This is a genomic window from Streptomyces sp. NPDC049597, from assembly GCF_040675505.1.
Classification (GTDB): domain Bacteria; phylum Actinomycetota; class Actinomycetes; order Streptomycetales; family Streptomycetaceae; genus Streptomyces.
In genome coordinates, this window is record NZ_JBFAOY010000001.1 from 57,290 (window position 1) to 113,685 (window position 56,396).

General features: G+C 72.3%; 50 protein-coding genes, 2 pseudogenes and 1 riboswitch (2 of these 53 running past the window's edge). Of the genes and pseudogenes, 18 read left to right on the top strand and 34 right to left on the bottom strand.

Annotation, left to right across the window (positions count from 1 at the left end):
• Positions 1–133: the 3' end of a hypothetical protein gene (locus AB0K02_RS00260; RefSeq protein ID WP_365990077.1), read on the top strand. 431 nt of this gene lie to the left of the window's left edge; the window shows 133 of its 564 coding nt (coding positions 432–564); the start codon falls outside the window, past its left edge; its stop codon occupies positions 131–133.
• 296 nt (positions 134–429) lie between these two features.
• Here AB0K02_RS00260 and AB0K02_RS00265 read toward each other — a convergent pair whose 3' ends face one another.
• The 6 genes from AB0K02_RS00265 to AB0K02_RS00290 form a co-directional block, all read right to left on the bottom strand.
• Complete coding sequence (locus AB0K02_RS00265) at positions 430–1,191, bottom strand: endonuclease/exonuclease/phosphatase family protein (RefSeq protein WP_365990078.1); 762 nt, start codon at positions 1,189–1,191, stop codon at positions 430–432.
• A 67-nt stretch (positions 1,192–1,258) separates the two neighbouring features.
• Positions 1,259–2,200, bottom strand: coding sequence for an ROK family glucokinase (locus tag AB0K02_RS00270; RefSeq protein ID WP_365990079.1), 942 nt, complete (start codon positions 2,198–2,200; stop codon positions 1,259–1,261).
• Between the two features lie 65 nt (positions 2,201–2,265).
• Complete coding sequence (locus AB0K02_RS00275; protein WP_365990080.1) at positions 2,266–2,706, bottom strand: DUF5304 domain-containing protein; 441 nt, start codon at positions 2,704–2,706, stop codon at positions 2,266–2,268.
• A 66-nt stretch (positions 2,707–2,772) separates the two neighbouring features.
• Positions 2,773–4,137, bottom strand: coding sequence for an ArsA-related P-loop ATPase (locus tag AB0K02_RS00280; protein ID WP_365990081.1), 1,365 nt, complete (start codon positions 4,135–4,137; stop codon positions 2,773–2,775).
• Positions 4,137–4,586 (bottom strand): SRPBCC family protein, encoded by a 450-nt coding sequence (locus AB0K02_RS00285; RefSeq protein WP_365990082.1) that lies wholly within the window; start codon positions 4,584–4,586, stop codon positions 4,137–4,139. The genes AB0K02_RS00280 and AB0K02_RS00285 overlap by 1 nt, the downstream gene beginning before the upstream one ends.
• Before the next feature lie 142 nt (positions 4,587–4,728).
• Entirely contained in the window at positions 4,729–5,484 is a 756-nt protein-coding gene (locus AB0K02_RS00290; RefSeq protein ID WP_365990708.1) for a metallophosphoesterase, read from the bottom strand.
• A gap of 302 nt (positions 5,485–5,786) precedes the next feature.
• Here AB0K02_RS00290 and AB0K02_RS00295 point away from each other — a divergent pair, with 302 nt between their 5' ends.
• Entirely contained in the window at positions 5,787–7,583 is a 1,797-nt protein-coding gene (locus tag AB0K02_RS00295) for an AMP-dependent synthetase/ligase (protein WP_365990083.1), read from the top strand.
• Positions 7,584–7,923: 340 nt separating this feature from the next.
• Here AB0K02_RS00295 and AB0K02_RS00300 read toward each other — a convergent pair whose 3' ends face one another.
• Positions 7,924–9,066, bottom strand: a complete 1,143-nt coding sequence (locus AB0K02_RS00300; protein ID WP_365990084.1) for a glycosyltransferase family 4 protein — start codon at positions 9,064–9,066, stop codon at positions 7,924–7,926.
• Positions 9,067–9,154: 88 nt separating this feature from the next.
• On the opposite strand from AB0K02_RS00300, the gene AB0K02_RS00305 reads away from it, so the two are divergent.
• Entirely contained in the window at positions 9,155–10,399 is a 1,245-nt protein-coding gene (locus AB0K02_RS00305; RefSeq protein ID WP_365990085.1) for a glycosyltransferase family 87 protein, read from the top strand.
• Here AB0K02_RS00305 and AB0K02_RS00310 read toward each other — a convergent pair.
• The 5 genes from AB0K02_RS00310 to AB0K02_RS00330 form a co-directional block, all read right to left on the bottom strand.
• Positions 10,356–11,585: a hypothetical protein gene (locus tag AB0K02_RS00310; RefSeq protein WP_365990086.1), complete on the bottom strand. Its 1,230-nt coding sequence runs from the start codon at positions 11,583–11,585 to the stop codon at positions 10,356–10,358. The genes AB0K02_RS00305 and AB0K02_RS00310 overlap by 44 nt on opposite strands.
• 49 nt (positions 11,586–11,634) lie before the next feature.
• Positions 11,635–12,666 carry an NlpC/P60 family protein gene (locus tag AB0K02_RS00315; RefSeq protein ID WP_365990087.1) on the bottom strand — a complete coding sequence of 344 codons (1,032 nt, stop codon included), beginning with the start codon at positions 12,664–12,666 and terminating at the stop codon, positions 11,635–11,637.
• Positions 12,667–12,901: 235 nt separating this feature from the next.
• Complete coding sequence (locus AB0K02_RS00320) at positions 12,902–13,927, bottom strand: NlpC/P60 family protein (protein WP_365990088.1); 1,026 nt, start codon at positions 13,925–13,927, stop codon at positions 12,902–12,904.
• Between the two features lie 318 nt (positions 13,928–14,245).
• Positions 14,246–15,610: an NYN domain-containing protein gene (locus tag AB0K02_RS00325; protein WP_365990089.1), complete on the bottom strand. Its 1,365-nt coding sequence runs from the start codon at positions 15,608–15,610 to the stop codon at positions 14,246–14,248.
• A gap of 38 nt (positions 15,611–15,648) precedes the next feature.
• Entirely contained in the window at positions 15,649–15,891 is a 243-nt protein-coding gene (locus AB0K02_RS00330) for a hypothetical protein (protein WP_365990090.1), read from the bottom strand.
• A gap of 185 nt (positions 15,892–16,076) precedes the next feature.
• Between AB0K02_RS00330 and AB0K02_RS00335 the strand changes: the two genes are divergently transcribed.
• Positions 16,077–16,811, top strand: coding sequence for a rhomboid family intramembrane serine protease (locus AB0K02_RS00335; protein ID WP_365990092.1), 735 nt, complete (start codon positions 16,077–16,079; stop codon positions 16,809–16,811).
• Positions 16,808–17,089 carry an Lrp/AsnC ligand binding domain-containing protein gene (locus AB0K02_RS00340; RefSeq protein ID WP_031069742.1) on the top strand — a complete coding sequence of 94 codons (282 nt, stop codon included), beginning with the start codon at positions 16,808–16,810 and terminating at the stop codon, positions 17,087–17,089. Before AB0K02_RS00335 ends, AB0K02_RS00340 begins: the two co-directional genes overlap by 4 nt.
• A gap of 255 nt (positions 17,090–17,344) precedes the next feature.
• On the opposite strand, the gene AB0K02_RS00345 is transcribed toward AB0K02_RS00340, so the two are convergent.
• From AB0K02_RS00345 to AB0K02_RS00370, 6 genes are all read right to left on the bottom strand, one after another.
• Entirely contained in the window at positions 17,345–18,781 is a 1,437-nt protein-coding gene (locus AB0K02_RS00345; RefSeq protein ID WP_365990093.1) for an aminotransferase class V-fold PLP-dependent enzyme, read from the bottom strand.
• 208 nt (positions 18,782–18,989) lie between these two features.
• Positions 18,990–19,107: riboswitch (SAM riboswitch) on the bottom strand.
• A 104-nt stretch (positions 19,108–19,211) separates the two neighbouring features.
• The gene (gene trpD, locus AB0K02_RS00350) at positions 19,212–20,276 is read right to left on the bottom strand and encodes an anthranilate phosphoribosyltransferase (protein WP_365990094.1); all 1,065 of its coding nucleotides are present in this window, start codon (positions 20,274–20,276) and stop codon (positions 19,212–19,214) included.
• A 150-nt stretch (positions 20,277–20,426) separates the two neighbouring features.
• Entirely contained in the window at positions 20,427–22,052 is a 1,626-nt protein-coding gene (locus AB0K02_RS00355; RefSeq protein ID WP_365990095.1) for a cytochrome bc complex cytochrome b subunit, read from the bottom strand.
• Positions 22,049–23,125 carry a Rieske 2Fe-2S domain-containing protein gene (locus tag AB0K02_RS00360; RefSeq protein ID WP_365990096.1) on the bottom strand — a complete coding sequence of 359 codons (1,077 nt, stop codon included), beginning with the start codon at positions 23,123–23,125 and terminating at the stop codon, positions 22,049–22,051. The genes AB0K02_RS00355 and AB0K02_RS00360 overlap by 4 nt, the downstream gene beginning before the upstream one ends.
• Positions 23,122–23,931 (bottom strand): c-type cytochrome, encoded by an 810-nt coding sequence (locus AB0K02_RS00365; protein ID WP_365990097.1) that lies wholly within the window; start codon positions 23,929–23,931, stop codon positions 23,122–23,124. Before AB0K02_RS00365 ends, AB0K02_RS00360 begins: the two co-directional genes overlap by 4 nt.
• Positions 23,932–24,023: 92 nt before the next feature.
• Positions 24,024–24,635, bottom strand: a complete 612-nt coding sequence (locus AB0K02_RS00370) for a heme-copper oxidase subunit III (RefSeq protein ID WP_177152828.1) — start codon at positions 24,633–24,635, stop codon at positions 24,024–24,026.
• A 177-nt stretch (positions 24,636–24,812) separates the two neighbouring features.
• On the opposite strand from AB0K02_RS00370, the gene AB0K02_RS00375 reads away from it, so the two are divergent.
• Complete coding sequence (locus AB0K02_RS00375) at positions 24,813–25,217, top strand: hypothetical protein (protein WP_365990098.1); 405 nt, start codon at positions 24,813–24,815, stop codon at positions 25,215–25,217.
• Positions 25,218–25,288: 71 nt separating this feature from the next.
• On the opposite strand, the gene AB0K02_RS00380 is transcribed toward AB0K02_RS00375, so the two are convergent.
• The 4 genes from AB0K02_RS00380 to coxB all read right to left on the bottom strand — a co-directional run bounded on the left by AB0K02_RS00380 (position 25,289) and on the right by coxB (position 29,718).
• Positions 25,289–26,545, bottom strand: a complete 1,257-nt coding sequence (locus AB0K02_RS00380; RefSeq protein WP_365990099.1) for an Ig-like domain-containing protein — start codon at positions 26,543–26,545, stop codon at positions 25,289–25,291.
• A gap of 121 nt (positions 26,546–26,666) precedes the next feature.
• Positions 26,667–27,065 carry a cytochrome c oxidase subunit 4 gene (locus tag AB0K02_RS00385; protein WP_365990100.1) on the bottom strand — a complete coding sequence of 133 codons (399 nt, stop codon included), beginning with the start codon at positions 27,063–27,065 and terminating at the stop codon, positions 26,667–26,669.
• Complete coding sequence (ctaD, locus tag AB0K02_RS00390) at positions 27,062–28,792, bottom strand: cytochrome c oxidase subunit I (RefSeq protein ID WP_365990101.1); 1,731 nt, start codon at positions 28,790–28,792, stop codon at positions 27,062–27,064. Before ctaD ends, AB0K02_RS00385 begins: the two co-directional genes overlap by 4 nt.
• Positions 28,789–29,718, bottom strand: a complete 930-nt coding sequence (gene coxB / locus AB0K02_RS00395; RefSeq protein ID WP_365990102.1) for a cytochrome c oxidase subunit II — start codon at positions 29,716–29,718, stop codon at positions 28,789–28,791. The genes ctaD and coxB overlap by 4 nt, the downstream gene beginning before the upstream one ends.
• Before the next feature lie 329 nt (positions 29,719–30,047).
• On the opposite strand from coxB, the gene AB0K02_RS00400 reads away from it, so the two are divergent.
• Positions 30,048–31,430 carry an aminotransferase class V-fold PLP-dependent enzyme gene (locus AB0K02_RS00400; protein ID WP_365990103.1) on the top strand — a complete coding sequence of 461 codons (1,383 nt, stop codon included), beginning with the start codon at positions 30,048–30,050 and terminating at the stop codon, positions 31,428–31,430.
• 73 nt (positions 31,431–31,503) lie between these two features.
• Here the strand turns inward: AB0K02_RS00400 and AB0K02_RS00405 are convergent, their stop codons facing one another.
• Positions 31,504–32,478 (bottom strand): carbohydrate kinase family protein, encoded by a 975-nt coding sequence (locus tag AB0K02_RS00405; RefSeq protein ID WP_365990104.1) that lies wholly within the window; start codon positions 32,476–32,478, stop codon positions 31,504–31,506.
• 128 nt (positions 32,479–32,606) lie between these two features.
• Here AB0K02_RS00405 and AB0K02_RS00410 point away from each other — a divergent pair, with 128 nt between their 5' ends.
• On the top strand, positions 32,607–32,813 hold the full coding sequence (locus AB0K02_RS00410; RefSeq protein WP_365990105.1) for a hypothetical protein: 207 nt from the start codon (positions 32,607–32,609) through the stop codon (positions 32,811–32,813).
• 100 nt (positions 32,814–32,913) lie between these two features.
• Positions 32,914–34,389, top strand: a complete 1,476-nt coding sequence (locus tag AB0K02_RS00415) for a hypothetical protein (RefSeq protein WP_365990106.1) — start codon at positions 32,914–32,916, stop codon at positions 34,387–34,389.
• An 88-nt stretch (positions 34,390–34,477) separates the two neighbouring features.
• Here AB0K02_RS00415 and AB0K02_RS00420 read toward each other — a convergent pair whose 3' ends face one another.
• Positions 34,478–34,834, bottom strand: coding sequence for an iron-sulfur cluster assembly accessory protein (locus tag AB0K02_RS00420; RefSeq protein WP_365990108.1), 357 nt, complete (start codon positions 34,832–34,834; stop codon positions 34,478–34,480).
• 244 nt (positions 34,835–35,078) lie between these two features.
• Here AB0K02_RS00420 and nadA point away from each other — a divergent pair, with 244 nt between their 5' ends.
• Positions 35,079–36,275 carry a quinolinate synthase NadA gene (gene nadA, locus AB0K02_RS00425; protein WP_177153578.1) on the top strand — a complete coding sequence of 399 codons (1,197 nt, stop codon included), beginning with the start codon at positions 35,079–35,081 and terminating at the stop codon, positions 36,273–36,275.
• 114 nt (positions 36,276–36,389) lie between these two features.
• On the opposite strand, the gene AB0K02_RS00430 is transcribed toward nadA, so the two are convergent.
• The 4 genes and pseudogenes from AB0K02_RS00430 to AB0K02_RS00445 all read right to left on the bottom strand — a co-directional run bounded on the left by AB0K02_RS00430 (position 36,390) and on the right by AB0K02_RS00445 (position 39,558).
• Positions 36,390–37,076 carry a response regulator transcription factor gene (locus AB0K02_RS00430; RefSeq protein WP_365990109.1) on the bottom strand — a complete coding sequence of 229 codons (687 nt, stop codon included), beginning with the start codon at positions 37,074–37,076 and terminating at the stop codon, positions 36,390–36,392.
• A complete protein-coding gene (locus tag AB0K02_RS00435; protein WP_365990110.1) occupies positions 37,073–38,302 on the bottom strand; it encodes a sensor histidine kinase in 1,230 nt (409 codons plus the stop codon). Before AB0K02_RS00435 ends, AB0K02_RS00430 begins: the two co-directional genes overlap by 4 nt.
• A gap of 167 nt (positions 38,303–38,469) precedes the next feature.
• Positions 38,470–38,742: pseudogene (locus AB0K02_RS00440) on the bottom strand (hypothetical protein); the annotation flags it as partial.
• A 24-nt stretch (positions 38,743–38,766) separates the two neighbouring features.
• On the bottom strand, positions 38,767–39,558 hold the full coding sequence (locus tag AB0K02_RS00445; protein WP_365990111.1) for a PspA/IM30 family protein: 792 nt from the start codon (positions 39,556–39,558) through the stop codon (positions 38,767–38,769).
• A 281-nt stretch (positions 39,559–39,839) separates the two neighbouring features.
• On the opposite strand from AB0K02_RS00445, the gene AB0K02_RS00450 reads away from it, so the two are divergent.
• The 3 genes from AB0K02_RS00450 to AB0K02_RS00460 all read left to right on the top strand — a co-directional run bounded on the left by AB0K02_RS00450 (position 39,840) and on the right by AB0K02_RS00460 (position 42,504).
• Positions 39,840–40,436, top strand: a complete 597-nt coding sequence (locus AB0K02_RS00450; protein ID WP_365990112.1) for a DUF3043 domain-containing protein — start codon at positions 39,840–39,842, stop codon at positions 40,434–40,436.
• A gap of 80 nt (positions 40,437–40,516) precedes the next feature.
• Positions 40,517–41,242: a methyltransferase domain-containing protein gene (locus AB0K02_RS00455; RefSeq protein ID WP_365990113.1), complete on the top strand. Its 726-nt coding sequence runs from the start codon at positions 40,517–40,519 to the stop codon at positions 41,240–41,242.
• Positions 41,243–41,418: 176 nt separating this feature from the next.
• Positions 41,419–42,504: a trypsin-like peptidase domain-containing protein gene (locus AB0K02_RS00460; RefSeq protein ID WP_365990114.1), complete on the top strand. Its 1,086-nt coding sequence runs from the start codon at positions 41,419–41,421 to the stop codon at positions 42,502–42,504.
• 114 nt (positions 42,505–42,618) lie between these two features.
• On the opposite strand, the gene AB0K02_RS00465 is transcribed toward AB0K02_RS00460, so the two are convergent.
• Positions 42,619–42,822, bottom strand: coding sequence for a hypothetical protein (locus AB0K02_RS00465; RefSeq protein ID WP_177153585.1), 204 nt, complete (start codon positions 42,820–42,822; stop codon positions 42,619–42,621).
• A gap of 91 nt (positions 42,823–42,913) precedes the next feature.
• Here AB0K02_RS00465 and AB0K02_RS00470 point away from each other — a divergent pair, with 91 nt between their 5' ends.
• From AB0K02_RS00470 to AB0K02_RS00485, 4 genes and pseudogenes are all read left to right on the top strand, one after another.
• Positions 42,914–44,113 (top strand): bifunctional adenosylcobinamide kinase/adenosylcobinamide-phosphate guanylyltransferase, encoded by a 1,200-nt coding sequence (locus AB0K02_RS00470; RefSeq protein WP_365990115.1) that lies wholly within the window; start codon positions 42,914–42,916, stop codon positions 44,111–44,113.
• A gap of 846 nt (positions 44,114–44,959) precedes the next feature.
• A complete protein-coding gene (cobT, locus tag AB0K02_RS00475) occupies positions 44,960–46,057 on the top strand; it encodes a nicotinate-nucleotide--dimethylbenzimidazole phosphoribosyltransferase (protein WP_365990116.1) in 1,098 nt (365 codons plus the stop codon).
• An 84-nt stretch (positions 46,058–46,141) separates the two neighbouring features.
• A complete protein-coding gene (locus AB0K02_RS00480) occupies positions 46,142–47,935 on the top strand; it encodes a phosphatidylglycerol lysyltransferase domain-containing protein (RefSeq protein WP_365990117.1) in 1,794 nt (597 codons plus the stop codon).
• Positions 47,932–48,558 (top strand): annotated as a pseudogene (locus AB0K02_RS00485) (hypothetical protein); the annotation flags it as partial. The gene AB0K02_RS00480 and the pseudogene AB0K02_RS00485, both read left to right, overlap by 4 nt.
• A gap of 29 nt (positions 48,559–48,587) precedes the next feature.
• Here AB0K02_RS00485 and AB0K02_RS00490 read toward each other — a convergent pair.
• Positions 48,588–49,343, bottom strand: coding sequence for a hypothetical protein (locus AB0K02_RS00490; protein WP_365990118.1), 756 nt, complete (start codon positions 49,341–49,343; stop codon positions 48,588–48,590).
• Positions 49,344–49,410: 67 nt separating this feature from the next.
• On the opposite strand from AB0K02_RS00490, the gene AB0K02_RS00495 reads away from it, so the two are divergent.
• Positions 49,411–50,199: an adenosylcobinamide-GDP ribazoletransferase gene (locus AB0K02_RS00495; protein WP_365990119.1), complete on the top strand. Its 789-nt coding sequence runs from the start codon at positions 49,411–49,413 to the stop codon at positions 50,197–50,199.
• Here AB0K02_RS00495 and AB0K02_RS00500 read toward each other — a convergent pair.
• The 4 genes in view from AB0K02_RS00500 to AB0K02_RS00515 are tightly spaced (at most 58 nt apart) and all read right to left on the bottom strand, a layout consistent with a single transcriptional unit that may run on beyond the window.
• Positions 50,196–50,828 (bottom strand): spherulation-specific family 4 protein, encoded by a 633-nt coding sequence (locus AB0K02_RS00500; RefSeq protein ID WP_365990120.1) that lies wholly within the window; start codon positions 50,826–50,828, stop codon positions 50,196–50,198. The genes AB0K02_RS00495 and AB0K02_RS00500 overlap by 4 nt on opposite strands.
• On the bottom strand, positions 50,825–52,918 hold the full coding sequence (locus AB0K02_RS00505; RefSeq protein WP_365990121.1) for a hypothetical protein: 2,094 nt from the start codon (positions 52,916–52,918) through the stop codon (positions 50,825–50,827). The genes AB0K02_RS00500 and AB0K02_RS00505 overlap by 4 nt, the downstream gene beginning before the upstream one ends.
• Positions 52,915–54,381 carry a GT4 family glycosyltransferase PelF gene (gene pelF / locus AB0K02_RS00510; protein ID WP_365990122.1) on the bottom strand — a complete coding sequence of 489 codons (1,467 nt, stop codon included), beginning with the start codon at positions 54,379–54,381 and terminating at the stop codon, positions 52,915–52,917. The genes AB0K02_RS00505 and pelF overlap by 4 nt, the downstream gene beginning before the upstream one ends.
• Before the next feature lie 58 nt (positions 54,382–54,439).
• A protein-coding gene (locus AB0K02_RS00515) for a hypothetical protein (protein WP_365990123.1) crosses the window boundary here: on the bottom strand, positions 54,440–56,396 show its 3' portion. It continues 65 nt past the right edge of the window; the window shows 1,957 of its 2,022 coding nt (coding positions 66–2,022); its start codon lies off the right edge, out of view — the gene reads right to left on this strand; its stop codon occupies positions 54,440–54,442.

Sequence of the window (56,396 nt, forward strand, 5' to 3'; positions counted from 1 at the left end):
GTGGGACATGACGTGGTGGCTGACGACGCTGTGCGTCGGAGGCTTTCTGGGCGGGTTCGTGACGCTGGTGGCGCGGATGTCGTCGGGCGACGACGACGATGACGAGGATCCGGGGCGGGGCGCGGTGGTGTGACGCGTCGCCGTCGGCACGTCCGGTGACGCTGCGCGCGGCGGCGGGGCGTGGGGCGGTGGCGCCTGCGGCGGATGTTTCCCCACCCCGCCCTTCCCCGTAACCGGGCTCCGCCCGGACCCGGTACCGCACTTCGCGCGGTGTCCTCAAGCGCCGGAGGGCTGATTTCGCGCAGCGAAATCAGCCCCGTCGGCGCTTGAGCCGCCGGGGCCGGGGGCGGCGCCCCCGGTTACGGGATGGGGCGGGGTGGGGAAACGGCTCCGCGCAGCGGCCGGCCCACCCGCAGCGCTCCTCCGGACCTACGACGCCGGCACCCGCAGCGCCGCCAGGACCGGGAGGTGGTCCGAGGCCGCCCGGAGGTCCGCGTCCGTCACGCCCGGCAGGCCCCGCGGGACACCGCAGCCCAGCACCTCCACCCCCCGCGTCGCGAAGATCGCGTCGATCCGCTGGTGCGGATCCGCCGGCGTCGACGTGTGTTCGTCGCCCCAGGGGTGCACCGCCCAGCAGTCCTGCAGCGAGCCGGCGAGGCGGCCGAAGCTCCGGCCGCCGGGGCGTTCGTTGATGTCGCCCGCGGCGACCGCGTGCGGCGTTCCCATCGCGGCCAGCCGGTCCAGCAGCATCCCCGCCTGGGCGTAGCGCTCGTCCGTCTGCAGGCTCAGGTGGCAGCTGACCACCCCCAGCCGGGCCCCCGCGAACCGGACGACCGCCGTGGCGAAGCCTCGCCGGTGCTGGCCGCGGGTCAGCGGCAGCAGGACGTCCTCGGTGCGTTCCACGGTCGCCCGCAGCGAGCACAGCAGCAGCGGCCCGGCGGCCGTCGCGCCGCCGGACAGCGTCACGAGATCCGTCATGGCGGCGAGCCGCGCCGCGTGCTTGCGCCAGCGGAAGAACCGCGGGGCCTCCTGGACGAGGACGAGGTCCGGTGCACAGGCGCGGATGACCCGGGCCAGTGCCTCCTCGTCGTCGCGCATCGACCGGATGTTGTAGCTCAGCACCCGGATCACGGCCGAACCGTCCGGTTCGGTGCGGGAGTTGGGAAGGGCGGGCAGCATGCTGGTGGCCATGCGGTCAAGATACGACGGTGCCCGCCGCAATCCCACGAGGACGCGACGGGCACACGGCCGTACGGGCTCAGCCCTGGCGGGCCAGGTCGGCCGCGCCCACCAGGCCCGCCTTGCCGCCCAGTTGAGCGGCGAGGACCTGGGCGTGCGGACGCCACTGGCCGCCGATGAGCCAGCGGCGGAAGGACTTGCGGATCGGGTCGAGCACCAGGTCGCCCTCGTCCGAGACACCGCCGCCGACGATGAAGGCCGACGGGTCGAACAGCGAGGCCAGGTCGGCCAGACCCGCTCCCGCCCAGCGCGCCAGCTCACGGAAGGAGTCGACGGCGACGGGGCAGCCCTGCCGCGCGGCCTGGCTGATGTGCTTGCCCTCGATGCCCTCGATCGTGCCGTCGCCGAGACCGAGCAGGACGGTCGCGTTCTCCGGGGTGGCGTTGGCGCGCTGCTTCGCGTAGCGCACGAGAGCGCGACCGGACGCGTACTGCTCCCAGCAGCCCTGGCTGCCGCAGCCGCACAGCAGACCGTCGGGGACGACGCGGATGTGGCCGAACTCCGCGGCGACGCCGAAACGCCCGCGGCGCAGCTTGTTGCCGATGATGATGCCGCCGCCGAGGCCGGTGCCGAGGGTGATGCAGATGACGTCCTCGTGGCCCTGACCGGCGCCGAAGCGGTACTCGCCCCAGGCCGCCGCGTTGGCGTCGTTCTCGACGACGACGGGAAGGCCGACACGCTGTTCGACCTTGTCCTTCAGGGGTTCGTGGCGCCAGTGGATGTTGGGCGCGAACAGAACGGTGGCGCGCTTGTCGTCGACGTATCCGGCCGCACCGATGCCGACGGCCTCTATGTCGTGCCCCCGGCCGGCTCCCGCGACGGCCGCGCAGATCGCGTCCACGATGCCCTCGGGAGTCGACGGGGTGGGCACGGTGTGCGTCTCGAGAATGGCGCCGTCTTCGTCGACCACGCCCGCCGCGATCTTCGTGCCGCCGATGTCGACGCCGATGGTGAGTCCCATGTGTCCCTCAGTATTCGGTCGAGCCCCGCTACGGCCAACCGTACCCGAGGGCGGGCACACGCCGGTCAGTCCAGGTCGATGTGCTCGCTCGGCCCGGGGCCGTCGTCGCGGGGGTCGTCGGTGTCCTTGGCGGTGTGGGAGCGCTGGGTCCAGCGGCGCTCCTGGTTCTCCACGGCGGAGCGATAGGCGGCGAGGAGCTCGCCCCCGGCGGCCGCCAGATGGTCGAAGACCTGCGGGTTTCGCTCGATGACGGGCTCGACGGCGGCCTTCGCCTGGTTCACGAACTGCTGTACGGCGTTCTGCGCGGCCATGCCGGGCAGCGACGTCTGGAAGGCGGTGACCTTGTCGGCGACGACGTCGAAGAGTTTGCGGAGCTCCTCGGCCGCGGAACCGGGCGGCGCCCCGTACTGCGCGCTGCGGCGGGCCTGCTCGGCCTTGAGGTCCTCCTCGCACGCCGTTGCCCAGGCGTCGGCGTCGGCGTCGGGACGCTCGGTGGCATCGCTCATGGCGTACTCCTGCGGCAGGGCTGAGGGCTTCGTGTACTCGACGTTACCCGAACGGCGGTACGGCGTTCAGCGTCCCCGCGGCCACAGGGCGGGGTCCGGCGTGAACCGCACGCTCAGGGTGCCGTCCCTGAGTCCCGCGCCCGCCACCGTGCAGCGGCGCAGCGCGGACGGCAGCGGCAGGATCCGGCGGAACGGTCCGACGGTGATCAGGAGTTCATCCCCGCGGCGTACGAGGGTGAGCTGCTCCTTGACGGCGCCGGGCAGGTCGAGGTGCCAGACCAGCGTGCCGTCGTCCGCCGCGGGACCGGGCCGCGGCTCCTTCGGGATCCTGCCGTTCCGGCCGTGCCAGATGTTGTCGGTGTCCGCGAGCGAGGCGATCTCCTCGTGCCGGCGCACGGCCTCCTCGTGCACGTTCTCCACCCGCCCCGGGCCCGGCCGGGGTCCCTCCCGGTCGCCGTGCAGGGCCGTCACGAGTCCGTCGAGGCCGTAGCCCTCCGGGTCGTCGGCGAAGTGGTGCTCGAAGGAGCAGCAGTTCGCCTCCTTCTGCAGGCGTGCGAGGTCGTCGAGGCCGCGCGGGTCCCGGCCGAGGTGGGGCAGCAGGCAGACCGAGGCGGCCGGTGTCCAGGCGCTCAGCCATTCCTGCCGGCACCGCTCCTGCTGGGCGCCGAGCGAGGCCACGAACGGGTCCTCGGAGCCTTCGGGGACGCAGCGGTTGGCCACGACCGTCCCGACACGGTGGCCGAACAGGCCCAGTCCGGCGCGTGCGGTGCGCAGGGCGTCCGCGGCCGCGGGACCCGGCTCGGCGACGAGGGTGAGGGCGGTGTTCCCGGACTCGATCACGGACTGGACGCCGGCCAGTTCGCTGTCCCAGCGCTCGGCGGTCTCGTACAGCCACTGCGCGGGCATGGGCACGCCGGCGAGCTGGGCGAGCATGGGGCGCAGGGCGCGGGCGGCCTGCCGTTCGGCGGGCAGCAGGCGGCGCAGGTAGCGGCGCAGCTGCTCGGGCAGGGCGAGCAGCGCGATGGTCTCGCGCAGCGGCGGCATGTCGAGGACGAGGACGTCCCAGTCGCCGCGGGAGGCGACGGTCAGGGCCCGCAGCAGTGCGAACTGCTCGCTGCCGGGAAGCTCGGTGAGCTCCTCGTCCTCCAGCCGTGCCGCACCCAGCAGGTCGAGTCCGGCCGAGGCGCGTTTCTGGAGGTCGAGGAACTCGGCGCGGAAGTCGGCGCCCGCGTCGACGAGGCCCGCCCACAGTCCGTCGGCGATCCGATCCGGACGGGCCGGCGTGCCGGTGACCGGGACACCGAGGACGGCGTCCGCCTCCGCGGACAGCAGGAGCGTGCGGCGGCCCGTCGCGGCCGCTGCGAGGGCCGTGGCCGCTGCGACGGTGGTGCGGCCCGCGCCGCCGAGCCCGGTGACGAGGACCCGGTGCATCAGGCTCCCGCGCCGCTCTCGACGCGCTTCTTCAGGCCGGCCAGGGCTCGGTCGATGATGACCTTCTCGGCCTTGCGCTTGATCATGCCGAGCATCGGGATCTTGACGTCGACGGTGAGCTGGTAGGTGACCTCGGTGCGGTCGCCGCCGCCGACGGGGGCGAGGCTGTACGAGCCGTCGATGGAGCGCAGCATCTGCGACTTCACCAGGGTCCAGCTGACCTCGTTCTCGCCGTGCCAGGTGTACGCGAGGGTGTGGTCGTCCTTGATCGCGCCCGCGTCGAGGACGAGGCGGACCTGCTCGGCGCGGCCTTCGGCGTCGGTGGCGAGCACCTCGGCCTCCTTCACCTCGCCGGTCCACTCGGGGTAGCGCGCGAAGTCGGAGATCACGCCCATGACATCGGCCGGCGCCGCATCGATCGTGATGCTCGAGCTGGTGTGTTCCGCCATCGCTGCGGCTCCTCAACAGTGCGTGATGACCGGGGTGGTGTGGTGTGAGCAGGCTATCGCGAGCGGAACGCCCGGCGGCGGCGGGCCCGGCCGGTGGCCGGGGGCATGCCGCGCGGTGCGGGCGCACCGGCTCGCCGGCCGCTCACCAGGTCAGCGACCAGGGCCGGCCGGTGGACGCGAAGTGCCCGACGTTCACGCACTCCGTCACCCCGATCCGCATCCGGCGGGCGAGCGGCTGGTGGACGTGGCCGAAGAGGGCGTAGCGGGGGCGGGTGCGCCTGATCGCCGCGAGCAGGGCCCGGCTGCCGCGTTCGAAGCGGCGGGCGACGGTGTCGTACGTCAGCTCGGGAACGTCGGGCGGGATGTGGGAGCAGAGGACGTCGACCTCGCCCAGGGCCTCGACCTTGGCGGCGTACTCCTCGTCGGAGATCTCGTACGGGGTGCGCATCGGGGAGCGCAGTCCCCCGCCGACGAAGCCGAAGACGCGGCCGCCGATCTCGACGCGCTCGCCGTCGAGGACGGTGGTGCCGGGCCGGGCGAACTCCGGCCACAGGGCGGGGATGTCGACGTTCCCGTACGTGGCGTACGTCGGCGTGGGGAAGGCCGCGAAGAGGTCGGCGTACTGGCGGCGCACCGCGGACTCGATGGCGCTCTCGCGGTCGATGCCGAGTTCGGCCCAGAGCCTTCGGCCCAGGTCGCGGGCCTCGTCGAAGCGGCGGGCGGTGCGCAGTTCGACGATGAGGTCGGCGTTCTCGACACCGAAGAGGTCGGGGAAGATGCCACGCGAGTGGTCGGCGTAGTCGAGGAAGAGCACCAGGTCGCCCAGACAGACGAGCGCGTCGGCTCCGTCACCCGCGGTGGCGAGATCTCTGGCATTGCCGTGCACGTCGCTGACCACGTTGACTCGCATGCCTCGCATGACGATCACCCTAGAGCCCCCTGCGGGACGCGGGTAGAGGCGGTCGGACCTGCGGTTGCTTCCGGGTCATGGGCGAAGTGGAATAGTCTGCCCGGTGTCCAGCCATTGACGTGTGACGCAGGGAACATTGGCCGGGAACCCCTATCGGGAACTGCGTACTGGTGGGTAACGTCCGGGCAGTCCAGTCGTGCTCGCCCCCCACGAGCACCTGCCCGATCTTGGACCGCAGCCGGTGCATCACACAGAGCCGTGGCACCGGCGCCCGACGAGGAGCAGCAGTCTTGCGCGAGTTCAGCCTTCCGGCCCTGTACGAGGTCCCCACGGACGGCAATCTGACGGATCTCATCCGCCGCAATGCCGCGCAGCACCCCGACGTCGCGGTCATGGGCCGCAAGGTCGCAGGCGCGTGGACGGACGTCACCGCCACCCGGTTCCTGGCCGAGGTCGTGGCCGCCGCCAAGGGCCTGATCGCCGCCGGCATCCGGCCCGGCGACCGCGTGGCGCTGATGTCCCGCACCCGGTACGAGTGGGTGCAGCTGGACTTCGCCATCTGGAGCGCGGGCGCGGTCACCGTGCCGGTGTACGAGACCAGTTCCCCCGAGCAGGTCCAGTGGATCCTCGGCGACTCCGGCGCGGTCGCGGTCGTGGTCGAGAGCGACGCGCACGCCGCCGCCGTCGAGTCGGTACGCGGATCGCTGCCGGAGCTGCGGCACGTCTGGCAGATCGAGAAGGGCGCGGTCGACGAGCTGACCGCGGCCGGCGCGGACGTCTCCGACGACGTGGTCGTGGAGCGCAGCGCGACCGCGAAGGCGGACGACCCGGCGACCATCGTCTACACCTCGGGCACCACCGGCCGCCCCAAGGGCTGTGTGCTCACGCACCGCGCGTTCTTCGCCGAGTGCGGGAACGTGGTGGAGCGGCTGAAGCCGCTGTTCCGTACGGGTGAGTGCTCGGTGCTGCTGTTCCTGCCCGCCGCGCACGTCTTCGGCCGGCTGGTCGAGGTGGCCTCCGTGATGGCCCCGATCAAGCTCGGCTGCGTGCCGGACATCAAGAACCTCACCGACGAGCTGGCCTCCTTCCGGCCGACGCTGATCCTGGGCGTGCCGCGCGTGTTCGAGAAGGTCTACAACTCGGCGCGCGCCAAGGCGCAGGCCGACGGCAAGGGCAAGATCTTCGACAAGGCGGCGCAGACGGCGATCGCGTACAGCCGCGCGCTGGCGACGCCCTCGGGCCCCTCGGTCGGCCTGCGGATCAAGCACAAGGTCTTCGACAGGCTCGTCTTCAGCAAGCTGCGCGCGGTGCTGGGCGGACGCGGGGAGTACGCGATCTCCGGCGGGGCGCCGCTGGGCGAGCGGCTCGGACACTTCTTCCGCGGCATCGGCTTCACGGTGCTCGAGGGCTACGGCCTGACCGAGTCGTGCGCGGCGACCGCGTTCAACCCGTGGGACCGGCAGAAGATCGGCACGGTCGGTCAGCCGCTGCCCGGTTCCGTCGTCCGGATCGCGGACGACGGCGAGGTGCTGCTGCACGGCGAACACGTCTTCTCGGGCTACTGGAACAACGAGGCGGCCACGGCGGAGGCGCTGGCGGACGGCTGGTTCCACACGGGCGACATCGGCACCCTCGACGAGGACGGCTACCTCGCGATCACGGGCCGCAAGAAGGAGATCCTGGTCACCGCGGGCGGCAAGAACGTCGCCCCGGCGGTGATAGAGGACCGCATCCGGGCGCACGCGCTGGTCGCGGAGTGCATGGTCGTGGGCGACGGCCGCCCGTTCGTGGGCGCGCTGGTCACCATCGACGAGGAGTTCCTGGCCCGCTGGGCCGCCGACCACGGCAAGCCGGCCGGTTCGACGGCGGCGACGCTGCGGGACGACGCGGACCTGCTGGCGGAGCTCCAGAGGGCGGTGGACGACGGCAACGCGGCCGTGTCGAAGGCGGAGTCGGTGCGGAAGTTCCGTGTGCTGGGGGCGCAGTTCACGGAGGAGGCGGGGCACATCACGCCGTCGCTGAAGCTGAAGCGGAATGTGGTGGCGAAGGACTTCGCGGACGAGATCGAAGCGATCTACGCCTCCTGACAGGGGGTCTTGGCCCCCGGGAGTCCTGGCCCTCGGGGTCCTCGCCCCGGGGGCGCGGCGCTCCTGTTGGTGCTCCACCCCAAACCTCGCGCCTCAAACGCCGGCGGGGCTGGATCCGCCCAGCGCGGCCGTGCCCGCTCGGCCCTACCGGTGCGGCCCACCCAGTGAGGCTCCGCCCCAAACCCCGCGCCTCAAACGCCGGCGAGGCTGGATCCGCCCAGCGCGGCCGTGCCCACTCGGCCCTCCCTACCGGTGCGGCCCACCCAGTGAGGCTCCGCCCCAAACCCCGCGCCTCAAACGCCGGCGAGGCTGGATCTGCCCCCGCGGCCACCACGTCACCTCAGAGCAGCGTCCTCAGACGCTCCGCCAGCAGGTCCCAGCGCCACCGCTCCTCCACCCACGCGCGGCCCCGCTCGCCCATCCGCCTGCGCAGCTCCGCGTCGCCGAGCAGCGTCGCGATCCGTTCCGCCGCGTCCTCGGGGGAGCCGCCGCGGACCACCCAGCCCGTCTCGCCGTCGAGGACCGCGTCGGGCGCGCCGCCCGAGTCCCCGGCCACCACCGGCAGTCCGGTCGCCGACGCCTCCAGGTAGACGATCCCGAGGCCCTCCACGTCGAGACCTCCCCTGCGGGTACGGCACGGCATGGCGAACACGTCGCCCGCCCCGTAGTGCGCCGGGAGTTCCGACCACGGCACGGCGCCGGTGAAGCGCACCGAGCCGGCGACCCCCGTCTCGGCGGCCAACCTGCGCAGGTCCTTCTCGTACGGGCCGCCGCCCACGATCAGCAGCACCGCGTCCGGGACCTTCGCGAGGATCGCGGGCATCGCGAGGATCAGCGTGTCCTGCCCCTTGCGGGGCACCAGGCGCGAGACGCACACGACCACGGGCCGGTCGCTCAGCCCGAGCCGGTCGCGGATCTCGTCGCCGCCCGAGCCGGGGTGGAAGGTCTTCTCGTCGACGCCCGGCGGCAGTTGGACCATGCGCCCGGCCGCCTCGGCCGTCAGCGCACGGGCGATCCGCGAGCGGGTGTACTCGCCCAGATAGGTGATCGTGTCCGTGCCCTCGCCGATCCGGCGCAGCAACCGCCGTGACGCGGGCAACTGGGCCCAGCCCGCCTCGTGTCCGTGCGTGGTGGCCACGATCCGTCGCGCACCGGCCCTGCGCAGGGCCGGTGCCATCAGCCCGAGCGGGGCCGCGGCGCCGAACCACACCGACTCGCAGCCGTGCTCCCTCAGCAGTTCGACGGCCCGCCGGGTGACCCGCGGCGAGGGCAGGAGCATCGTCGTACGGTCGCGTACGACGGTGAACGGCTGCTCCGCGTCGAACGCGGCGGTCGCCTCTTCGCCCTCCCGTCCGCGCTTCCAGGTGGAGGCGTAGACGACGAGCTGCCCGGGGTCGAGCCGCAGCGCCATGTTGTGCAGGAATGCCTGGATGCCGCCGGGCCGCGGCGGGAAGTCGTTCGTCACGATCAGGGTCTTGTGCATCGCCGCCGACAGTACCGAACGGTCTCCTCCGCGTCCCGCACGGCCCCGCGCGGCATGATGGGCAGCCACTGCCGACGAAGGGGACGCGATGCCGAAGGCGGCGGCACGGGGCTCGGGCGCCCCGCTCGCGGTGTGGGTCCTGACGCGTACGGCGCTGCTGCTGTGCGTCTTCAAAGTGGTCACGCTGCCCGGGCCCGACGTCACGAGCGACGTCTCGGTGATCTACCACGGCTGGCACGAGGTGCTGCGTACCGGGACCTTCCCGCTGGAGGACGTCTCCTGGCAGTACCCGCCCGCCGCCGCGCTCGCGGTCCTCGCGCCCGGTCTCGTGCCGGGCCTCGGCTACTCCACCGCCTTCTTCGTCCTCGTCCTGGTGTGCGACCTGCTGGTTCTCGGGATGCTGCGGTACGCCGAGAGGGGCGGGACCGAGCGGCGCGGCACCTGGGTGTGGGTGGTGGGCGTGCCCCTGCTCGGGCCGACCGGGTACGCCCGCTACGACCTGATGGTCACCGCCGTCGCCGTCGCCGCTCTGCTGGGGGGCCGCGGTCGACCGCGCGTCCTGGGGGCACTCGCCGGCTTCGGCGCGCTGATGAAGGTGTGGCCCGTGCTGCTGCTCGTGGGCGTGCCGCGCGGGCGGGCGGCACGGCGCGCCTGGGGCACGGCGCTGGTGACGGGCGCGGGGCTGGCGCTGGCGTTCACCGCCGCCCTGCCGGGCGCCCTGGACTTCCTGACGTACCAGCGCGACCGGGGCACCGAGGTCGAGTCGCTGGGCGCGCTCGTCTTCCATGTCGCCCGGCACTTCGGCTGGCAGGGGCAGGTGCTGCTGAACTACGGCTCGGTCGAGTTCGTCGGCCCCCATGTCCCCCTGGTCAGCGGGCTCTCGCTGGCGCTGAGCGCCCTCGCCCTCGGCTGGCTGGTGGTGTGGCGTCTGCGGGCCGGGCAGTGGGGTCCGGCGACGCCCTGCGACGCCGCGTTCGCGGCCGTGCTGCTGTTCACCGCCACGAGCCGGGTGATCAGCCCGCAGTACCTGGTCTGGCTGGTGGGGCTGGCCGCGGTGTGCCTGGTGCGGCCCGAGACGCGGATGGTGCGGCCCGCGCTGCTGACGCTGGCCGCGGCGGCCGTCACGATGCTGGAGTTTCCCGTGTGGTTCGCGCACGTCGGGGCGAGTGACGGCCTGGGCATCGCGCTGCTCGTCCTGCGCAACGGCCTGCTGGTGGCCGCGACGCTCGTCGCCTGCCGGCGCCTGTGGCGGGCCACCGTCCCGGCCCGGCGGGCGAGGGGCGTCGGCGTCAGCCGAGGCGCTCGCGCAGATGGTCCTGCCACTTCGCGGTGAACTCGTCCGCCGTGACGCCCAGCACGTCGCCCAGGGCCCGTTCGACCGCGCCCTCCCGGTGCTCCGCCTCGCCGACGCTCCGGTAGAACTCCCTGAGCTCGTCCTCGCCCCAGCGGTCCGCGATCAGGTCGCAGGCCAGCCAGCCGCCCTCGTAGGCCCGTGCCAGGGCGTCGGCCTCCCCGCCGAACGCGAAGCCCTCGTCGTCGGGCAGGGACCCGGGTACGTCGCCGCCGCGCACCGCGTCGCGCAGCACGGGCGCGGTCTCCTCGGCCGTGCGCCCCGTCCCCCGATAGGCGACCCAGTCGGCGAAGCCCTCGGAGAGCCACATGGGGGTGGCCGCCGAGGTGTCGGCGCGGGTCGCGACATGGGTGGTCTCGTGGGTGAGGACGATGCGCCGCCCGAAGTCCCCCAGCAGGCCGTACGCCTCCGGGTTGACGATCACCCGGTCGGCGGCCGAGCCGTCCTCCCGGCCCGTCTCGCCGGTGGTGACCGCGGCGATGCCCCGGTATCCGGCGGCCGGGGCGCCCAGCAGCCGGCCCATGGCCTCGACGGACGACGGGACGAGGACGACCACCCGGCCGGACCACTTCGACGGCCAGGCGTTCATGACGGCGGGCACGGCCCGGTCCGCGGCCGCCGCGAGCTCCCGCAGCCGCTTGCCGTCCTGGCCGACGCCGAGGACCAGGCTGTGGCTGCCCCGCACGACGCGCACCTCCCCCTGCTGCCACAGCTGCTGGGCGGCGCCCGTCCCCGGCTCGTCCGCGACCACGTACCAGCGGCCGTCGCGCTCGGTCAGCTCCAGGATGCGGTCGGCCGTGGCGGAGGCGCTGTCGTAGCCGTCGACGCGGTAGCGCAGCTCGGTGTCGGCGACGGCACGGCCGCCCTGGTGGCGTACGCCCTTGATGCGGTACTCCCAGGAGCGGAAGGGGATGTCGGCCATGTTGGCGAACTCCCTGCCCTGCCGCTCGCGCAGGGCCGTCGCGCCGGGGTCCAGCGTCGCCAGATAGCCGGTGCGGTCCCGCTCGACGACGGCTTCGCCCCTGTCGTCCAGGGTCCGCTGGATCGCGTCCACGGTGGGGTCCACCGATCGGGTGGTGGTGCAGGCGGACGCGAGCATGAGCACGGCGAGCCCGAGGCCCGCCGTGCGCCCTGCCGGTGTGCGCTGTGCGCGCCCCTGACCTGCCACCCTGCCGATCGTACGGAAATCACGGCGGAACGGTACGGGGAGTGCGGCCTCAGACCCGGGTGACCGCGTGCACCGGCATCATGCCGACCGGGTCGTAGCGCACCGTCGCGCCCGGGTAGGGGGCATGGACGACCTGGCCGTTTCCCACGTACATCCCGACGTGGCTGGCGTCGCCCCGGTAGGTGACGATGTCGCCGGGCCGTGCCTCGGACAGCGGGATGCGGCGCCCCGCGTTCGCCTGCGCCTGCGAGGTGCGCGGCAGGCCGACCCCGGCCTGCGCGTACGACCACTGCACAAGGCCCGAACAGTCGAATCCCGAAGGGCCGTCGGCGCCCCACACATAGGGCCGGCCGACCGCGCTGCGGGCGGCGACGGCGGCGAGGGCCGCATGCGCCGAGGCGGGTGCGAGGCCCGTCAGCTCCGGCAGGGCGCCGTCGCGGCCCCCGCGCGAGGCGCGGTCGAAGTCGGCGCGCTCGTCGTCCGGCAGGGCGTTCAGCAGCCTGCGCGCCTCGGCCAGCTTGCGCTCGACGACACGCTTGTGGCGGGCCACGGCGGAGCGGCTGCGTTCCAGTTCGGCGAGGTCCCGGGCGGCCTCGGCCCGTTGCTGCTCCAGGTCGCGCTGCTCGCCGCGCAGGTCCTCCAGGGCGGCCGACTGGCGTTCTCCGGCACGGTTCAGGAGGGCGGCGCGTTCGAGATAGGTGTCCGGGTCGGCGGACAGCAGCAGCTCCAGCGTCGGGTCGAGGCCGCCGGAGCGGTACTGGGCACCTGCCACCGAGCCGAGTTCCTCGCGCATGCGGTTGATGCGCTCCTGGCCGCGGGCGACGCCGTCCCGGGCGCGCGCCACGCGTTCGCGCAGGTGCTCGACGGTCTCACCCGCCTTGTTGAAGCGCTCGGTGGCCTGCTCGGCCTCCTGGTAGAGCTGGTCGACCTCGGCCCGGGTGGCCTGGGGGGATTCCTGGGGTTCGGCGCCCGCGGGCGCCGCTGTGAGGGCCGCGGCCGCCGTGGCCGCCGCGGCGGACAGGACGGTGATCCGGGCACTCGCGGTGAGACCGGTCTGTGAGGGTCGGCGGTGGGACACCACGTGCCGCGCTCCCTTCCGCACACTTCGCAGAGCTCGAAGGACTGGCAATCTTGCGCGGCAGAGAGTAGCCGTGCGGCCACCGGGCGGCCAACGTCCGCTGTGGGCACACAAAGTGACGCCCCGCCGGAGACCACAGGTCACCGGCGGGGCGGAGCGTCAGCGGGTCATGACGGAATTCCCCCGTTCGGTCGGGTGTGAAGGCCCGTCGAACGATTCGTCATGGTGGAGCGCGGGCTCAGACACGCACCCCGAACATGTACGGCATGTTGTTGATGGACTCGTACCGCACGCTGGCGCCCGGCTTGGGGGCGTGCAGCACCTGTCCGTTGCCGGCGTAGAAGCCGACGTGGTGCAGGTCGCCGTAGAAGAAGACCAGGTCGCCCTGCTGGAGCTGGCTCTGCGAGGAGATGCGGGTACCGGCGCTGGCCTGGGCCTGCGAGGTGCGCGGTATGGAGACACCGGCCTGGGCGTACGCCCAGGAGGTGAGGCCGGAGCAGTCGAAGGAGCTCGGGCCGGAGGCGCCGTAGACGTACGGCGAGCCGATCTTGGACTGGGCGGCCGAGAACGCGGCGGCGGCACGCTGCGACGCCGGGACGGCGTTGCCGAGGTCGGCGCGCGCACTGGCGCGGTTGGCGCGGCTCTCGTCGGCGGCGAGCGCGGCGCGCTCGGCGGCGGTGAGGGTGTTGAGCAGCTTCTGCGCGGCGGCGAGCTTGCTCTGGACTTCCTTCTTCTTGGCGCCGAGTTCCTCGCGGGTCTCGGCCAGGTCCTTCAGCTTGCCCTGGGCCTCCTGGCGCTGCTGCGCGAGCGTGCGCTGCTTGGCCTGGATCTCCTGGATCGCCTCGGTCTGCTTGGCGCCGAGCTGGTCCAGCGCGGATGCCTTCTCGAGGTAGGTGTCCGGGTCGCCGGAGAGGAAGAGCTGGACCGAGGGGTCGATGCCACCGGAGCGGTACTGGGCGCTCGCGACCGAACCGAGGCTGTCCCGCAGCGTGTTGAGCTCCTCCTGACCGCGCGCCACCTTGTCCTGCAGCGCGTCGATCTGGTCGTCGAGCTTGTCCTGCTTCTCCTTGGCCCCGTTGTACTGCTCGGTGGCGTGCTCCGCCTCTTCGTAGAGCTTGTCGACCTTGGCCTTGACCTCGCTCTTGCTGGGCTTCGGGTCGGCCTGGGCGGTCTGGGCGGTCAGCGCGACAGCGGCAGCGGCGGTCGCGGTGAGCACGGTCACACGGGTGCGGCTCGGCTGCTTGGGACGACGGTGGGACGCCACGGGGGCGAGCTCCTTCTTCCTCAGCCGCCTACCGGGCTGTGGGGGGTTTAATCCCCGGCGTCCGCACATCGGATCCCTGGGGGAAAAGGGGCGAACTGTACGAACTCGGCGGTTCCTTCGCTGTCGCCCCGGGTGGACGATCAACCGCGCGAAGGTTCGAGGCCCGACCCTAGTGACCTTCTTGTGATCAGTTCAAATCCTCATCGGAAAAATCTCGGCCGCCGCGCGCATTCTTTACTCACATCACACGCGTAGTAATGGTCACTTGACACACCGTCCCGGCAACACCGGTATCAATTCGGGCATTTACGACGGCAGTTACGACAGCCGCGAAAGCCGCTTCAGCAACAAGGCGGACGGGACCGGGCGGGCCCCGGCCTTGGCCACGCCGTCGGCGACCTCGCGGTCGGTCGACACGACCACCACCGGCCGGCCCGGCGGCTCCGCGCGCACCAGCTGACGGATCAGCTCGTCTGCGGTGACCCCCGGCTTCGAGAACAGCACCCGCACCCCGCGCGGCGGCGCCAGCAGCACCGGCGCGGCCAGTTCGGCGCCGTCGAACACACAGGTGACCTCGGCGCCGGTCTGGGCGGCGAGCACCGAGAGCCCGCCGAGCAGCCGCAGCCGCTGCTTCTCCAGCGGCATCGTCGGATAGCCGGTCTTGGTGACGTTGTAGCCGTCGACGACGATGTGCGCCTGGGGCAGCGCCAGCAGTTGGTCCAGCAGCGCGGGGTCGGTCTCCGAGAGGGCGCGTGCCGCGATGTCCTTGGGCGACATACGCCCCGGCTCGACGGCGTCGACCGTGTCGGCGGGATGGACCCCGGCCGGCGGCAGCGCCAGCTCGCGGCGCAGCCCCTGGGCCGCGTCCAGCATGGTGTCGAGCAGCAGCCGCAGCCGCATGTCCTCGATGGAACGCCCCTCGCGGGCGGCCCGCCGCCCGGCCTCCACCGCCGCCTCCGCCTCGGCGAGGCGGGCCTTGAGCCGGCGGCTCTCGCTCTCGGCCGCCGACACCTGGGCCGCGGCCTGCGCCCTGATCGAGTCGATCTCGGCGACCGTACGGCGCAGGGCTGCCTCGCCGCGCTTCACATCGGCCTGCGCGCTGCGCAGCTTGCGCCCCAGGGAGTCGTTCTCCTTGCGGGCGCTGTCCAGCTCGGCGCGCAGCCGCTCGGTCTCGGCCCTGATCTGGCCGCGTGCCTCCGCCAGTTCCTCGCGCAGCCGCTCCAGCTCGCGCCGGCCGGCCTCGTCGGCACGCTCGGCGTCCGCGCGCTGGACCTCCTCGCCGGCCGCGGCGACGAGTTTCACCCATCCGGCGGGGCGCAGCACGTACGCGGCGGCGGCCACGTCGACCGGATCGGCGGCGGCGGGCGGTGCCCCGGCCTCCAGGGCCCGGGCGAGCTCGGGCTGCGCCTTGCCCAGCCGCTCGCCGATCCGCTGACGGAAGAGCGTGTCGCTCTCCAGCGCGGCGGCCATGGCGTTGCCGGCGAACTTGGCCCGGCGGGAGGGGGTGAACCGGGCGTACTGCCGCAGCTGGGACGGCAGCTCCGCGACGGTCAGGCCGCCGAACGCGTCCGAGACCAGCGCGACCACGCGGCGCCGCACCCCTTCGGGCAGCGGTCGGTCGAGCGCCTCGGCGGCGTCACCGGCCGCACCGGCCGGCTCCGCGCCACTCGCGGGCTGCTCCACGATCCGTCACCCCTGCCACCTTTGCGGGCCGCGCTCCCTCAGGAAGCGGTGCCCGGCCTGTCCACCAGCTCGATCTGGTCCACCGCGTTGCACCAGCGGCAGCGGACCGACTCGATGGTCTCACTGACCACCTCGCGCTCCTCCACGGTCGGCTCGCCGGCAAGGTCCAGATGGACGTACTCGACGACCTTGGACGAGCGTGTGACGTCGAAGCGTGTGAGGTTGCCGCACAGTGTGCAGCGCCACCTGGTCTCGGCGGTAGGCCAGGGAACCGTCGTCATCGTGCCGTCCTCTTCCGTTGTCCGGGTCCTGTGCCGCGGTGCGCCGTCGAACTGCGGATGTACTGCCTGCAACCCTACGGGCATGGGGGCGCCCGCTGCTCACGCGGACCGGAGCTCGGGTCGGGTACCCGTGGTCACGGCGAGGCACTCTGTACCGTTCGGTCCCGCTACGCCATGCTCTGTCCATGATCAGTAGGTGGGGCAGGGCGCGGCACAGGATCCGGGAGGCGGCGAAGGGGCCGGCCGTCGTCTACGGCCTGATCGCGCTGTGCTGTGCGATCTTCGTCGTCAGCCCGGTCTCCGGCCTCGACCCCTCCCACGGGCTGGGCGACGCCCTGCTCGCGGCCCAGGAGGCGTACTTCGAACGCTGGGGCGTGATCCCGGCGGACCTCCTGACCGGATCACCCCAGGCGCTCCTGACGCCCTTCACCGCCCTGTTCATCCACGGCAGCTGGCTGCACCTGCTGGGGAACATGCTCTTCCTCTACGTGTTCGGCACGATGGCCGAAGAACGCATGGGGCGTGGGGAGTTCGCCCTCTTCTACCTGGGTGCCGGCTATGTGGCACTGCTCGCGTACGCGGTGGCCAACGCGGAGTCCACGCAGACGCTGGTGGGTGCGTCCGGGGCGATCTCCGCGGTGCTCGGGGCGTTCCTGTTCCTGTTCCCGAAGGCGCGGGTGACGAGCCTGTACCCGTTCCTCTTCTTCCTGCCGCTGCGTTTCCCGGCCTGGGCGGTGCTGATCTTCTGGTTCGTCCTCCAGTGGCTGGCGGCCCAGAAGGCGAGCAGCGGCCCGGGCGTCGCGTACCTGGCGCACCTGGCGGGGTTCTCGGCGGGCTTCCTCTACGCCTGGGGCCGGTTCCGGGGTGGGACTAGAGTGAGGACATCTGCAGCGGCCACCGAGGGAGAAAGCCAGCCGTGATCACCGCGATCGTGCTCATCAAGACCAGTGTGGACCGCATCCCCGAGATCGCCGAGTCGATCGCGGCGCTGGACAGCGTCAGCGAGGTCTTCTCCGTGACCGGCACGTACGACCTGATCGCCATGGTGCGCGTGGCGAAGCACGACGACCTGGCGGACGTGATCCCGGGCCGCATCAGCAAGATCCCGGGCGTCGAGGCGACGGACACGCACGTGGCGTTCCGCACGTACTCGCAGCACGACCTGGAGGCGGCGTTCGCGATCGGCCTCGACGCGTAGCCTTCGGCGGCGGCTGACCGGGGTGCGCGTTCGTGCGCGGCCGGGCCCGTGAGGCGTGCCCGGGGCTCGGCCAGGAGGCTTCCCGGGCCGGGCCCGTGAGCGCGGCGTCTCCGGCTTCCCGGGCCCCGGCCCGGTTCGTGACCACGACCTCGGGCCCCTGCGGGCAGGGGCCTGGAGTGGGCGGCGGACCGGTGACCGCCGGCCGCACCGCCCCGCGACGGGGCCCAGGGCCCCGGGGACACGACGCCTCAGGGCTCAGACCGCGGGGACGCAGCGGCCGTCCTCCGTGTGGTACGTCCACTTCGCGCCCTCGCGCACCAGCTCCCGCACCGCCCCCACGAAGCGCTCCACGTGCTCGTCCGGCGTGCCCGCGCCGAAGCTCACACGGATCGCGTTCAGGGACCGGCCCCCGTCTTCGGCCGGGGCGACCCCCGGCTCCGCCTCCGGCGCACCGCACTCGCCGACCTCCTGCGGGTCGCTGCCGACCAGCGTGCGCACCAGCGGGTGGGCGCAGAAGAGGCCGTCCCTGACGCCGATCCCGTACTCCGCCGACAGCGCCGCGGCGAAGTGCGAGCTGTTCCAGCCGTCCACCACGAAGGAGATGACGCCGACGCGCGGCGCTTCGTCGCCGAAGAGCGACAGGACACGTACCTCCGGCACCTGGGCCAGACCCTCGCGCACCTTCGCGATCAGGTGCTGCTCGCGCTCGACCAGCGTCTCGAACCCGGCCTCGGTGAGCGCCTTGCAGGCGGACGCGATCGAGTAGACGCCGATCACGTTCGGCGAACCGGCCTCGTGGCGCGCGGCCGTCGTGTGCCACTCGACGTCCACGCCGCCGTCCGTGCGCCGCCCCACCTTCCGCGACGCGCCGCCGCCCGCCAGGTACGGCTCCGCGTCCTGGAGCCAGTCCGCGCGGCCGGCGAGCACGCCCGAACCGAACGGCGCGTACAGCTTGTGCCCCGAGAAGGCGACCCAGTCGACGTCCAACTCCCGTACCGACACCGGGTGATGGGGCGCGAGCTGCGCGGCGTCCAGCACGATGCGCGCACCGTGCGCATGGGCGGCGGCGGCGAGTTCCCTCACGGGCCACAGCTCACCGGTCACGTTCGACGCGCCGGTCACGCACACCAGCGCCGGACCGTGGGGGTCGCGCTCGGCGAGCGCGTGCTCCAGCGTCCGCACCGCCTCCTGCGGGGTGCGCGGCGCGTTCAGGTACGTCACGCGGGCATCACTCCCGCTGCGCCCTGCGGCGTCGGTGGCCCCCCACGGCAGCAGCGACGCGTGGTGCTCGGTCTCGAAGACGAAGACCTGGCAGCCGGCGGGGAGCGCGGCGGCGAGCAGGTTCAGCGAATCCGTGGTGGAGCGCGTGAAGACGACCTGGTCGCCGTCCCGGCAGTCGAGGAAGGAGTGGACGGTGGCCCGGCTGGCCTCGAACAGGTCGGTGGACAGCTGCGAGAGGTAGCCGGCGCCCCGGTGCACGCTGCCGTAGTAGGGGGCGTACGCGGCGACGTCGTCCCACACGCGCTGCAGCGCCGGGGCGCTCGCCGCGTAGTCGAGGGCGGCGTACGTCACCTCGCCGCCCGTCACGAGCGGGACGGTGACGTCCCGGCCGAGGACGGGCAGCGGCGCCACGCAGCAGGGGTCGGAGTCGGCGGCGGGGGCGGCGGTGGCGGCGACAGGGCGTGCGGACATGACGGTATCTCCCGGCAGGAAAAGGCGAGTTGGCTTCGACAGGCCCCGTGACGGCGCGACAGCACGGCTGTGCGACGGCGTACGGGGAAAGACCTCGACGCACGGACATCCCGCACGGAGGTGTGGTGAAGAAGGGGCGGAAACGCCCTATCGCATTCGCTTGCTCACGAGACAGCTCCTCGAGGACCAGGACCCCAGAGCTGGAAGGGGTCCGCGCTTGCCACAGACCTCGCTGCCTGCGGCCTGGTCTTCACCCGGGGCACCCCGCCACGGACGGAGGGTTGCCGGACAGCGGGCCGGGGCCGTAGTCGCTGTCACTCATGACCTTGGAGAGCATCCTGCCATACGTCTCTCACGGCGCAAGGGCGCGGTCCGCATAGTGGACCGCGCCCTCGTCGGACTCACCCGCGGTGCGTCGTGCCGCCGGACGTCACGCGTTGCTCGCCGTCACCCAGCGCTCCAGCGCCGCCCGCGCCGCGCCCGAGTCGATCGACTGCGCCGCCCGCGCGATGCCGGCCGCCAGCTGTTCGTTCAGCGTGCCGTCGGACGGCTCCAGCGCCGCCAGCGCGGCCGCGGAGTTGAGCAGGACCGCGTCCCGCACGGGGCCGGTCTCGCCGCTGAGCAGCCGGCGCGCCACGTCGGCGTTGTACGAGGCGTCGGCGCCGCGCAGGGCCTCCACGGGCACCAGGTCGATACCGACGTCCCGGGGGTCGAACGCCTCCTCGCGGACCGTGCCGTCGCGCACCACCCACACCCGTGACGTGGCGGTGGTCGTCAGCTCGTCCAGCCCGTCGTCGCCGCGGAAGACCAGCGCGGAGGAACCGCGCTCGGCGAGGACGCCGGCGACGATGGGCGCCATCCGGGCGTCGGCGACGCCGGTGGCCTGTGCCCTGACCTTGGCGGGGTTGGTGAGCGGGCCGAGGAAGTTGAAGACGGTGCGGATGCCGAGTTCCTTGCGGGCCATGGCGACATGACGCAGGGCCGGGTGGAACTTCACCGCGAAGCAGAAGGTGATCCCGGCCTCCTCGGCGACCTCGGCCACGCGCTGCGGAGTCAGCTCGAGGTTGACGCCGAGCTTCTCCAGGACGTCGGAGGCCCCGCTCGCCGACGAGGCGGCCCGGTTGCCGTGCTTGACCACCTTCGCGCCCGTACCCGCGACGACGATCGCGGACATGGTGGAGATGTTGACCGTCTTCGCGCCGTCGCCGCCGGTGCCGACGATGTCGACGCTGGGGCCGGGGACCTCGATGAGGTTGGCGTGCTCGTACATGGTCCGTACGAGGCCCGAGATCTCCTCGACCGTCTCGCCCTTGGCGCGCAGGGCCACCGCGAAACCGGCGATCTGCGCGTCGGTGGCCTCGCCGCTGAGGATCCGGTCCATGGCCCACGCGGTGGCGTCCGCGCTCTGGTCACGGTTGTCGAGGAGGGCGTTCAGCACGCTCGGCCAGGAGAGGGCCGCCACGCTGTCGCCGCCAACCGGGGTCACAACGTTCATGGTCCACTCCTGGGTCCACAAGCCGATAAGGATGGCTCCCACCCTATCCAGCCTCGCGGCACGGCGAAGGGCCCCGTCCATTCGATGGACGGGGCCCTCGCTGTGGCGATCTTCCGGGGTCCCCCAGGGCGAAGCCCTGGGGGAAGGTGATCAGTGGTGGCCGTGGCCGCTGGTGATCTCCTTGTACTCGTCGACCGTGGGCTTGGCGACCTGGTTGTCGCCGCCGTAGTAGCCCTTGCTGAGCTTGACGCGCAGCTTCTCCATACGGCCGACCTTGCGGCGCACCCCGTGCTCGTCGACCGTCGGGCCGATCTCGGCGGGCTTGTACTGCTCGTGCGCGGTCAGCTTGTACCGGTCGGCCTGCGACAGCGGCTCGTGGATCTCGACGAACTCACCGTGCGGCAGGCGCTTGATGATGCCGGACTCGCGCCCGTGCAGCACCTTCTCCTTGTCACGCCGCTGCAGACCCAGGCAGATCCGCTTCGTGATGACGAAGGCGAGAACCGGTCCGACGAAGTAGGTGATCCGCACGAACCAGGTGATCGAGTTGATCGACAGGTGGAAGTGCGTGGCGAAGATGTCGTTTCCACCGCCGAGCAGCATGATCACGTAGCCGGTGACCCAGGCGACGCCCAGGGCGGTACGGGTCGGCGCGTTGCGCGGGCGGTCCAGGATGTGGTGCTCGCGCTTGTCGCCGGTGATCCAGGACTCGATGAACGGGTAGACGGCCAGCGCCGCGAGGACCACACCGAAGAGGACCAGCGGGATGAAGACGCCCAGGACGAGCGTGTGACCCCACAGGTTGATCTCCCAGCCCGGCATCACACGGATCAGACCCTCGGCGAAGCCCATGTACCAGTCGGGCTGGGCGCCGGTGGACACCTGGTCCGGGCGGTACGGGCCGAGGGCCCACACCGGGTTGATGGTGAACAGGCCGGCGATGATCGCGATGACACCGAAGACCAGGAAGAAGAAGCCTCCGGCCTTGGCCATGTACACCGGCAGCAGGGGCATGCCGACGACGTTCTTGTTCGTGCGGCCGGGGCCCGCGAACTGCGTGTGCTTGTGGTAGAAGACCAGGATCAGGTGCGCCACCACGAGGCCGAGCATGATGCCCGGCAGCAGCAGGATGTGGATCGAGTAGAACCGGGCCACCATGTCGTGGCCGGGGAACTCGCCGCCGAACAGGAACATCGAGATGTAGGTGCCGACGATCGGCATCGACAGGATCGCGCCCTGCGTGAAGCGGACACCGGTGCCGGAGAGCAGGTCGTCCGGGAGCGAGTAACCGGTGAAGCCGGTGAACATGCCGAGGACGAACAGCAGGAAGCCGAACAGCCAGTTGATCTCACGCGGCTTGCGGAACGCGCCGGTGAAGAACACGCGCATCATGTGCACGAACATGGCGGCGAGGAAGATCAGCGCGGCCCAGTGGTGGATCTGCCGGATGAGCAGACCACCGCGGACGTCGAAGCTGATGTCCAGGGTCGAGGCGTACGCCTCGGTCATGCGGATGCCCTGCATCGGCACGTACGAGCCGTGGTACTCGATCTCGTTCATGCTCGGGTGGAAGAACAGCGTCAGGTACACACCCGTGAGGATGATGATGATGAAGCTGTAGAGCGCGATCTCACCCAGCATGAAGGACCAGTGGTCCGGGAAGATCTTCCGCATGTTGGCCTTGGCCAGGGAGTAGATCCCGAGCCGGCCGTCCGCCCAGTCGGCCACCCGCTCGCCGGCGGGCGCCTTCTTCCGCGTATCCGTCTGTGTACTCATCCGCGCTCCCAGAAGGCAGGACCGACAGGCTCATCGAAGTCGCCGAGCGCCTCGAGGTTGCCCTCGGCGTTCACACCGATCCGCAGCTGCGGAAGCGGGTGACCGGCCGGACCGAAGATGACGCGGGCGCCGTCGGAGAGGTCGAAGGTGGACTGGTGGCACGGGCAGAGGACGTGGTGCGTCTGCTGCTCGTACAGGCTGATCGGGCAGCCGACGTGGGTGCAGATCTTCGAGTAGGCCACGATGCCGTCGTGCGACCACTCGAGCTGGCGCTTGTCCTTGATGTCCTCCGGCTGGATGCGGACGATCATCAGGGCGGCCTTGGCGATCTCGGTGTTGAACTCGTGGTCGCTCTCCTCCAGGCCCTCGGGCATGGCGAAGGTCAGCGACCCGACCGCGACGTCCTCGGGACGCAGCGGCTCGTTCGTGTTCATGTTGATGAGCGTCTTGCCCTTGGCCCACAGCGTGTGGCGGAGCTTGTCCTCCGGCAGCGGGCCGAGCTCGCGCAGCAGCACCACACCGGAGAGCGGCACCATGGCCAGCGCGCCGAACATGGTGTTGCGGATCAGCTTGCGGCGGCCGATAGCGGACTCACGCGCACCGTCGGCGAAGTCCGACAGGACCTTGGCCTTGACCTCGGGCGCGGCCTCGATGGCGTGCCGGTCGTCGGCGACCTCGACGTCGGACATCAGGGTGCGCGCCCAGTGGACGGCACCGGCGCCGATGCAGAAGAGTGCGAGACCCAGCGTCAGTCCCAGCGAGAAGTTCAGCGCGCTGATGTGACCGAGCGGCCAGATGTAGACGATCTTCTTGACGTCGAAGATCACGAACGAGGCGATGAAGCCGATCGTGGCGAGCATCGACAGCGTGAACAGCAAGGCGACGGTGCGCTCGGAGCGCTTGGCCGCACGCTCGTCGATGTCCTGGACGCGCGGCTTGTGGGCCGGCAGTCCCGGGTCGGCGAACGGGTCCTCGTCACGCTGCGCGACGGCCGTGCCGCCACCGTGAGCCGCGTCGTGCGCGGTGCCCTGCTCTGTCGGCAGGTTCTCTTCTGAATTCTCTTGGCTACTCATGACTTCTTGGCCTTAGCGGTGTGGGCCGCAACCCAGACGGCAACAGCGATCAGCGAACCCAGACCGAAGATCCATCCGAACAGACCCTCGCTCACGGGGCCGAGGCCACCGAGGGCGAAGCCGCCGGGGGTCGGGGTCTCGTCACCGTTCACGGAGTTGACGTACGCGATGATGTCCCGCTTCTGCTGCTGGGGCATCGTGGTGTCGGGGAAGGACGGCATGTTCTGCGGGCCGGTCTGCATGGCCTCGTAGAGATGCTTCGCGCTGACGCCTTCGAGGCTCGGGGCGTACTTGCCGTTGGTCAGGGCACCGCCCTCACCGGTGAAGTTGTGGCACTGCGCGCAGTTGGTGCGGAACAGCTCGCCACCCTCGGCGATGTTCGCGCCCTCAGGGCTGTAGTCCTTCTCGGTCGGCGTGATCGGGCCGGCCCCCAGGGAGGCGACGTACGCAGCGAGCTGGTCGATCTCCTTCTGGGTGTAGATGACCTTCTTCTCCGGCACCTGCGCGCCGGGCTGCTGGGCGGGCATGCGTCCGGTGCCGACCTGGAAGTCGACAGCGGCGGAGCCCACGCCGACCAGGGAGGGGCCGTCGGAGGTGCCCTGACCGCCGGTTCCGTGGCAGCTGGCGCAGCCGACGGTGTAGAGCTTCTGGCCCTCCTTGATGGCGAGGGACTGGGCGGTTACATCGGCCTGCGCCTTGTCCGCGGGTGCGAACGCGGCGTACAGCCCCCCAGTGGCCGCCAGCGCGAGGAGTAGGACGACGACCGCCGCCAGCGGATGGCGTCGTCGTGCGGAGAGCTTTTTCACGGATTACCCCGGTGTCAGGATCTTCTGCGTCGATGCTTCTGGACTATGTCTGCTTCAGGCGGCTTCCGCTCGGAGCGTGCCGCCCGCGCCGATTACTTGATCATGTAGATCGTGGCGAAGAGGCCGATCCAGACGACATCGACGAAGTGCCAGTAGTAGGACACGACGATGGCGGCGGTTGCCTGCTCGTGGGTGAATCTCCTGGCCGCGTACGTCCTGCCGAGAACCAGCAGGAAGGCGATGAGACCGCCCGTCACGTGGAGGCCGTGGAAGCCGGTGGTCAGGTAGAACACGGAGCCGTACGGGTCGGACGAGAGGGAGAGCCCCTCGTGCTTGACCAGCTCGGTGTACTCGAAGACCTGACCGCCGATGAAGATCGCACCCATCACGAAGGTGATCACGAACCAGGTGCGCAGCTTCTTCACGTCGCCGCGCTCGGCGGCGAAGACGCCGAGCTGGCACGTGAGGGAGGAGAGCACCAGGATCGTGGTGTTCGTCGCCGAGAACGGGAAGTTCAGCGCATCGGCTTTCTCTGCCCAGAACTCGGCACCCGTCACCGATCGCAGGGTGAAGTACATCGCGAAGAGGGCCGCGAAGAACATCAGCTCGGAACTCAGCCAGATGATGGTTCCGACGCTGGTGAGGTTCGGCCGATTGACCGACGGGTGCGCGTGCCCGGTTTCTACTGTCGTTGCTGTCGCCACGCCGACATTATGTCGGTCGCTTATCCCGCCCTCACTCCGGGGGGTGCCGTTCGGTGTGTCAGCAGCACGTGCCCAGCCCGAACGGCCCATCGAAGCCATGTCCGAACCGGTGTTGACAGCCAGTCGGGAGGAGTAGCATCCGCGCCACAAGCTCTGTTCGTACGAGGCGGAGGAACCATGCAGTCGAGCGCCACGGTCCTGGTCTACAGCGACGATGCCAATACGCGCGAGCAGGTCAGGCTGGCAACGGGTCGCAGGCCGGCCGCCGACGTCCCGCCGGTGCGGTTCGTGGAGTGCGCGACCCTGCCCGCCGTGCTCAAGGCGCTCGACGAGGGCGGCATCGACGTGTGCGTGCTGGACGGCGAGACCGTTCCCGCGGGCGGCATGGGCGTGTGCCGGCAGATCAAGGACGAGATCTTCGACTGCCCGCCCGTGCTGCTGCTCATCGGCCGCCCGCAGGACGCCTGGCTGGCGACCTGGAGCCGCGCGGAGGCGGCGGTGACCCTCCCGGTGGAGCCGGTGGAGTTCGCCGAGGCGCTGGCGTCGCTGCTGCGCCGCCGGCTCTCCCACCACGCCGCCTGAGCCCCGGGCCGTCGACGCCGTCTCAGGTGCCCCGTGGGGCTCCCTGCGGCACAGCCAGGGGGAACCGGGCCTCAGACGGCGGGCCTGAGGCGGGCGGCGACGGCGGCGCTGCCGGTCTCCTGGGGCGTGCCGCCGGTCAGGGCGCTGCCCGCGCGCCACTTGTCCCAGGACAGGTTCCAGTCGCCGAAACCGTTCCCGAACGTGTCCATTATGTCGCCGTAGCTGTTGACGACCTCGACGATGTCGCCCTCCCGGACCGTGTTGAAGAACCAGGCGGCATTGGCCGTGGACATCCCGGTGCAGCCGTGGCTGACGTTGGCGAAGCCCTGTGATCCGACCGACCAGGGCGCCGCGTGGACGTATTCGCCGCTCCACGTGACGCGGGTCGCCCAGTAGACGGGCAGGTCGTACGACTCCGAGCTGCCCTCGGCGATGCCGATGGTGGTGCTGCGCATCCGGACGAACGACTCCTTGCCGAGCACGACCTTGATGCCGTTGCGCGTGGCGAAGCCGGGCTTCCCGGTGGTCACCGGAATGGTGTTGATCACTTCTCCGTTGCGCTTGACCACCATGGAGTGCGATGCGGCGTCGGTTATGGCCTCGATGCGGTCGCCGATGGTGAGCCTCACCGGCGCCGAGCGGCCGCCGTAGAGCTTGTTCTCGACCTTCACCCCCGCGAGGTTGCTGGTCGCGTTGACGACCGTCCCTGTGGGCCAGTACTCCTTCGGGCGGTAGTGGAGCGTCTTGTCGTCCACCCAGTACCAGGAGCCCTCCACGGCCGGCTTGGAGCTGACCTTCAGGGCGCGTTCGACGACCCGCCTCGCCTGGTTGCCCTTGACGGCCGTGCTGAGCTTGGCGGTGACCGGCTGGCCCACGCCGTACGTGCCCGTCTTCGGGCCGAACTCGGCGGTCAGGAAGCGTTTGGCGGGCTTCGTCTCGAAGGTGAGCACGCGCCGGCCGGGCGCGCCGTCCTCGTCCTCCGTGGCCACCCGCATCGTGTAGCGGGCGCCGGCGGCGAGCGGTGCGGTGGAGCGCCAGCGCAGGCCGTCGGCGGAGAGTTCGCCGGCGAGGTAGCGCCCGGCGTCGTCGGTGACGGTGACGTCGGTGATGCGGCCGGCGCTGCTCTTGGTGGTGACCTCGAGGGGCTTGTCGGGGTCCACCTTGTGGTCCCCGGCATCGGCGTTGAAGCTGACCTGCCGCGCCGCGTCGTAGGGCTGGGCGGCGAGGGGGTGGCCGTCGGGCTCACCGCACGCGGTCGCGACCACTCCGAGGGTCACGACCACCAGAGTGCAGCTGAGAACGGTGCGGAAGTGCGGCGTGTGGTTCATGAGCACACGCTATGAACGCTTGTCACCGGCGGCGCGCTGGATGACTCCAAACGAGGGGCCCGGATCCGCCTCCTTTGGAGTGAAGGGGATCCGGGCCCGACGTGTCGCGCTTGACGCGGCGCTACTGGTTCTGGTTCTCGCCGCGGTAGTACTCGAACACCCAGCCGAAGATGCCGATCAGGATCAGCGGCAGGGAGAAGTACAGGAGCCACCAGCCGATGGCGACGCCGAGGAAGGCGAGCGCACCGCCGATCGCCAGCGAGAGCGGCTGCCAGCTGTGCGGGGAGAAGAAGCCCACCTCGCCGGCCTCGTCCGCCACATCGGCTTCCTTGTTGTCCTGGGCCATGGCGTCCACCCGCCGGGCCGTGAAGGCCAGGTAGTAGCCGATCATGACGCTCAGGCCGAAGGCCAGGAAGAGCGCGGTGGTTCCGGCCGGCTCCTTCGACCACACGCCGTACAGCACGGCCATGGCCAGGATGAAGACGCTCAGCCAGAGGAACATCTTGCCCTGGATCTTCACTTGCTCGCCTCCTTCGTCACGCCGGCCGGGACGCCACCGTGCTCGAGCTGGTCGAGAGCCGCGATCTCAGGGTGGTGCAGGTCGAACGCGGGGGATTCGCTGCGGATGCGCGGCAGCGTGAGGAAGTTGTGCCGCGGCGGCGGGCAGGACGTGGCCCACTCCAGCGAGCGGCCGTATCCCCAGGGGTCGTCGACCTCGATCTGCTTGCCGTACTTCGCCGTCTTCCAGACGTTGTACATGAAGGGCAGGATCGACAGGCCCAGCAGGAACGAGCTGATCGTGGAGATCGTGTTCAGCGCGGTGAAGCCGTCGGCGGCGAGGTAGTCCGCGTAACGACGCGGCATGCCCTCGGCACCGAGCCAGTGCTGGACGAGGAACGTGCCGTGGAAGCCGATGAACAGCGTCCAGAACGTGATCTTGCCGAGCCGCTCGTCGAGCATCTTGCCCGTGAACTTCGGCCACCAGAAGTGGAATCCGGCGAACATCGCGAAGACCACGGTGCCGAAGACGACGTAGTGGAAGTGCGCGACGACGAAGTACGAGTCGGAGACGTGGAAGTCCATCGGCGGCGAGGCCAGGATGACGCCGGTCAGACCACCGAAGGTGAAGGTGACCAGGAAGCCGATGGTCCAGAGCATCGGTGTCTCGAAGGACAGCGAGCCCTTCCACATCGTGCCGATCCAGTTGAAGAACTTCACACCGGTCGGGACCGCGATGAGGAATGTCATGAAGGAGAAGAACGGCAACAGCACGCCGCCGGTGACGTACATGTGGTGCGCCCACACCGTCACGGACAGACCGGCGATCGCGATGGTCGCGCCCACCAGACCGATGTAACCGAACATCGGCTTGCGGGAGAAGACCGGGATGATCTCCGAGACGATGCCGAAGAACGGCAGGGCGATGATGTACACCTCGGGGTGGCCGAAGAACCAGAAGAGGTGCTGCCACAGCAGGGCGCCGCCGTTGGAGGCGTCGAAGATGTGCGATCCGAACTTGCGGTCCGCCTCCAGGGCGAACAGCGCGGCCGCGAGGACCGGGAAGGCGAGCAGGACCAGCACACCGGTCAGCAGCACGTTCCAGGTGAAGATCGGCATCCGGAACATCGTCATGCCGGGGGCGCGCATGCAGATGATCGTGGTGATGAAGTTGACCGAGCCGAGGATCGTGCCGAAACCGGAGAAGGCCAGACCCATGATCCACATGTCGGCGCCGACACCCGGCGAGCGGACGGCGTCCGACAGCGGGGAGTAGGCGAACCAGCCGAAGTCGGCCGCACCCTGGGGGGTGAGGAAGCCGGCCACCGCGATCAGCGAGCCGAAGAGGTACAGCCAGTACGCGAACATGTTCAGCCGCGGGAACGCCACGTCGGGCGCGCCGATCTGCAGCGGCATGATCCAGTTCGCGAATCCGGCGAACAGCGGCGTCGCGAACATCAGCAGCATGATCGTGCCGTGCATCGTGAACGCCTGGTTGAACTGCTCGTTCGACATGATCTGCGTGCCGGGACGGGCCAGTTCGGCGCGCATGAAGAGCGCCATCAGGCCACCGATGCAGAAGAAGACGAACGAGGTGACGAGGTACAGCGTGCCGATCGTCTTGTGGTCGGTGGTCGTCAGCCACTTCACGACGACGTTGCCGGGCTGCTTGCGCCGGACCGGCAGCTCGTTCTCGTACGAGTCTTCATCTGCCGCGGCGGCACCCTGGGGTTCGTTGAGGATGCTCACAGTTGGTTCTTCTCCGCATTCCTGGCCGGGTCCGTCTGCTCAATGCCCGACGGGATGAAGCCGGTCTGCCCCTTCTCGGCAAGCTCCTTCAGGTGCTGCTGGTAGCGCTCCGGGGAGACGACCTTGACGTTGAAGAGCATCCGGGAGTGGTCCACGCCGCAGAGCTCGGCGCACTTGCCCAGGAAGGTGCCCTCCCGGTTCGGGGTGACCTCGAAGACGTTGGTGTGGCCGGGGATGACGTCCTGCTTGAACAGGAAGGGGACCACCCAGAAGGAGTGGATGACGTCGCGAGAGGTCAGGACGAACCGGACCTTCTCTCCCTCGGGGAGCCACAGCGTCGGGCCCGGGTTGCCCGTCTGCGGGTTCCGGGTGCCGGGGATGCCGGCGTCGTAGACGCCCTCGGCACCCTCGGGGAAGCTCTCCTGGTACTTGTCCGGAACGGCGTCGAGTTCCTTGGGGACCTCGACTCCGGTCTTGGCGTCGCCGTCGACGTTCTCGATGTAGTTGAAGCCCCAGCTCCACTGGTAGCCGACCACGTTGATGGTGTGGGCGGGCTTTTCCGAGAGGGCGAGCAGCTTCGACTCGTCACGCGCGGTGAAGTAGAAGAGCACCGAAACGATGATGATCGGGACCACGGTGTACAGCGCCTCGATGGGCATGTTGTACCGGGTCTGCGGAGGGACCTCCACCTTGGTGCGGCTGCGCCGGTGGAAGAACATGCTCCACAGGATCAGACCCCACACCAGCACACCCGTGGCGAGCGCTGCCGCCCACGAGCCCTGCCAGAGGGAGAGGATCCGCGGGGCCTCCTCCGTCACCGGGGTGGGCATGCCCAGCCGGGGGAAGTCCTCCCAGTTGTAGGAACAACCGGAGGCGGTAGCCAGGATCAGGCCCGCAGTCAGCACCTGCGGCAGCTTCCGCCGCATCGGGCGCCGCGACGTGGGGGTACCACCCGCGCCTTGGCTGCGGGGGAGGTCGGAGCCGTTGGGACTCACGTAGCGCCTTCCCGAGAGTCTCGGCCCGCGCGACCGGCTGCGGCCGTCTCGCTGGTCGGTCGCCGGCCCTGACGCGGGCAGGGGTTTGGATGTTTATGCGGACCAAACCCTACTGGACGCCATTTGGGGTCGCGCGGGGAGGGTGCCCAACGCGCCGTCCGGCACCCCGAAGGGATGGAAAGCCGGGTCCCGAGGCCCGGAATGCACCGCTCCGACCCCCATCTGACGCTCCCTTTCCTGTCCGGAGTTAGCGTGAGGACGTGCCCTACTTCGATGCCGCTTCCTCCGCTCCCCTGCACCCCGTCGCACGTCAGGCCCTGCAGGCCTCGCTCGACGAGGGCTGGGCCGACCCGGCCCGGCTCTACCGCGAGGGGCGGCGGGCGAGACTGCTCCTGGACGCCGCCCGGGAGGCGGCCGCGGAGGCCGTCGGCTGCCGCCCGGACGAGATCGTCTTCACTCCTTCGGGCACGCACGCCCTTCACTCGGGGATCTCGGGCGCGCTCGCCGCGCGTCGGCGTGTCGGCCGCCACCTCGTGGTGTCCTCCGTCGAGCACTCCGCCGTGCTGCACGCGGCGGCCTCGTGGGAGTCGGCCGGCGGGTCGGTGACGGAGGTGGGGGTGGACCGGCTCGGCTCGGTGTCCGCCGACGAGTTCGCCGCCGCCCTCGGCACCGGGACGGCCCTGGCCTGTCTCCAGTCCGCCAACCACGAGGTGGGCACCGAGCAGCCGGTCGGCGCGGTGGCCGCCGCCTGCCGGGAGGCGGGCGTGCCGCTGCTGGTGGACGCGGCGCAGTCCCTGCCGTGGGGGCCGGTGGAGGGCGACTGGTCGCTGCTGGCCGCGAGCGCGCACAAGTGGGGCGGTCCGGCGGGGGTCGGGCTGCTCGCGGTGCGCAAGGGTGTCCGGTTCGCCCCGCAAGGTCCCGTCGACGAGCGGGAGTCGGGGCGCGCGCCGGGCTTCCAGAACATCCCGGCGATCGTGGCGGCGGCGGCGTCGCTGCGCGCGGTCCGTGCGGAGGCGGCGGAGCAGGCCGTACGCCTGCGGGCCCTGGTGGACCTGATCCGCACCCGGGTGCCGGAGCTCGTGCCCGACGTGGAGGTGGTCGGCGACCCGGTGCGGCGGCTCCCCCATCTGGTGACCTTCTCCTGTCTCTATGTCGACGGAGAGACAGTGCTGCACGAGCTGGACCGTGCGGGCTACTCGGTGTCGTCCGGTTCGTCGTGCACCAGCAGCACGCTGACGCCGAGCCATGTGCTGCGGGCGATGGGAGCGCTGTCGGAGGGGAACGTCCGGGTGTCGCTTCCGCTCGGTACGACCTCCGAGGAGGTGGACGGCTTCCTGGAGGTGCTGCCGGGGGTGGTGTCGTCGGTCCGCGAGCGGCTCGGCGCGCCGGCGCCCTCGGCGGAGCCGTCCGGCTCCCACGCGTCGCTCGTCGTGGACGCGCTGGGCAGGAGGTGCCCCGTCCCGGTCATCGAGCTGGCGAAGGTGATCGGCGACGTGCCGGTCGGCGCGACGGTGACGGTGCTCTCGGACGACGAGGCGGCCCGGCTGGACATCCCGGCGTGGTGCGGGATGCGGGGCCAGGAGTACGTGGGGGAACGGGAGGCGGAGGTGGGGGTGGCGTACGTGGTGCGCCGCCGCGCATAGGTCTTTGCGCGGCGGCGCGACTCGTCGGCGCGCCGCCCAGCGGTCAGGACCGGTGGGCAGCGCCTCGCGGGGGTCAGGACAGGTGGGCGTGGACCTCGGAGGCCGCCTCGTCGCCGTACGCCTTGGTGAAGCGCTCCATGAAGTGCGCGCGCCGCAGCGTGTACTCCTGCGTGCCCAGCGTCTCGATCACCAGCGTCGCCAGCATGCAGCCCACCTGCGCCGCCCGCTCGTGGTCCACACCCCACGACAGGCCCGACAGGAAGCCGGCCCTGAACGCGTCGCCCACGCCCGTCGGGTCGACCTTGGCGTCCTCCTCCGGGCAGCCGACCTCGATCGTCTCCTCGCCCGCCGCCTCGATGCGGACGCCCCGGGAGCCGAGCGTGGTGACGCGGTGGCCGACCCTCGCCAGGATCTCCGCGTCGGTCCAGCCGGTCTTGGACTCGATGAGGCCCTTCTCGTACTCGTTGGAGAACAGGTACGCGGCACCGTCCAGCAGTATCCGGATCTCGTCGCCGTCCATGCGCGCGATCTGCTGCGAGAAGTCCGCGGCGAACGGGATGGCGCGGGAGCGGCACTCCTCCGTGTGGCGCAGCATCGCCTCCGGGTCGTCCGCGCCGATCAGGACCAGGTCCAGGCCGCCCACCCGGTCGGCCACGGACTTGAGCTCGATCTGGCGCGCCTCGCTCATCGCGCCCGTGTAGAAGGAGCCGATCTGGTTGTGGTCGGCGTCCGTGGTGCACACGAAGCGGGCGGTGTGCAGGACCTCGGAGATGCGCACCGAGGCGGTGTCCACGCCGTGGCGGTCGAGCCAGGCGCGGTACTCGTCGAAGTCCGAGCCGGCCGCGCCGACCAGGATCGGCCCGGTGCCCAGCTGGCCCATGCCGAAGCAGATGTTCGCCCCGACACCGCCCCTGCGCACATCGAGGTTGTCGACGAGGAAGGACAGGGAGACCGTGTGCAGCTGGTCCGCGACGAACTGGTCGGCGAAGCGGCCGGGGAAGGTCATGAGGTGATCGGTGGCGATGGAGCCGGTGACTGCGATACGCACGGTGAGGCGCTCCTGGGGCGGGTTGGCAGTGACAGTCCACGCTACCGGGTCCCGGACCCGTTCCCTGGGCGGAAACTACCCGATAGTAGGGCTTTTTTCCGTCAGTCCCCGGTGCGTACGGTGCCGCTATGACCAAGCACATCGCCGCGCGCGAGTCGCGGGAGTCCGAGATGAGTCTCGACCAGCTGCGCGGTGACTGCGCGCGCATGGCACCGCACTGGGTCGTCCCCGCGGTGAAGGCGCCCGCGCCCGTGCACCACTCGCTCATCCACGGGGTCGTGGTGCCTCCCGCATCCGCCCGGCTCCTGGACGCGATGTCCGACTACGGCGACTGATCCGGCGACCCGGCCGGGCGACGCGAGGGAACCACACGCTCCCCCGCTCCGTCCCATCCGTGCCCTCCGCAGCAGGAGGCACGAGACAAGGAGCGATGCGGTGAGCAGCACGGACAAGACGCACGACAGCCCCCGCCACCGGCGTTCCCCCCTCGTCGTCGCCTCCGTGGCGGCGGCAGTGCTGGTCGCCGGGGGAGGCGGGGCGTACGTCGCGACCACCGGCGTGGGCAGCGGCAGCGACACGGCGGCGGACGCCGGGAGCGACGCCGGCAAGGGCGGACCCGCTCCGCTGCTCTCCCTGGACATGCCGGGGAGCGTCGACGGCGGTGCGGGCTCCATCGCTCCCGGCGAGCCCGACCCGAACGGCGGCGGCGTGGTCTACCGCGCCGCGGGCGACCTGCCCGAGGGGCCCGAGCGGGCGGCCGTGCACCGGGCGGCCGGCTCGGTGACGGAGGCCGAGATCGCGCGGCTGGCGAAGGCGCTCGGTGTGGCGGGTCCCCCGCGGTCGGCCGGTGCGGTCTGGAAGACCGGGTCAGACAAGGACGGCGCGGGCCCCCTCCTCCAGGTGAACAAGGACGCTCCGGGCACCTGGACCTTCGCCCGCTACGGGGCCGCGCCCGGAGGCGACGACTGCCCGAAGGGCAAGGACTGTCCGGCAGGCGGTTCCGTCGCGCGGGGCGAGCCCGGACCGGCGGTCGACGAGGCGGCGGCGAAGAAGGCGGCGGCGCCGGTGCTGGCCGCGGCCGGCCAGGACGACGCGAAGCTCGACGCCCGCCAGCTGATGGGCGCGGTACGGGTGGTGAACGCGGACCCGGTGGTGGGAGGCCTGCCCACGTACGGCTGGACCACCGGCATCCAGGTCGGCGCGGACGGTCAGGTCGTGGGCGGCAGCGGGCAGCTGAAGAAGCCCGTGAAGTCCCACACCTATCCGGTGATCTCCGCCGACGAGGCGGTGAAGGCGCTCAACGAGGCCGGGAAGGGCGGCGGGCCGGTCGGCATCGGCGGCTGCGCGACGCCCGTACCGCACAAGGACGACGTCCGCACGGGCGAGCGGCCCGACGCTCCGTGCGATCCGGCGGCCGGCACCCCCGCGCCGGAGGAGCTGACGATCGAGAAGGCCGTCTTCGGTCTGGCGGCGCAGTACGTGGACGGGCGGCAGGCGCTGGTGCCGTCCTGGCTGTTCCAGGTGACGGCCAAGGGCCAGGCCGAGCCGTTCACGGTCACGCATCCCGCGGTGGAGCCGGCGTATCTCAAGCCCGCGGAGCCGCCGCAGAAGGACGTCACGCCGAGCGACCCGGAGACGAAGGTCCCGTCACCGCCTGCCATCTCGTACAGCGCCGAGGGCAGGACGCTGAAGGTGACGTTCTGGGGCGGGGTGTGCAGCGACTACGAGGCGCGGGCGACCGAGAGCGCCGACGAGGTGCGGGTCGAGATCGTCGAGCCGCGTCCGGACCCCGACCGGGTGTGCATCGCCATGGCCAAGGAGCTGACGGAGTCGGTGACGCTGGACGCGCCCCTCGACGACCGGAAGGTCGTGGACGCGAGCACGGGCAAGGCGCTGCCCCGGAAGGGATAGCCGCGACAGGAGGCACGGCCCGCGTACGGCGAAGGCGGCGGTCCCGGAATCGGAGCCGCCGCCTTTCGCCGAGCGAGGACGGGATGTCTCAGCTGAACGAGTCGCCGCAGGCGCAGGAGCCCGTCGCGTTCGGATTGTCGATCGTGAAGCCCTGCTTCTCGATGGTGTCGACGAAGTCGATCGACGCACCGCCCAGGTACGGGGCGCTCATGCGGTCGGTGACGACCTTGACGCCGCCGAAGTCCTTGACGACGTCGCCGTCGAGCGAACGCTCGTCGAAGAACAGCTGGTAGCGCAGACCGGAGCAGCCGCCGGGCTGAACAGCGACGCGCAGCGCCAGATCGTCACGGCCTTCCTGGTCCAGCAGGGCCTTGACCTTGGCCGCGGCGGCGTCGGACAGGAGGATGCCGTCGCTCACGCTGGTGGTCTCGTCCGATACGGACATCTGCTTCTCTCCCGGGTAGTACGGAGCCTGCTTGCCGACGGGTGCAACCGGCCGGGTCCCGGATTCATTCCGGGTGAGCCCTAGTCTTTCCCTTTCATGCTCGCACACCTGGTCGGCGCAAGGCACCGACCTGTGGAGAGGGGATGCGTCACATCGACGCTATGGCCATCGTCAAAGTGACGTGAACCGGTTATGATAGATAGCGTCAAATAGACGAGAAGGCCCTCTGTCAGACGAAGAAAGGGTGCGTGTCGTGACCACCGCCCCAACCCGCCCCGAGCTCGACGTCCAGCCGACGCCGCTCGCCCTTCTGCTGCTCGGCCGCGAGGCCGACCCCCGCAGCGAGCGCGGTGTCGAGTGCCCCGGCGACCTGCCCTCGCCGTCCGACCCGGACCTGGTGGAGCGCGCCCGCGCGGCCAAGGAGAAGCTCGGCAGCAAGGTCTTCGTCCTCGGGCACCACTACCAGCGTGACGAGGTCATCCAGTTCGCGGACGTCACCGGTGACTCCTTCAAGCTGGCCAAGGACGCCGCGGCGCGGCCGGAGGCCGAGTACATCGTCTTCTGCGGTGTGCACTTCATGGCCGAGTCGGCGGACATCCTGACCACCGACGACCAGAAGGTCGTGCTGCCCGACCTCGCGGCCGGCTGCTCGATGGCCGACATGGCCACGGCCGAGCAGGTCGCCGAGTGCTGGGACGTGCTGACGGAGGCGGGCATCGCCGAGCAGGTCGTTCCCGTGTCGTACATGAACTCCTCGGCCGACATCAAGGCGTTCACCGGCAAGCACGGCGGCACGATCTGTACGTCGTCGAACGCGAAGCGGGCGCTGGACTGGGCCTTCGAGCAGGGCGAGAAGGTCCTCTTCCTGCCCGACCAGCACCTGGGCCGCAACACCGCCGTCCGCGACATGGGGATGTCCCTGGACGACTGCGTGGTCTACAACCCGCACAAGCCGAACGGCGGGCTCACGGTCGAGCAGCTGCGCGACGCGAAGATGATCCTGTGGCGCGGGCACTGCTCGGTGCACGGCCGCTTCTCGCTGGACTCGGTCGACGACGTGCGCGAGCGGATCCCCGGGGTGAACGTGCTGGTGCACCCCGAGTGCAAGCACGAGGTCGTCGCGGCCGCGGACTACGTGGGCTCGACCGAGTACATCATCAAGACGCTGGAGGCGGCCCCGGCGGGCTCGAAGTGGGCGATCGGCACGGAGCTGAACCTGGTCCGTCGTCTGGCGAATCGTTTCGCGGACGAGGGAAAGGAGATCGTCTTCCTCGACAAGACGGTCTGCTTCTGCTCCACGATGAACCGCATCGACCTGCCGCATCTGGTGTGGGCGCTGGAGTCGCTGGCCGAGGGGAACCTGGTCAACCGCATCCAGGTCGACAAGGAGACGGAGAGCTTCGCGAAGCTGGCGCTGGAGCGGATGCTCGCGCTGCCGTAGCCGTTCGCCCGTACGCCGAGGGGCGCCCCGCCGGAAGGCGGAGCGCCCCTCGGCGTATGTCCGGTCCGTCCGGTCCAGGGCGTCGCCGCGGCCCCGTCCGGGGCGACGGGCGGGCTACTCCGCCCTCGGACGCACCAGTCCGGACTCGTACGCCGTGACCACCAGCTGGGCCCGGTCGCGGGCGCCGAGCTTCGCCATGGCCCGGTTCACGTGGGTCTTGACGGTGAGCGGGCTGACCTCGAGACGGTCGGCGATCTCGTCGTTGGAGTGCCCGCCGGCGACGAGCACCAGCACCTCGCGCTCGCGGCCGGTGAGGGCGGACAGCCGCTCGGAGTACGCGCCGGGCTCGGACGGGCCGTCGGAACGGCCGCCCTGGGCGAGGAACGTCGCGATCAGTCCTTTGGTCGCCGCCGGGGACAGCAGCGCGTCTCCGGCGGCGGCGACGCGGATCGCGTTCAGCAGCTCCTCGGGCTCGGCGCCCTTGCCGAGGAAACCCGAGGCGCCGGCGCGCAGCGACTGCACGACGTACTCGTCGACCTCGAACGTCGTCAGCATCACCACCCGTACGTGCGACAGGTCGGGGTCCGCGCTGATCATGCGGGTCGCGGCGAGCCCGTCCGTGCCGGGCATGCGGATGTCCATGAGGACGACGTCGGCGCGCGCGGAACGCGTGAGGGCGACGGCCTCCGCGCCGTCGGCCGCCTCGGCGACGACCTCCATGTCCGGCTCGGAGTCCACGAGGATCCTGAACGCGCTGCGCAGCAGCGTCTGGTCGTCGGCCAGCAGCACCCGGATGCTCATCGGTCCTCCCCCGCGCGGGCCGCCCGCGCATGCAGGGGCAGTATCGCCTGCACCCGGAAGCCGCCGCCGTAGCGGGGGCCCGCGGTCAGCACGCCACCGAGGGCGGCGACCCGTTCACGCATGCCGATCAGTCCGTGGCCGCCGCCGTCCGAGGGGGCCTGCCCGTCGACGCCGTTGTCGATGACGGTCACCTCCAGCGTGGAGCCGACGCGCACCACGCTCACCTCGGCCCTGGCCTCCGGGCCCGCGTGCTTGCGCACATTGGTCAGCGACTCCTGGATGATCCGGTACGCGGCGAGGTCGACGGCCGCGGGCGGTGTGACGCCGTCGTCGGCCCGGGCGACCTCGACGGGCAGTCCGGCCTGGCGGAAGGTGGCGACCAGTTCGTCGAGGACGGCGAGACCGGGGGCCGGTTCGGTGGGCGCCTCGGGGTCGCCGGACTGGCGCAGCAGGCCGACGGTGGCGCGCAGTTCGTTGAGCGCGGAGCGGCTCGCCTCACGGACGTGGGCGAGGGCCTCCTTGGCCTGGTCGGGCCGCTTGTCCATGACATGGGCGGCGACACCGGCCTGCACGTTGACCAGGGCGATGTGGTGGGCGACGACGTCGTGCAGGTCGCGGGCGATGCGCAGCCGCTCCTCGGCGACGCGGCGTCCGGCCTCCTCCTCGCGGGTCCGCTCGGCGCGCTCGGCTCTCTCCCGTATGGCGTCCACGAAGGCGCGGCGGCTGCGGACCGCGTCCCCCGCGGCGGCCGCCATGCCGGTCCAGGCGAAGATGCCGAGGTTCTCCTGGGTGTACCAGGGCGTGGAGCCGAAGGACATCGCGGCGCCGGTCAGCACGGCCATCGTCAGCAGCCCCACGCGCCAGGTCGTGGGCCGGTCCGTGGTGGACGCGACCGTGTAGAGGGCGATGACGGCGCTCATCGCGACGGGCGCGGCGGGATCGCCGGCCACGAGCTCGACGACGGACACGAGACCGGTCACGCCGAGCACGGCCATCGGCTCGCGCCGCCGGAAGACGAGGGCTCCCGCGGCGACGACCATCAGGACGGCGCTGCGGACCTCGGGGGTGCGGGTGCCGAAGGTGGGGCCGTGGGGGCCGTGCGGGTCGGCGAAGGACCCCGTGACCATGCAGGCGAGCACGGCGACCGCGAGCGCGGCGTCGAACGCCAGGGGGTGGTCGCGCAGCCAGCGCTGGGTCCGCAGGGCCCGGTCGGCGAGTGAGGTCACGTCCGGCTACGTTACGGGGTGTCCGGATCCGTCACCCAGGGCTCCGCCCCGGGCGCCCCACACCGCACGACGGGTGGTACGGGGCCCGGAGCCCGTCAGTCCGGGGGCTCCACCGGGGTCGGGTCGTCGGAGGGGGCCGTGCGGGGGGACTCCGTTTCCGGGGCCGCGGGGATCAGACCGTCCTCGCCCAGCAGCTCCCGGACCTCCTCCAGCGTCGCGTCCGGCGCGGGAAGGATCAGCTCGGACGGCTCCAGGGAAGCGTCGGGCAGCGGCTCGCCGAGTTCGCGGACCTTTTCGAGCAGCGCGTGCAGCGTCCGGCGGAAGCCGGTGCCGTCCCCGCTCTCCATCTCCGCGAGCAGCTCGTCGTCGAGCTTGTTCAGCTCCGGGAAGTGGCTGTCCGCCACCTCCCGCTGTCCCTCCCCCATGATCCGTACGATCATGACGAGTCCTCGTCTCGTGTGGGACTACTGCTTGTCGAACTTCGGGGTGCTCTGCTGCTGCGCCGCGTCCTGACGGCCCGCGCCGCCCTCGATCGCCTGCTGCTGGGCCGGGCCGCCGGCCAGCTCGGCCTTCATGCGCTGGAGCTCCAGCTCGACGTCCGTGCCGCCGGAGAGGCGGTCGAGCTCGGCCTGGATGTCGTCCTTCGCCAGGCCCGACTGATCGTCGAGGGCGCCGGAGGCGAGCAGCTCGTCGATCGCACCCGCCCTCGCCTGGAGCTGCGCGGTCTTGTCCTCGGCCCGCTGGATGGCGACGCCGACGTCGCTCATCTCCTCCGAGATGCCGGAGAAGGACTCGGCGATCCGCGTCTGCGCCTGGGCCGCGGTGTACGTCGCCTTGATCGTCTCCTTCTTCGTGCGGAAGGCGTCGACCTTGGCCTGCAGCCGCTGCGCGGCGAGCGTGAGCTTCTCCTCCTCGCCCTGCAGCGTCTGGTGCTGGGTCTCCAGGTCGGTCACCTGCTGCTGGAGCGCCGCGCGGCGGGAGAGCGCCTCGCGCGCCAGGTCCTCGCGGCCCAGCGCCAGCGCCTTGCGGCCCTGGTCCTCCAGCTTGGCGGACTGGCCCTGGAGCTGGTTGAGCTGGAGCTCGAGGCGCTTGCGGGAGGTGGCGACGTCCGCGACTCCGCGGCGGACCTTCTGCAGCAGCTCCAGCTGCTTCTGGTACGAGTAATCGAGGGTTTCGCGCGGATCCTCGGCCCGGTCAAGGGCCTTGTTCGCCTTCGCGCGGAAGATCATCCCCATACGCTTCATGACACCGCTCATGGGCTTCGCGCGCCCCCTTCTGACGGACTCGGCTTCACCACTCCAACAGAACCCACAGTACGGGCCCTGCATCCATTACCGCACTGTTCGAGTGCGGATGCGCTCCTCCCCAAGGACGACTGCGGACGGCTCCGATCCGGCCCAGGGAGTAGGTGATCGTCAGGGGCCCGTCACGCGCCGTCCGCTCTGTGGTGCTTGTGTCCTTTACGGACGCATGCCGTTGCGGGATCGTTCCCCGCCGGGGTGGGGTCCATGCCTGGCACCCCGTACCCTTGGGCTTTGTGTTCCGTAGCCGTTCCAAGGACGAGAAGGCCCCCACCGAAAAGGTGACGGCGGACCTCTCCAAGCAGCCCCGCGACCCCGAGGCCCCCAAGGGCCGCCCGACGCCGAAGCGCAGTGAGGCCCAGGGCCAGCGCCGCCGTGCGTCCAGTCCACCGCTGGACCGCAAGGAGGCGATGAAGCGCCAGCGTGAGGCCCGCCGTGCGGACCTGGCCAGGCAGCGCGAGGCCCTCGCCAGCGGTGACGAGCGCTATCTGCCCGCCCGCGACAAGGGCCCGGTGCGGCGCTTCGTGCGCGACTTCGTCGACTCCCGCTTCTGCATCGCCGAGTTCTTCCTGCCGCTCGCGGTGGTGATCCTCGTGCTGAGCATGATCCGGGTCGCCCAGTTGCAGAACATCGCCCTGCTGCTGTGGCTCGGCGTGATCGTGCTGATCGTCATCGACTCCATCGGTCTGGCGATCCGGCTCAAGAAGCAACTGCGTGAGCGCTTCCCGAACGAGCCGAAGCGCGGCGCTGTCGCGTACGGCCTGATGCGTACGCTCCAGATGCGCCGGCTGCGCCTCCCCAAGCCGCAGGTCAAGCGCGGAGAGCGGCCCTGAGGTCGCACTCCGCCGAGCCCGCGGGTTTCACGGGGGCGTCGGCCGAGTGGCTCGCGGGTGCGGGCGGACTGCGCAACACCGTGCGCCAGGAGCTCGTCGCCCGTCAGCTGGAGGAGCAGATCTCCGGCCGCTACCCGGTCGGGCAGCGGCTGCGGGTGCTCGACGTGGGCATGGGCCAGGGCACGCAGGCACTGCGGCTGGCGCGGGCCGGGCACGCGGTCACGGGCCTGGAGTCCGACCCGGTCATGCTGAAGGCGGCGCGTGACGCGCTCGCCGGTGAACCTGCCGGGATCCGCGAGCGGGTCCGGCTGATCGAGGGCGACGGGCGCGACACCGGCGTCCACTTCCTGCCGGGCAGCTTCGACGTGGTGCTGTGCCACGGGGTGCTCATGTACGTCGCCGACGCGGACGCGATGCTCGCCGGCCTGGCGCGGATGCTGGCGCCGGGCGGACTGCTGTCCCTGCTCGTGCGCAACGGCGACGCGCTGGCGATGCGGCCGGGGCTGGCCGGCGACTGGCCGGCGGCCAGGGCCGCGTTCGACACGGACATGTACACGAACCGGCTCGGGCTGACCGTACGGGCCGACCGGCTGGCGGCGCTGACGGAGACGCTCGAGGGGATCAACGCTCCGCTGCACGCGTGGTACGGGGTGCGGGTCTTCACGGACAACGTCGGCAACGACGTCGAGCTGCCCCCGGCGGAGGAGCTCCAGCAGCTGCTCGCCGCGGAGGAGCGGGCGGGGCGCGTCGACCCGTACCGGAGGGTGGCGGCGCTGCTGCACCTGTGCGGAGTGCGGCGGGCCTAGGGCGACGGTGGCGGGCCTGAGGGCGACGGGTCTCCAGCGGGCCCGCGGGCCCTCCCGCCGCGGGCCCTTGGCGACGCGGGCCCCCCGCCGCAGGCCCTTGGCTGCGCGGCCCGTCCGGCCCCTGATCGGCGGCTCCCGGCAGGCAGCCCCGGAGGGGCAAAAGGGATACTCCGGGCATGAGCCGCTCCCCGCGCCGCCGTCCGCCACGCCGCCTTCCGGTGCCCGCAGCGGCCGTGCTCTGCGCGGCCGCGCTCGTCGTCGGCTGCTCGCAGGCGTCACCGCCGCAGCGGTCCGAGCCGTCGGCCCGGGAGGAGGCGCACGCCATGGCGCCGACGGCCGCGAACGAGCTGGAGGACGACTACCTGGCCGTCATCGAGAACGTGCTCCCGTCGGTCGTGCAGATCGAGGCCGCAGAGCGCCTCGGCTCCGGGGTCGTCTACGACGACAAGGGACACATCGTCACCAACGCGCATGTGGTGGGCGACGCCCGGTCGTTCCGGGTGACGCTGGCCACGGGAGAGGCGCCGACGACGGCGCGGCTGGTCTTCTCGTACCCGGAACAGGATCTCGCGGTCATCCGCCTTCAGTCCGTGCCCGACGGTCTGAAGGCGGCGAAGTTCGGGGACTCCTCCACCGTCCAGGTCGGGCACATCGTGCTGGCCATGGGCTCGCCCCTGGGTCTGTCCAGCAGCGTCACGCAGGGCATCGTCTCGGGCGTCGGCCGGACGGTGAGCGAGACCGACCCGGCCGGCGGGACCGGGGCGACGATCGCCAACATGGTGCAGACCTCGGCCGCGATCAACCCGGGCAACAGCGGGGGCGCGCTGGTCAACATGGAGAGCGAGGTCATCGGCATCCCGACGCTCGCCGCGACGGACCCCGCGCTGGGCGAGGGGCAGGCGCCCGGCATCGGCTTCGCCATCCCGGTCTCGATGGTGCGCACGGTGGCCGACCAGATCATCAGGACGGGCCGGGTCACGGACTCGGGCCGGGCCGCACTCGGCATCACGGGCCGTACGGTCCTCGACGACGACTACACCCCCTCCGGTGTGGCGGTGGTCGAGGTCGTGGCGGGCGGTGCGGCGGAAGAGGCGGGGCTGCGGGCAGGCGACATCATCACCCGGGTCGGGAACGAGGAGATCACGACCATCACGTCGCTCGCGGAGGCGCTGGCCCCGCGGCAGCCGGGCGACAAGGTGACGGTGACGTACGAACGGGGCGGGTCGCGGCGCACGGCGGAGGTCACGCTGGGCGAGCTGTGACGTCAGCCCGGGGCCGTCGCGCCGGGTCCGTCGCCGCCCTGGGGTCGCGCGATTCCCGGCGGGGTACGGGCCGGGCCACGCCCTCGGCGTGGCCCGGAGCGCCGTCCGCCGGGGCTACGACGCGTGGAGGCTCATCGGGCCGTAGATCTTCGACCCGTCCTCCGACAGCACCACCTGGTCCGCCCCGCCCTCCTGGAGCTCCTTCCAGTGCTCACCGATCCACGACTCGGCGTCGCCCTGGGTGGTGAACTCCTCCGGCTCCACGGCCGGCTGCACCTCCGTACCGTCGGACTTCTCGAACCGCCACGTCCATGCCATGTGCGCCTCCGGGTCCTGGCAGCTGATCGGTTTGCTGCCCGCAGCGTAGCCGGGCGCGCACCCGCCGGGGGGACGCGGGAGGATCAGGGACGTGGAACTGACTCTGCTCGGCACCGGCGCGCCCGCCGGACTCCCCCGTCCCGACTGCCCGTGTGCCGTCTGCGCGACCGCTCGCGGCGCCGAGGCGCGCGCCGCCACCGCGCTGCTCGTGGACGGCGCGCTGCTGCTCGACCTCACACCGGGCGCCGCGCTGGCGGCCGCGCGGGCGGGGCATTCGCTCGTCGGCGTACGCCAGGTGCTGCTGACCCACCCGCACGACGGGCCGGCCGTCGATCTCCCGGCCGGGCTGCCGTCGGCCGGCCGGGTCCCGGACGGGCGGGAACTGACGCTGATCAGCGGTCACCGGGTGCGGGCGGTGTCGGTGGACCATCCCGGCACCGGATACGAGGTGACGTCACCGGAGGGCGAGCGGCTGCTGTACCTTCCGCCGGGTGCGGCTCCGGCCGGTCTGGCCGAGGGGCTGGCGGCGTACGAGATGGTCGTCGCCGATGTCATGGGGCGGCCCGACGCGGTGGCGCGGCTGCGGGCCGCCGGGGCGATCGGCTCCACGACCGACGTGATCGCCGTGCACCTGGACCACGACGTACCCGGCGGTCCCGAGCTGGCGCGGCGGCTGGCGGCCGCGGGGGCGCGGGCGGTGCCGGACGGGACGACGCTGATCGTCGGCGAGTACCACGCCGTCCCGGACGTGCCCCGGCGCACACTGGTGACGGGCGGGGCACGTTCGGGCAAGTCGCTGGAGGCCGAGCGGCGGCTGGAGGCGTTCCCGGACGTGCTCTACGTCGCGACCGGCGGGCGCCGCGAAGGTGACCCCGAGTGGGCGGCGCGGGTGGCCGCGCACCGCGAGCGGCGTCCGGGTTCGTGGCGGACGACCGAGACGTGCGACCTGGCGCCGCTCCTCGGCGAGGACGGGCCGCCGCTGCTGATCGACTGTCTGTCGCTGTGGCTGACCGACGCGATGGACCGGGCGGGGGCGTGGGACGACGAGCAATGGGCGGCGCACGGCGAGCGGACGCTGCGCGCGCGGACGGCCGAACTGGTCGCCGCGGTGCGGGAGACGAGCCGGACGGTGGTGGCGGTCACGAACGAGGTCGGCTCGGGCGTGGTCCCGGCGACGGCGTCGGGCCGCCGCTTCCGCGACGAACTGGGCCGCCTGAACGCGGCGTTCGCCGAGGAGTGCGAGCACGTGCTGCTGGTGGTGGCGGGGCAGGCGCTGCCCTTGCGGGGCTGAGGCGGGGCGCGTCGCGGGTGGGGGCGGTCCTGCCGGGCTCCGCCCCGGACCTGGCACCTGGGTCCCGCCGAGGCCTGGCGGCCGGGGGAGTGGCCCCGGCGACGCCAGGGGGCATGACCCCCAGCGGAACCTGAGCTGCCGGGGTGCCGACGGGCCGAAGCGGCTGGGGCAGCGCCGCCGGCGGGCCTTCCCCCACCCCGCCCCTTCCCGAAACCGAGGCTCCGCCCCGGACCCGGTACCGCGCTTCGCGCGGTGTTCGGGCTCCGCCCCCGCGTCACGCGCCTCAACCCCCCAGGCCCGGCGGCCTGGGCGGGGACCTGCTTCCCGTCACCGGGCTCCGCCCGGACCCGGCGCCTCGGTCGCCGTCGACGGAGTGGCGGGCGGGGGCCCCGGCGACGCCAGGGGGCATGACCCCCAGCGGAACCTGAGCTGCCGGGGCGCCGGGCGGGCCGAAGCGGCTGGGGCAGCGCCGCCGGCGGGCCTTCCCCCACCCCGCCCCTTCCCGAAACCGGGGTTCCGCCCCCGCGTCACGCGCCTCAACGCCCCCTACGGCCCGGCGGCCTGGGCGGGGACCTGCTTCCCGTCACCGGGCTCCGACCGGAGCCGGCGCCTCGGTCGCCGTCGACGGAGTGGCGGGTGGGGGTGGGGTCCCCGGCGACGCGGAGGCAATGGCACCGGCTGCCCGGGGGCCGGGCGCGGCTTCGCCTCGCACGACGTGCCGCGCTGCGCGTGGTGTACTCAAGCGCGCCGGACGGGCTGCGAAGCAGGCTCGTGAGGCGCGAGGCCCGGGGGCGGAGCCCCCGGTTGCGGGGAAGGGCGGGGTGGGGAAACGGTACTGTTCGGCGAATGAGCAGGCTGAATCTCGACGACTTCTCCGAACTGATCGAGCGCCCCGACAGCGGCATCCGGCGCGACGCCGAGGAACGGCGGGAGCGGCTGGTCGTGCCGCCCGGTTCGCTCGGGCGGCTCGACGAGCTGGGTGAGTGGCTCGCGGCCGCGCAGGCCGCCGTCCCCGTCAGGGCCATCGAGCAGCCGCGCGCCGTGCTGTTCGCCGGTGACCACGGCGTCGCCGAACTCGGGGTGTCCGGGCGGGAGTACGGGACCGCGCACGAGCTGGTGCGGGCCGTGCTGGAGGGCGTGAGCCCCGTCGCCGTGCTGGCCCGCCGCTCCGGCGTGCCGGTGCGGGTCGTCGACGCCGGACTGGACTGCGATCCGGGGCTGCTGCCCGAGGACGTCGTCAAGCACCGGGTGCGGCGCGGCAGCGGACGTATCGACATCGAGGACGCGCTGACCGTCGAGGAGGCCGAGCAGGCCGTACGCCTCGGCATGGCCATCGCCGACGAGGAGGCCGACTCCGGCACGGACCTGGTCGTCCTCGGCGACCTCAGCGTCGGTGGCACGACGGCCGCCGCCACCCTGATCGCCGCGCTGTGCGGCACGGACGCGTCCGTGGTCACCGGCCGCGGCGGGGCCGGGATCGACGACCTGGCCTGGATGCGCAAGTGCGCGGCGATCCGCGACGCGCTGCGCCGGGCGCGGCCGGTGCTGGGCGACCAGCTGGAGCTGCTCGCGACCGTCGGCGGGGCGGACCTCGCGGCGATGACCGGTTTCCTCCTGCAGTGCGCGGTGCGCCGGATGCCCGTCGTCCTCGACGGGGTCGTGGCGGCGGCGTGCGGTCTCGTGGGCCAGCGCGCGGCGTTCCGTTCGCCGGACTGGTGGCTCGCGGGTCAGCTCAGCGGCGAGCCGGCGCAGGCGAAGGCGCTGGACCGGCTGGCGCTCACCCCGCTGCTCGATCACGGCGTCAGCGTCGGCGAGGGAACGGGTGCGCTCCTCGCGCTCCCCCTGGTCCAGGCGGCCGCCGCCTTCGCGGCGGAGCTCCCCGAGCGAAAGGCCGAGACGGCCGGTGCGGCGGGCGGCAACGACGACGTGAGCGCGACGGACTGACGGTCCGGCGGACGCGGCCGCCCGACAGGACGGCGGCCGCAGCCCGCCCGTCATGACCTGTTGCGCCCCATATGATCCCGTTTCATGGGAGAAGTCCGTACGTCCGGTGACGAGCCCGGGCGCAGTACCGACCGCACACGGCGCAGCGCGGCATTCGCCGTCTGGTACCTGCGGGCCGTGACGTTCCTCAACTTCCTGGGCGCCGTGTGGGTGGCCTTCGGCCAGGACCTGCGCCGCCACAACACGGACGACCACTTCACCCCCTACCTGCTCACCGCCGGGTTCGCCACGGGCGTGTTCACCCTTTTCCTGGCCGTCACCATGCGGCGCCGCAAACGGGCGGCGTGGATCCTGAACCTCGTGCTCTGCGGGGTGTTCCTGCTGCTGTTCGCCGTCGCGATGACCTTCCCCGCCATCCGGCAGCACGCCCAGAACTGGGTCTCCCTCACGCTCAGCGCCGCCTTCATGGGCGCGCTGTTGCTCGGCCGCCGCGAGTTCTACGCGAAGGGCGACCGCTCCAACCCGAGGCTGGCCGCGGCCGTGGCCGTCGGCGGACTGCTGGTCACCTCCCTGCTGGCCACCGGTCTCGTGACCGTCACCAACACCTCCCCCCAGAGTTCGACCTTCCTGGAGCGCTGGCGCTACGGCGCGATGCGGCTCGTGTCCGTCGCCGTCGACGACGACCGCTTCCCGGCGATCGTCACGCCCGGCTGGGCGGACGTCGTCATCAACGTCATGTCCACCCTGCTGCTGCTCGCCGTGCTGTACGCCGCGTTCCGTTCGCTCCGGGCCGTCGACCCGCTCACCGAGGACGACGAGGCGAGGCTGCGCACCCTGCTGGAGCGGCACGGCGAGCGGGACTCCCTGGGCTATTTCGCGCTGCGCCGCGACAAGTCCGTCGTGTGGTCGCCGACCGGCAAGGCGGCCGTGGCGTACCGCGTGGTGGGCGGCGTCTCGCTCGCGTCGGGCGACCCGATCGGCGACCCGGAGGCGTGGCCCGGCGCGATCGGCCCCTGGCTGGCCGAGGCACGCGAGCACGGCTGGATCCCGGCGGTGATCGAAGCGGGCGAGGAGGCGGGCACCGTGTACGCACGGCACGGCATGGACGCCCTGGAACTCGGCGACGAGGCGATCGTCGACACCGGCGACTGGGGACCCGGGGGTCGCGCCCCCGGAAAGAGCGGCATGCTGGAGGGCCGGGCGATGCGCACCGTGCGCCAGGCGTACAACCGGGTCCGGCGCGCCGGGTACCGGGTGCGGATCCGCCGTCACGAGGACATCCCCGAACCGGAGATGCGTGAGCTGCTGCGGCGTGCCGACGAGTGGCGCGACGGCGCCACCGAACGCGGGTTCTCGATGGCGCTGGGGCGGCTCGGCGACCCGGCGGAAGGGCGTTGCGTGATGCTCGAGTGCACGGACGGCGAGGGCGAGCTCAAGGCTCTGCTGAGCTTCGTTCCCTGGGGGCCGAAGGGGCTGTCGCTGGATCTCATGCGGCGCGACCGCGAGGCGGAGAACGGACTGACGGAGTTCACGGTCATCGAACTCCTCCAGCGTGCCGAAGAGATCGGGATCACTCAGGTGTCGCTCAACTTCGCGATGTTCAGGTCGGTCTTCGAACGGGGCTCGAAGCTCGGTGCGGGACCGGTGCTGAGGCTGTGGCGTTCACTGCTCGGCTTCTTCTCCCGCTGGTGGCAGATCGAGTCGCTCTACCGGGCCAACGCCAAGTACCGACCGATCTGGGAGCCGCGATTCATGCTCTTCGAGAAAAGCGCCGATCTGCTGCGCATCGGCGTCGCAGCCGCCCGCGCCGAGGGGTTCCTGGGAGCCCCTCGACTGCTCGACCGGCTGCACCGCCGGCATCCGGAGAGCGGCCGGTGAGCACGGCGTCCGTTGCCGCCGCCGCGCGCCGTGAGTGGGGCACGCTGTACGCCACGGTCCGCACCGCCCTTGCCCTCAGGCGGTGGCGGGCGGTCGTGCTCACCCTCGTCTCCGTCGGGCTCACCGCCTTCTTCTACGTACTCCAGCACCGGCCCTGGGGCCTGCGGCTGGTCCACGACATCGGCTTCGTCCGGGCGGAGGACCCGCTGTGGCTCGCCCTGCTGCGTACACCGCTGTCGCTGTTCGTGCCGGCGCTGGATTTGCCCGTATGGGGTGCGCTGGCGCAGATCCTGCTGGTGTTCGGCATCGCGGAGCTGAGTCTGGGGCGGTGGCGCACGCTGGTCGTCGCGTACGTGTCGACGCTGGCCGGGACGACGTACGCGCGGATCGGTGTCGCGGTGGGCCCGGACGGGCCGTTCGGGCTGCCCGCCTCGGACGCGCGGATCGTGGACACCGGGCCGTCGGCGGCGGTGGTCGGCCTCGCGGTGTTCGTCTGCCACCGCTACGGGGCGTGGTTCACGGCGGGTCTGGTGGTCGTGGCGATGATCGTCGAAGTGATCGTCAAGCCGAACCTCGCGGGCAAGGAGCACCTGGCGGCGATCGGCGCGGTGCTGGTGGTGTGCGGGGCGGACGCGGTGCTGCGGCGGCGCCGTCAGCGTCTGCGGGTCGGCAGCCGGTCGGGCGCGCCACCGACCAGGTCCTGGAACCGCCGGCGCACTCCGCCCCAGCGCCGGTCGTGGCGGGTGGCGCGCGTCACGGACCTGGCGCGGGCGCGGGGCCGGCGGCGATAGACGCGGCGGGCCCACGGTGAGCCGGGCCGGGCGAGCCGTACGGCGCCGACCAGGGCGACGAAGGGGATGAGGACGCCGATCAGGGCCATCCGCAGCTTGCCCTTGACGAGAGCGACGACGACCAGGAGGAAGTTGCCGGCCAGGGTGAGGATCAGCACGGCGCGGTTCTGCCGTTCGTCGGGCGTGAGCGCGTTGACGCCGAGGGGCGAGGAGCCGGCCAGCACGAGGAGGGCGAGGGCCGCGGCGAGCACGACGACCTCGACGCTCTGGCGGCCCTGTTCGGTCCAGTAGACGTCGTCGAGGTGGAGGACCAGCGCGAACTCGTCGAGCACGAGACCCGCTCCGATCCCGAACACGACGGCGCCCACGCAGGCGGTGACGCTGCTGCGGTCGCCGCCGAGGGACACGAACCCGCCGACCACCATGAGGATGACGCCGGGCACGACGTGGTGGATGTGCATGCCGCCCGGAGTCACGTTCCGGAAGGGCCCGCGGCCCGCGCGGATCATCCGGGTCACCGTGCGTGTGACCAGGAACGTGAGGACGAACGAGGCCAGCGCGAGCAGCATCGGGAGCTTTCCCGGCTCGACGAAGTTGCGGTAGAACCAGTGACCCATGCCACCCGCTTCCGGTTCGCGCGTTATGGGCGATTCAGCTTCGCAGGCGTCGGGCTACTCTCGCGCGATGACTGCTCTGCATGGCGTGCGTTTCGCCTTCGGCACGCTGACCGTGCTCCCCGTGCGGGTGACCCGCTGGGACCGCGACGCCGCGCGCACCGGCATGCTGTGCGCGCCGCTCGCCGGCCTGGTCGTGGGCCTGTGCGCCGCGGCGCTCGGATGCCTCCTGCTCCTGCTCGGCTCGGGGCCGCTGCTCGCCGCGGTCGCCACGGCCGCGGTACCGGCGGTGCTCACGCGCGGACTGCATCTGGACGGGCTGGCCGACACGGCGGACGGCCTGGGCAGCGGAAAGCCCGCCGAGGACGCGCTGCGGATCATGAAGCAGTCGGACGTCGGCCCGTTCGGCGTCATCACGCTGCTGTTCGTGCTGCTGGCGCAGGTCGCCGCGCTGAGCGCGCTGTACGGGCGGAGCTGGGCGCTCGGCGCGTGCGCGGCGGCCCTGTCGGCGGTCACGGCCCGCCTGGCCCTGACCCTCGCGTCCCGCACGGGCGTCCCGGCGGCGCGCCCGGAGGGACTCGGCGCGGCGGTCGCGGAGTCCGTCCCGGCAGGCCTCGCGTTCGCCGTGGCGGCGCTGGTGACGGGGTGCGCGGCGGGTGCGGGCGCGCTGACCGGCGCGTACGGCGCCCCGCACGCGGCGCTCGCGGTCCTCGCGGGACTGGCCGCGGCGCAGGTGCTGCTGCGGCACTGCGTGCGCCGCTTCGGCGGGGTGACGGGCGACGTGTTCGGCGCCCTGGCGGAGACGGCGGGGACGGCCGCGCTGCTCGTGCTGACGGTGGGTCACCGGCTCGCTCCCTAGGCGGAGGGCTCCAGCGCGTGCGGGAGCGTGCCCCACGGATGGGCGCCCGTGCCGGGCACCACGCAGTGGACCGCCGCGCCCGCGCGGGCGTCGGGCGGGGCCGCGTAGACCAGGTGGCAGAACCGCTCCGGCGGGTGCGCGGACGTCCATGACGGGACGCCCGTCGTGCGGTAGGCGTCCCAGGGGCCCTCGAACGTGACGAGCAGGTCGGCCAGCTCGGCGTAGGCGGGGTCGGGGTGGACGCCGTGGTTGAGGACGACGGTCGTGGCGCCCGCCGCACGGGCGGCGACGGCGATGCGGCCGTAGTGGGGCAGGTTCTCCGGTCCGGAGGCGACCTGGTCGAGGAAGACGCCGTCCACGGCGTACCAGTCGCGGTGGCGCAGGAGGTCGGCGAGGACGGCGGCGTGCGGGCGGCGGCCGTAGTCGGTGTCCACGTAGCCGACGACCCGCACCCCGGCGTCCCGCAGCCGGGACGCGACCGCGGCGAACTCGGCGTCGGGTGCGGCGCCCGGACCGCTGGCCGGGTTGAGGACGACCCCGTAGAGGCGGGGCGCGGCCGCGACGACGGCGTCCCAGGCGGCGGGACGGTCGGCGGGGTGCTCGTAGTACGGGACGAGGAGTGTGCTCATACGCGGTGTGCCGTGGCGCGGCCCAGGAGGGCGCAGACGAGTCCGGCGAGGACGGCCGCCGCCGTCGCCGCCACGGCGAGTCCCGCCGCCCGGGGGCTGCCCGTGCCGGTGACGAGCGCCGCGGTCTGGACGAGCGCCGCCGCGCAGCACACGCCGGCCGCGACGATGACGGCCCCGAACGACTGGAGCAGCAGCCCGGTCCACAGCACCGTGCCGATGAGGAGCAGCGTGGCGAGCCGTACGCCGCCGAGCGCGGGAGCGCCTGGCCAGAGCACGGTACCGGCGAGCGCGAGCGCGAACAGGACGGCGAGGTAGCCGGCGAGGCACTCGGCGAGCACGGCGGAGGCGGTGCGCCAGAAGGCGCGGGGCGTGGTGCTGGCCCGCAGTCCGGCGAGGGTCTCGCTGCGGAAGCGGTGCAGCAGCCACTCGGCGGGCCCCATGCTGAGGGTGAGCGCGACGGCGGACGGCGCGGCGACGGCGGCGCCGGTCAGCCCGCCGAGGACGTCACCGAGGGCGGTGTACAGGACGAGGGCCCCGACGCCGAGCCCGAACAGCCCGTGCGGCACGGACGCGACCAGCCGCGGGGCGGCGCGCCGTTGCCCGGTCCCGCCGAACGCTCCGCGGCCGCGGGCCGTGACCGTGCCGAACGCTCCGCGGACGCGGGCCGTGACCGTGCCGGGCGGCCACGGCATTGCGGCGAGCACCGCGACCGGGCGACGGCCCCCGTCGCCGCGCTCGTGCCGGCCCGCCGGTCCGCCGGCCCCGGCGGCGTCGCGCCCGGTGCCGCGCCACAAGCGGCGGACCACGCCCGGCAGACGGCAACGACCCCGATACGGTCCGGTGCGCGGGGGCCGCGGCACCGTGCCCACGGCCGACTGCGCGTCGCGGCCGCCCCGGCGTCCGGGCAACCGGCTCACCTCGCCGGTACGGGCCCGGCGTATCGGGCGGCCACGCCGGACGTCACGCGCCGCGCGCGGTGGCTCCCCGCCGGGAAACCGGGCCGCCGTGCCGCCGGCGGCGGACCGCGCACCGGCCGTGGGGTGGTCCTCGCCGCGCTCGGAGGCCGCCGCCGGACCGGCTGCCGACCGCATCCGGCGGGCCGCCTCGGCGACCGGGGCGCCGGCCCGGCGGGACGACCAGCCGCGCAGCGTCCTGAACATTCCGCCGCCGTGAACCAGCGCCACCACCGCGGCGACCGGAGCACCCGCCGCCCGGCCGGCGGGACCACCGGCCGGTGCGCGGCGCGGCCGGTCGCGCTCGGCGGCGAGGCCCGGCCGCCGGGGCCCCGGGCGCAGCACCGCCGTCGCCGTCGCCAGGGCCGCTGTCAGCGACGCCAGCAGCAGGCCCGTGGGCACCCACAGCGGTATCCCTTCGTGGAGCAGGACCAGGACCGTACCCGCCGGGAGGGGCGACAGACAGCGGAGCAGGGCCCGTTCGCGGTCGAGGACCAGCAGGGGCGTCGCCGCCGCCAGGTAGAGCGACTGGACGGCGGCGAACACCGCGGAGGTCCCTTGGCCCGCACCGGTGCACAGCAGCGCCGCCGCCGTGCCGAGCACGGCCCCCGCCGGGGCGCCGGCGCGCAGGCAGCGGACGGCCGAGGCCCGGTCGCCGAGGCCCAGCCACGCGTAGGCCCGGTGGGACAGCGCCTGGTTCCACGTCCAGCCCGTCAGCGCGCCCGCGAGCAGCGGCGCCAGCGCGGCTCCCGCGAGGATCGGCGCGGCCAGGACGTAGGCGAGGCCGGGCAGCGCGAACACGAGACCGCGCAGCAGGCAGCCGAGGAGGCCTGCCTGCCAGGGGTCGGCGGGCGGTCCGGGGGGCTCGGGGTGGGCGCGGGGAACCTTGGCGTACAGATCCTCCGCCAGCGCGAAGGAGTCCGGACGGCCGTAGGTGAGCCGGATGTGGTCGTCCGTCATGCCGTCGGACTCCAGCACCGCCGCGACCTCGTCGGGGTGCACGGCCGCGGCGATCACGTCGCGCAGCCGGTCCGCGAGCGCGTCCAACGGGTCGGCCGCCGTCCCGCCGCGCTGCCGCGGCAGGACGGCCAGGGTGTCGACCCGCGGTCCCGGCCCCTGCCACAGGGGACCGCTCACCCGGCCACCGCCTCGGCGTACCGAGGCTGCGCCGAGGGCTCCGGGAAGCCGGCCAGTTCGCGGTAGATGCGGCGGAAGCCGTCGACGGACCGCGTCAGTGTGAACCGGTCGACGACCCGCTGCCGGGCCCGCCGCCCCAGCTCCGCGCGCCGCCCGGCGTCCCGCAGCAGGCCGACCGTCGCCTCGGCCATCAGCGCCGGTTCGCGCGGCGGCACCACGAGGCCGGTGTCCCCGACCGCCTCCCGCACCCCGCCCACGTCCGTGGACACGGTCGCCCGCCCGCACGACATCGCCTCGATGAGGGAGAAGGGGAACCCCTCGCTGATCGAGGAGAGCATCACCACGCTGCCGGCCGCGTACGCGCGCGCCACGTCGCCGACCCGGCCCTCCCACACGATGCCGTCCACGACGCCCAGTGCGGCCGCGAGCTTCTCCAGCCGGACGCGGTACGCCTCCCCGCCCGCGGGCACGCCGCCGAACAACCTCAGCCGTACCGCGGGCAGTTCGGCGCGCACCATCGCGTACGCGCGGATGAGCGTCTCCAGGTCCTTGATGGGGTCGATCCGGCCGGCCCAGGCGAGGGTGGGCACGTCGGGCTCGGGCCCGGCGTCGGGGAAGGCGTGCGGGTCGACGCCGTTGTAGACGGTGCGGATGCGCTCCGCGGGCGCGCCGCCCCGCTCCTCCCAGCGCCGGTTGTACCGGTTGCAGGGGGTGATCAGGTCCGCCCGCCGGTAGCCGAGCGAGTTCAGCTCCCGGTAGAAGCTCAGCATCAGCGTCTTCACGGGCGCGCGCTGCGCCTGGGCGCGGTAGCCGAGATAGCGCTCGCGCAGGTAGATGCCGTGCTCGGTGAGCAGGAAGGGCACGCCGTCGCGGTGCTGGGCGGCGAGCGCCGGGAGCGTGGCGAGCCCGGCGCTGACGGCGTGCGCGATCGCGTCGTCGGGTATCCGCGCCGCCAGCGGGCGCAGCGCGTGCTCCAGCAGATCGGTGGCCGTGAGCGCGTCGTGCACGGTGGGCCTGGCCGCGGAGATCTCCAGGTGCGGCATCGTCCAGATCCACATCAGGGCGCGCAGCACGGATTCGGAGCGCAGCGCCGCCGTCAGCCGGCCGTCGCGTGCGTATCCGGTCAGTTCGTCCAGCGCCGCGCCGAAGTCGCAGCCGGCGGCCGGGTCGAGCAGCGACAGCAGGAAGCGCTCGTAGACGTCGAGGAAACGGCGGCGTTCCGGCCGTGGGAGCCGCCGGCGGGCGGGCTCGGGGCCCCACAGCGGGAACGAGGTGTGCCGGTAGACGTTCGGCGGCAGTTCCCAGGCGACCGGCTCGCGCCCGCTGCCGGTGAGGGCGACGACCTGGAAGTCGACCTCCGGCATCCCCCGTACGAGCTGGTCGCACCAGGTGGACACGCCCCCGTGGACGTGCGGATAGGTGCCTTCGGTGAGCATGGTGACATGGCGGCCACAGCTCAGCATGGTTCGTCCCCCCAGGACAGCGGTCGGCGAGCGGTCGATACGTCGAGGGCTCAGCGGCTCAGGACGGGAGCCTCAGCGTGATCGCCGACTGGAGCGGTGCGGGCGTGGTCCAGGCGGACCGCGCCCCGGCGTAGGCGGTGCCGAACGCCGCGGTGGTCACAAGGAGTTGCTTGCGGGTGCCCTCCGGCGCGGTGACGGGCACGGCCACGCCCGACGGCGCCTTGACGGTGATGGTGCCGCCGATGCGGTACGCGGTGACCCTGCCCTGCGCGAGCGCCCTGCTCCAGGCGGCGCGCCGCGCGAGCTCGGTGCCGGTGTCCCGCTGGCGCGGGTTGACGAGGGGGCTGTTCTCCGCGAACAGCGCGCGGTAGTCGGCGAGCACCTTGTCGAGCACCGGGTAGAGGAGACGTTCCTCCGCGAGGTTCGACTGGTGGACGTAGTGCGGGCGGGGGTCGTTCGCGACGACGTGGCCGAGGGCGGTGCGGGCCTCCTGCGGCACGATGTACGACGCGTAGCCGGTGGCGGTGTCGAGCGGCTCGGGCAGGCAGGTGGAGGACGGGTCGGTCTCGCAGACGCCGCTGCCCCCGTCGGCCGCCGCGGTGTAGATCCAGTTGTACTCGTCCGTCATCTCGGCCGCGGTGCCCACGTTGTAGTACACGTTCATCGGGTGGCGTGGCACGGTCCGGGCGGCGCCCACGGCACGCTGCTGCGGTTCGCGGGAGTTGTCGCTCGCGATCCATGCGACGCCGTTGTCGGCGAGGGCGCCCGCGAGGTTCGGGTTGTCCACCGGCTGCTGCGGCAGCGTCCTGAGACCGGAGTGCTCGCCGGTGACGAGTTCGGTGCGGTCGACGGCGAGGCCCTTGCGCACGGCCCAGTCGTGGTTGTCGCGGATCTGCGCGGAGATCTCGGCGCGGCTGACCCAGCGCGTGTTGCCCGCGGCGTCCTTCGCGCACTGCCACGGCACGACGGACACGTCCTGGACGCAGCCGAGGAAGGGGTGGGTGTAGGTGTGGTTGATCCAGCGGTACCGCGCCTTGTCGGCGAGGAGCCGGTCGGTGAGCGGGTCGCTGCCTCCGTGCTCGGCCCGCCACTCCTCGCCGGCGCCCGCGTTGTGCACCATGTCGAGCGTGAAGCCGGCGGAGCGCTGCCAGGCCGCGGCGTACGCGGCGTCGTCCGCGGTCATACGGATCGGGGCGGTCTCCTCACCGGCGGCGGTGCAGTCGAAGTCGCCGGGAGTGCAGTTGCGTTCGGTGTCCCAGCGGGCGTCGGGTGCGAAGACGTCGTCGACGTGCACGGAGAGGTACTGCCGGCTCTGCCCGAGGTGGACGCCCTGGGTGAGCCATTCGACGATGCCCCGGGCGAGGACCCGGAACTGCCGCTGGTGCCGGTTGTACGCGAAGGTCACCACCAGCTCGCGGCGGCCGTCGTGGGCGTACTCGCCGATGAGGCTGCCGCGCGCGGTCCCCTCGCCGACGGGCGTGTCCAGATAGCTGGTGAAGCCTTCGCGCGGCCGGCCGGCATATCCGTAACTCTCCGCCACAGAAGGCGAGTTGTCCTCGAAGGTGACGGGTCCGTCGAGGTAGCGGAAGGGGCCGGAGCGGCCGGCGGCGGTGAGGGCGCTCGGGGCGCCGTCGAGGGCGCCCGCGTATCCGCCCTCGTTCACGTACTCCAGTCCGACCCCCGGATGCGACCAGGTGCAGGCGTCGACCTGACGAATCCCGAACGTCTTCTCGTACGCGAAAAGCGCCGCGTTCTCTGCGGCGCCCCGGGCGGTGTCCGCGCCGAACGGGTCCTCGTCCGGGACGACCACGCCCTGGTACTTCGCGCGCGGCCGGCCGTCCAGGGTGTCGCTCAGGAAGGCGGCGTCCACGACGGGCCGGGCGGGGTCGGTCAGGTCGACCTTCCGGTACGGCACCCCGGTGCTCCGCAGCTCCGAGACGATCGCGTCGACCGCGCCGCCGCCGTCGTCGACGACGAGGACGGTCAGATCGATCCGGGGCAGCGGTGCGGCGGCC

Excerpts from the sequence above, each read along its gene's own strand:
- AB0K02_RS00265 (WP_365990078.1), bottom strand. The coding sequence starts at position 1,191 with ATGGCCACCAGCATGCTGCCCGCCCTTCCCAACTCCCGCACCGAACCG.
- AB0K02_RS00270 (WP_365990079.1), bottom strand. The coding sequence starts at position 2,200 with ATGGGACTCACCATCGGCGTCGACATCGGCGGCACGAAGATCGCGGCG.
- AB0K02_RS00275 (WP_365990080.1), bottom strand. The coding sequence starts at position 2,706 with ATGAGCGATGCCACCGAGCGTCCCGACGCCGACGCCGACGCCTGGGCA.
- AB0K02_RS00280 (WP_365990081.1), bottom strand. The coding sequence starts at position 4,137 with ATGCACCGGGTCCTCGTCACCGGGCTCGGCGGCGCGGGCCGCACCACC.
- AB0K02_RS00285 (WP_365990082.1), bottom strand. The coding sequence starts at position 4,586 with ATGGCGGAACACACCAGCTCGAGCATCACGATCGATGCGGCGCCGGCC.
- AB0K02_RS00300 (WP_365990084.1), bottom strand. The coding sequence starts at position 9,066 with ATGCACAAGACCCTGATCGTGACGAACGACTTCCCGCCGCGGCCCGGC.
- AB0K02_RS00305 (WP_365990085.1), top strand. The coding sequence starts at position 9,155 with ATGCCGAAGGCGGCGGCACGGGGCTCGGGCGCCCCGCTCGCGGTGTGG.
- AB0K02_RS00330 (WP_365990090.1), bottom strand. The coding sequence starts at position 15,891 with ATGACGACGGTTCCCTGGCCTACCGCCGAGACCAGGTGGCGCTGCACA.
- AB0K02_RS00335 (WP_365990092.1), top strand. The coding sequence starts at position 16,077 with ATGATCAGTAGGTGGGGCAGGGCGCGGCACAGGATCCGGGAGGCGGCG.
- AB0K02_RS00345 (WP_365990093.1), bottom strand. The coding sequence starts at position 18,781 with ATGTCCGCACGCCCTGTCGCCGCCACCGCCGCCCCCGCCGCCGACTCC.
- trpD (WP_365990094.1), bottom strand. The coding sequence starts at position 20,276 with ATGAACGTTGTGACCCCGGTTGGCGGCGACAGCGTGGCGGCCCTCTCC.
- AB0K02_RS00355 (WP_365990095.1), bottom strand. The coding sequence starts at position 22,052 with ATGAGTACACAGACGGATACGCGGAAGAAGGCGCCCGCCGGCGAGCGG.
- AB0K02_RS00360 (WP_365990096.1), bottom strand. The coding sequence starts at position 23,125 with ATGAGTAGCCAAGAGAATTCAGAAGAGAACCTGCCGACAGAGCAGGGC.
- AB0K02_RS00375 (WP_365990098.1), top strand. The coding sequence starts at position 24,813 with ATGCAGTCGAGCGCCACGGTCCTGGTCTACAGCGACGATGCCAATACG.
- AB0K02_RS00380 (WP_365990099.1), bottom strand. The coding sequence starts at position 26,545 with ATGAACCACACGCCGCACTTCCGCACCGTTCTCAGCTGCACTCTGGTG.
- coxB (WP_365990102.1), bottom strand. The coding sequence starts at position 29,718 with ATGCGGCGGAAGCTGCCGCAGGTGCTGACTGCGGGCCTGATCCTGGCT.
- AB0K02_RS00410 (WP_365990105.1), top strand. The coding sequence starts at position 32,607 with ATGACCAAGCACATCGCCGCGCGCGAGTCGCGGGAGTCCGAGATGAGT.
- AB0K02_RS00420 (WP_365990108.1), bottom strand. The coding sequence starts at position 34,834 with ATGTCCGTATCGGACGAGACCACCAGCGTGAGCGACGGCATCCTCCTG.
- AB0K02_RS00430 (WP_365990109.1), bottom strand. The coding sequence starts at position 37,076 with ATGAGCATCCGGGTGCTGCTGGCCGACGACCAGACGCTGCTGCGCAGC.
- AB0K02_RS00445 (WP_365990111.1), bottom strand. The coding sequence starts at position 39,558 with ATGAGCGGTGTCATGAAGCGTATGGGGATGATCTTCCGCGCGAAGGCG.
- AB0K02_RS00460 (WP_365990114.1), top strand. The coding sequence starts at position 41,419 with ATGAGCCGCTCCCCGCGCCGCCGTCCGCCACGCCGCCTTCCGGTGCCC.
- AB0K02_RS00465 (WP_177153585.1), bottom strand. The coding sequence starts at position 42,822 with ATGGCATGGACGTGGCGGTTCGAGAAGTCCGACGGTACGGAGGTGCAG.
- cobT (WP_365990116.1), top strand. The coding sequence starts at position 44,960 with ATGAGCAGGCTGAATCTCGACGACTTCTCCGAACTGATCGAGCGCCCC.
- AB0K02_RS00480 (WP_365990117.1), top strand. The coding sequence starts at position 46,142 with ATGGGAGAAGTCCGTACGTCCGGTGACGAGCCCGGGCGCAGTACCGAC.
- AB0K02_RS00490 (WP_365990118.1), bottom strand. The coding sequence starts at position 49,343 with ATGGGTCACTGGTTCTACCGCAACTTCGTCGAGCCGGGAAAGCTCCCG.
- AB0K02_RS00495 (WP_365990119.1), top strand. The coding sequence starts at position 49,411 with ATGACTGCTCTGCATGGCGTGCGTTTCGCCTTCGGCACGCTGACCGTG.
- AB0K02_RS00500 (WP_365990120.1), bottom strand. The coding sequence starts at position 50,828 with ATGAGCACACTCCTCGTCCCGTACTACGAGCACCCCGCCGACCGTCCC.
- pelF (WP_365990122.1), bottom strand. The coding sequence starts at position 54,381 with ATGCTGAGCTGTGGCCGCCATGTCACCATGCTCACCGAAGGCACCTAT.